Here is a 57,671-nt window from a genome sequence, read left to right as displayed (position 1 = left end):
TAATAGACATTTTATAAAAGGATCGTTTTTCATGAGTATCGAAATCAAGGTACCCGTACTACCAGAATCTGTTGCCGATGCTACGATTGCCACTTGGCACGTTAAAGTGGGTGAGCATGTTTCTCGTGATCAAAATCTTGTTGATATTGAAACAGATAAAGTTGTACTCGAAGTGGTTGCACCTGAAGATGGCCACATTGGTGAGTTTCTGTTCCAAGAGGGCGATACCGTACTTGGTGAACAAGTGATTGCTAAGTTCATCGCGGGGGCTGTTGCTGGTCAAGAAGTCACTAAAGCTCAAGCTGAAGCGGCAGCACCGGTTGCTGAAACAAGCGATGAAAGTAATGATGCGTTAAGTCCATCTGTACGTCGTTTACTGGCAGAGCACAATATTGATGCTAGCAAAGTGAAAGGTACAGGTGTAGGCGGTCGTATCACTAAAGAAGACGTTGAAGCTTTTGTTAGCTCTGCATCAAAAGGGGCGCCCAAAGCAGCGGCTCCTGCAGCACCTGCCGTTGCGCCATTAGCAGAAGGCCGTAGTGAGAAACGTGTACCTATGACACGTTTACGTAAAACTATCGCTAACCGTCTATTAGAAGCGAAAAACTCTACCGCTATGCTCACGACGTTCAACGAAGTGAACATGAAGCCCATCATGGATATCCGTAAGCAGTACCAAGATATCTTTGAAAAGCGCCACGGCATCCGTTTAGGTTTTATGTCTTTCTATGTGAAAGCGGTGACAGAAGCCCTGAAACGCTTCCCAGAAGTGAACGCATCAATCGACGGCGATGATATTGTTTATCACAATTATTTCGATATTAGCATTGCTGTATCAACACCACGTGGTCTGGTAACACCTGTCTTACGTGACACAGATACTATGAGTCTTGCTGAAATTGAAAAAGCAGTACGCGATCTCGCTATCAAAGGCCGTGATGGCAAACTGACGGTTGCCGATATGACTGGTGGTAACTTCACCGTGACTAACGGCGGCGTTTTCGGTTCACTGATGTCTACACCGATCCTTAACCTGCCACAAAGTGCGATTTTAGGCATGCATGCCATTAAAGATCGTCCAATGGCAGTCAATGGTCAGGTTGAAATCCTGCCCATGATGTACCTAGCACTCTCATATGACCATCGTATTGTTGATGGCCGTGAGTCTGTTGGTTTCTTGGTTGCGATTAAAGACTTCCTCGAAGACCCAACACGTCTGCTGCTCGATCTTTAAGAAAAAGCCAGACATACCCTCGTGACTGGCCCTTTAGGGCCAGTTGGAATTGATTAGAAGTATACGGATAGATCATCATGAATTTGCATGAGTATCAGGCAAAATCCCTATTTGCCGAATATGGTTTACCAGTGTCAGAAGGTTTTGCATGTGATACAGCCCAAGAAGCTGTAGAAGCGGCAGGCCGTATTGGCGGAAATTTATGGGTTGTTAAGTGTCAAGTACACGCTGGCGGCCGCGGTAAAGCGGGTGGCGTTAAAGTCACTGGCGATAAAGAAGAAATCAGAGCCTTTGCCGAACACTGGTTAGGCAAAAATCTGGTGACTTATCAAACAGATGAGAAAGGCCAGCCCGTTGCTAAAATTTTAGTAGAAAGCTGCACCGACATCGCTAACGAACTGTACTTAGGCGCAGTCGTTGACCGTAGCACACGCCGCGTCGTGTTTATGGCGTCAACTGAAGGTGGTGTTGAAATTGAGAAAGTGGCAGAAGAAACGCCAGAACTCATTCACAAAGCGATTATCGATCCGCTAACAGGCCCACAGCCATATCAAGCCCGTGATCTTGGCTTCAAACTGGGTTTGAATCCAACTCAAATGAAACAGTTCACTAAGATCTTTATGGGTCTGGCGACGATGTTCGTTGATCACGATTTTGCGCTACTTGAAATCAACCCACTGGTTATCACCACTGAAGGTAACCTGCACTGCCTAGACGGTAAAATTGGTATCGATGGTAACGCACTGTTCCGTCAGCCAAAAGTTAAAGCAATGCACGACCCATCACAGGATGACGCCCGTGAAGCCCACGCAGCGATGTTCGAACTGAACTACGTAGCATTAGACGGTAACGTTGGCTGTATGGTGAACGGTGCAGGGCTTGCTATGGGTACGATGGACATCGTTAACCTGCACGGTGGCAAGCCAGCAAACTTCCTCGACGTAGGCGGCGGTGCGACTAAAGAACGTGTTGCTGAAGCGTTTAAAATCATTCTGTCTGATAGCAATGTGAAAGCGGTTCTGGTTAACATCTTCGGCGGTATCGTACGTTGTGACATGATCGCTGAAGGTATTATTGGCGCCGTTAAAGAAGTGGGCGTTAAGGTTCCAGTTGTGGTGCGTTTAGAAGGTACTAACGCTGAATTAGGCCGTGAAGTTCTGGCAAAATCTGGTCTTGATATCATTGCAGCTACCAGTCTGACTGATGCGGCTGAACGAGTAGTTAAAGCTGCGGAGGGCAAATAATGTCTGTCTTAATCAATAAAGATACCAAGGTAATTTGCCAAGGCTTTACCGGTGGTCAAGGTACATTCCATTCACAGCAAGCTATCGATTACGGTACGCAAATGGTCGGTGGTGTGTCTCCTGGTAAAGGTGGGACTGAACATTTAGGCCTACCAGTGTTTAACACAGTGAAAGACGCGGTTGCAGCAACTGGCGCAACAGCTTCTGTTATCTATGTTCCAGCACCTTTCTGTAAAGACGCTATTCTTGAAGCAATCGATGGTGGCATCGAGCTTATCGTTTGTATCACTGAAGGCATTCCTACACTGGATATGCTACAAGTGAAAGTGAAGCTTGAAGAAACTGGCGTTCGTATGATCGGTCCTAACTGCCCAGGTGTTATCACCCCTGGTGAGTGTAAGATCGGCATCATGCCAGGTCATATCCACTTAAAAGGTAAAGTGGGTATCGTTTCTCGTTCAGGTACTTTGACTTACGAAGCGGTTAAGCAAACCACTGACGAAGGTTTCGGCCAATCTACTTGCGTAGGTATTGGTGGTGACCCAATTCCAGGTACTAACTTCATCGACGTATTGGAAATGTTCCAAAACGATCCACAGACTGAAGCCATCGTGATGATCGGTGAAATCGGTGGTACTGCTGAAGAAGAAGCGGCGGCTTATATCAAAGCTCACGTGACTAAGCCTGTAGTTTCTTACATTGCCGGTGTCACTGCACCTGCTGGTAAGCGTATGGGCCATGCTGGCGCGATTATCGCTGGCGGTAAAGGTACTGCTGCCGACAAGTTTGCAGCTTTAGAAGCGGCGGGTGTGACCACAGTCCGCTCGTTAGCGGATATCGGCAAAGCGCTACGTGCTAAAACAGGTTGGTAAGCTAACCGTTTAAACACTAAAAGGCGCCTAAGGCGCCTTTTTTATTGGCGGTCATTTACGTGATGAAACCCAGCAAATGATGGGAATGGGATTGAGCTAACACCATGAAGACTAGATATTTTATCTTTAACGGGTTAGATTAAAGTATACTCTAGGATATTGGCAGCTTGTCTCTTGGCGCGAATGAGTCCTAGTTGAGCCTATAACCGTAAGCTTAGTGTTTATGGCATCAATGCTGTTTCAGCAACCAATCTTAACTTTTTTATACGACACGATTGCAGCTTAGTGCTGTAAGCGTAGTTATTTTTTATGGCGCTTATCGCAAGGAAAGGGTAAGCAATGGTTTGATGTTTGTCACCGCTATGGGCTACTACATCAGGTTTTTTAATGAGGGAAAGACTGTGAATACACCTAACATTATTATTTCTGAAATCGATTTGGAAAGATTAGAACGATTATTAGAGTCACTACCAGCGAATGCATTTCCAGGGAAAACGGCATTAGAGGCTGAACTTGATAGAGCTGAGATGGTCCCCGCGACCGAAATGCCTGACAATGTCGTTACAATGAACTCGTTGGTTAAATTTAGTGTTTCATCCAGTAACGATACTTTTTGTCTACGGTTAGTGTATCCCAAGGATGCTAATGGCGAAGGAACTATTTCCATTCTTGCCCCGGTAGGCAGCGCATTGCTTGGATTATCACAAGGTGATGATATTGAATGGCCAGGTCCTGGCGGCACTATGGTTAAGGTTCGTATTGAAGAGATTGTATATCAACCAGAGCGTAGTGGCGATTTTCACCGCTAATCAATTGGCGTAAAGTAAGTGTGTTACTTTACGCCTTATTTTCAGCAGTGGTATAGGGAGTTGAGATGATAACGCAGACCGAACGCTTAATTATTAGGCCATTTACAGAGCAAGATATTGAGGCGCTGTATTTGATGAATAGTAATCCTGCCATGCTGAAATACATTCCCACAGCGGCTTTTACTTCCCGTGAGCAGGCCGAAGTATTATTTCATAATGTGATCCAAGCAGATTACCAACAACACGGATTTGGCCGTTGGGCCGTTGAGCACAAGGCCGATAATAAAGTGATTGGTTTTTGTGGGCCGAAGTTTATTCCAGAGTTTAACGAAGTTGAAATTGGTTATCGTTATTTTCCTGAGTATTGGGGAATGGGAATTGGCAGTGAAGCGGCACAGGCTGCACTAAAGGTATTTCCACAATTTGGGATTGATAAAACGATAGCATTAATTTTAGAGGGAAACGTGGCCTCTGAAGCTGTGGCTAAACGCATTGGTATGTCTTGGCGGGAGTACAGTGAATTTATGGGGCATAGGGTCAATATTTACGCCAGAACATTATAATTATCACTCTAAATAAAAAACCAGCCGACGGCTGGTTTTTAGATTTCGTGTGTTTAACACCCTGCAGTCTAGAGACTGTGGCTAAAGACGGTTGACTACTCGTCGTTGTGATCGCAGTTGTCATTAGTGCAATGGCCATAGAGATATAAGCTGTGATTAGTTAGCTTAATATTATGCTTCATGGCTATTTCATCTTGACGACGTTCGATAACTTCATCTGAAAACTCAATCACTTTGCCACAGGATAGGCAAACTAAGTGATCATGGTGGTGCTGAGTCGACAATTCAAATACGGCTTTACCGCTTTCAAAATGATGACGACTGACGATGCCGGCATCATCAAATTGGTTTAACACACGGTAGACTGTAGCAAGACCAATTTCTTCACCAATATCGAGCAGTTTCTTGTATAAGTCTTCTGCACTGATATGTTGATTTTCAGGTCCTTGCATCAGTTCTAGGATCTTGACTCGTGGCAGGGTAATTTTCAAACCCGCTTTTTTTAGCGCTTGATTTCCATCTGTCATTGCTAATCTCTTGATTGCAGAACCAATAGGTTCATCCGTGGATAGAGCTTGTCATTATAGGGGGTGAAATTGAAAACTTAAACCTTTGTTCTAGCTTTCTGGTCTTATATGCAGATAAATTGTGTTAATTGGCGCGAAATTACAATAAATTGCGACAATTCAAGCATAGTTTTTGTAAGGTTATACCAAGGAATAATGTTCACGACCATAAAAGTCCGTGACAATAAGAATAATAAAGAGAATAAAAGGAATCGGCATGTACCAACATATAGTGGTATTAACTGGCGCGGGGATCTCTGCTGAATCGGGATTACGTACCTTTCGCGATCAAGATGGTTTATGGGAAGAGCATCATATTGAAGATGTCGCGACGCCTGAAGGCTATGAGCGTGATGCTGAGTTAGTGGAACGATTTTATAATAGCCGTTGGCAACAATTGCATAGTGGGGCAGTGGCTCCAAACCCCGCACATCAGGCTTTAGCAAAACTAGAAGCGCAGTTTGTAGGGCAATTATTGATAGTAACGCAGAATATTGATGATTTGCATGAGCGAGCAGGCTCCCGCCGGTTGTTGCATATGCATGGCGAATTGTCTAAAGGTCGGTGCCCGCGTTCGCGTCAAACCTTTCTTTTGCGTGAGCCATTTGGTCCTGATAATTGCTGTACCTGCTGTATTCCCGCTCAGCGTTTACGTCCCCACGTGGTCTGGTTTGGTGAAATGCCATTAGGAATGGATCGAATTCATGATGCGCTTGATAGTTGCGATCTGTTTATTGCAATAGGAACCTCTGGCACAGTCTATCCCGCAGCAGGGTTTGTGGATAGCGCAAATCATCATGGTGCTCAGACGGTTGAAGTGAATTTAATGGCTTCCGATAGACACAGTCAATTTCAATATCACCTTACAGGCAAAGCGGGTGATATAGTGCCTAGGCTTGTTGATACCATTTTGGCAGGTAAAGTGATTGGTAGCGACTTGGTGACAATATGAGCCAAAAACTCGCGATTATTATGCGTGGTTTGCCTGGAAGCGGTAAATCTTATTGGGTTGAGCAGTATATTGCCAACTTACCTTTGGATATGGCTTTTCGTCTGCGTCAATATGGACTCTTTTCAACCGATACATTTTTCTATCAGGGTAACGAATATCGTTTTGATGCGAAAAAATTGTCTGAATACCATCAACGTAATTTAACCGCGTTTATCCAAGCTCTCGTATCGAGTGAGCCTATTGTTATCTGCGATAACACTAATCTTTGTCACTGGGAATATATGGCCTATGATGCCGTGGCAAAAGCGCTTGGCTATCAAGTACGCATTGTACTTGTGGGCGAGCCGTTGAATACCGAGCATCAACGATTATGTGCGGAGCGTAATCGTCATCATGTTTCCCTTGCGCATATTCAACGTATGGCAATAGCATTTGATGCGTTTTAATCGATATTGTAATGAATCATCCTATGATAGCGTTCTTCTTTTTGTCACCTATTCCTTTTAAGCTTGATCTTACAGGCAGTTTATCCATTTTGACTCGCGTATAATGCGCTGCTGCGTATGGTTTTACGGGAGCTTTCCTTGCTAACAAAAATTCTGTTCACTCTACTGATCGTTATCGGTGCTTGGTTTTTGCTGTTAAAGCGAGGACGAAGTGTTGGTTCTCAAAGCCAAAGTCATTACCAAGAGAGGTTAACGATAGTGCCTTATGCACCTTTTTGGCGGCGTTATTTGATGACGGGATTATTTGTACTGATTGGAATTAGCACCTTAAGCTACAGTATATGGTACTGGCGTGATCAGCATAAAATTGTCACTGTGACTATTGTGTCACCCACTGGGACTCATAGTGGTGTGTATCAAGCCCGCAAGGGGGATATTTCAGAGGCAAAAATGGTAACAGTGGAAGGGATACATATTCGTTTTTCAACGGCTGAGCGCCTAGAGATCATTGAAGATTAACTTTTCTTTATTTTACTAAATTATCTTATGCATCTTTTCATTGCTAACTTATGCGGTAAACTAGCGACAATTTTTTAGCCTGCACTTAAGTGGCCTTTTCGCTTAGGTTTTGTTTCAGGAGGACAAATGATTACTGCTTATATCTACGAAAATCGTCACCTCACCGTGGCAGAAATCAGTATACAAGACAGTATTCCCACGTCGACCATTTGGTTAGATCTTTATAAACCTGATGATGCAGAGCGAGAATGGTTAAGTCATTTTTCCGTTGAAGAAGTCCCTGATGAAGAAGATATTAATGAGATTGAGGCGTCGGCGCGTTTTTATCAAAATAGCGATGGGCTTCATATCAACTCTCTGTTTCCACAACGTGTAGGCCAAGACGTCCGCGGTGTAAACGTCTCATTTAATTTACGCAGCAATTTTTTGCTGACTATCCGTGAAGAAGATGTAGGACTTATCCGCTTATTACGTAACTACCTACGTTTAGGTCGACTTGAGGTTTCTACTCCACAGGAGTTGTTCCTCGAGCTTTTTAATCTCAAAGTGGACTACCTTTCAGATTTAATCGAAGACGTATATACCGTATTGGAAAATGTCGGTGAGCAAGTATTTGATAACGATCAACTTGATAGCGTGTTCAAACTGATCACCTTGCAAGAAGACTCCAATGGAAAAATTCGTCTAAGTTTGCTCGATACTCAGCGTTCACTGCGTTATATGCAGCGTTACTACCGTGGACAATTGTCCGATGAGCATCTTAAAGATCTGCGGGAAATGTTGTCAGATATCGAGTCACTGATGCCCCATAGCCAGTTTATTTTCGATAAATTAAACTTTTTGCTTGATGCGGCGATGGGTTTTAGTGGATTACAACAAAATAAAATCATCAAAATATTCTCGGTTGCGGCAGTGGTATTCCTGCCTCCGACGCTCATTGCCAGTAGCTATGGAATGAACTTTAGCAGTATGCCGGAGCTTGAGTGGCAGTATGGTTATCCAATGGCAATAGTAATGATGTTAGCTAGTGCGGCAGGTACTTACTTTTTCTTTAAACGTAAACACTGGTTATAACACTAGGCCAGATTATTGAGACAAAGCCGAATAGTTAATTCGGCTTTTTTTATGACAGGTTACTTACGGCTATCGCCACCAAAATAGTAACTGACACGCTCACGGGGATTAAGATATTCATGTACTTTTTCGGGCAGAGCGGCCGGAGGAAGGCAGCGAACAATACTAATACCTTCCAGTTCAAGATCGACGATTGGCGCTTGATCCTTTGGCACTTGGGCATCGTAGACCAGAATCTTAGGACAGAGCAGCTTTTGCAGATTAACTGACATCACCATGGCATATTGACCACTGGATAATTCCACTACGCTACCAGGGGGATAGATGCCGAGCATTTTGATTATCTTTCCAATATATTCTTGATTTAACTTCGTTTTATATTGTTTATACAAATGCCCCAGAGCCGCGTATGGCATCATTGGTTTATCTTGCGGGTTGGGATAGCAAAGTGAGTCGTACTCATTTACTACTGCAAGAAGCTGTGACATTTGATCCAAATCTGCCTCCTTAAGTCCCTTAGGGTAACCAGTGCCATCAAGAAACTCATGGTGGTTAGTAATGGCGGGGAGTGCACTAGGTGGAAAGTTTTCCGCTAGTTTTAGTAGTTCAACTCCGAGTAATGGATGTTGTTTAATAAAGTTAAGTTCGGGCGCTGACCAAGGTGTTGATTTTTTAAGGATCTGCGGGGGGATTTTGAGTTTACCCACATCGTGGAAAAGGGCGCTTAAACCAATCGCTTCAATTTCACTGCGACTCCATTCCATCTCTTTCGCAATCAACATTGATAGAATGGCGACATTTAATGAATGGTAATAGATGCTTTCATCTTGCTTAGCATCACTCATTAAGTGCAGAACCAAATTGTCAGAAGTGAGTAGCTGTTCGACTATGCTATGGACTAAATCCTTTGCATCATCAACGGCGTTGAGTGGGCGATTACGTAGTTTGGAGATCATGCTACGCATCATCGCCACTGAGCGAGTAAAGTTTTGTTCTGTTTTATGGATATCTCTGCGCAATTTTTTTTGCACTTCAATTTGCTCAGCCTTGTAAAGTTCCATGTCATTTTTAAGGTCATGGATCTCTGGAGCAGGAGGCAACTTGATCGGGTTTACGGCATCAATACTCAAAGGTTCAACGTCGCTCCGCTCTAGATCGACGATAACATGTGCAATGCCAAGGTTTTTAATTAACTCAATTTGTGCAGCTTGTTTTATATGGAAGCTACTGAATAAAAAGGGATGATCTTTCCAAGCGACGGGCAAACGCACAAAGTTACCTATCTGGAGTTGATGAACTGACACTTTACAGCTTTTTTTCATATTTTTGTTATCGCGAAGTCAATGGTGTTATTTGATATCAATAATGCTGCTTTACAATTACTTAACTAGCATGTCAGCATAGCAAGTATAGAAACAATTACACCATTGAGGATGTATGGACTTTATTGAAGTATACCCTAATGCGTTACCAGATGACCTGTGTGACCGTCTGATTTTAGCATTTGATCAACATACTGGTGTTGTCGATGGACAAACAGGAAATGGTGTTGACCCAGAAAAGAAGATCAGCCGAGATTTAACCTTAGATAATTTTGACGATATGCAGCCCTTAAAAAATGAGCTTTTAAGTTATACCTTAAAAGGAGTTGTCGATTATTTTACTCAGTATTCTATGGCATTAATGGGGGCGGTGGCGGTATCAGTAAGTGATGCTGAGGGAAAGCCTACGACCTTAACCCCCTCAAATTTTGCTCAGTTGGGATTGCCTAAGGTTGATGGGCTAGTTAAATATTTGTATCGCAGTGGTAGTATCAATATTCAAAAATATCAGCGTAATAAAGGTGGTTATCCCCACTGGCATTCAGAACAGTTTCCACAAAGTGGCCATAATGAGGCCTTACACCGTGTTGTGTTTTATATGTTTTATCTTAATGATGTTGAGGAGGGGGGAGAAACGGAGTTTTACTACCAACGACGTAAAATTAGTCCTAAAAAAGGCACTATGGTTATAGCGCCAGCAGGGTTTACCCATTCCCACCGTGGCAATATGCCAATCAGTAATGATAAATATATTGCAACATCTTGGGTCATGTTTAACCGTGCTGAGCAATTATATGCGGTATACGCTTAATCATGGTATGTAGAGATTAGACTGGGATGCGGATCCTAAAAAGAGCCCCTTCCAAATGACTTTCTTCAATATCGAGTGTCCCACCATAACTGTGAACAATTTCATCGCATACGGCTAAACCAATACCTTGACCTGGCGATTGTGTATCGGCACGTACACCGCGTTGGATTATCTTTTGCCGCAGTGTTTCCTCTACACCTGGTCCATCATCTTCGACGATTAATTCAAATTCACCCAGTGCATTAAAATGAGCACTGAGCTGTACTTGGCTAATACATAGTCGAAAAGCATTTTCCATTAAGTTTCCACACAGTTCCATTAGATCACCTTTATTACCTGGAAACTGTAAGTTAGGTGCTATCTTGGCGGTAAAGTTAACTTGTTTATCGCGGTAAATTTTAAATAGCATCTGCGAAAGCTGATCAACCAGTGGTGCTATAGCGGTATGCTCTTGTTTTAGTCCTTGACGGCCGAGCATCGCGCGCTTGAGCTGATATTTAACCAGTTGATCCATCTGGCTTATTTGCTCCATAATCTTTTCATTAGCAGATTGCTTGCTTAGACTCGTATCGTCAGTGATGGCATGGACAGCGGCTAGACGAGTTTTAAGGCTGTGAGCTAAATCGTTCATCGCATTTTGATAGCGTTGTTGCTGGGCACTTGATTGTTGTAACATTTGGTTCAGTGCTTGAGTTACCCCTTCTAACTCAACAGGGTAACCCTCTGATAGGGACTTAGTTTTACCTTCATTGATCGATTGCAACTCATTTTGCATCAGTACCAGAGGGCGCATTCCCCAATAGGCAGCACTGACGAGTAAAATTAAGGCTAAGGCCAATACCATGGCTAAGCGCATGTAAGTCCGCTTACTGAATTTACTGTATTCTTGTTCAAGTTTCTCGGCATCTTTCATCACCAGCAGGTTATAGTGTACGCCTGCAATTTCTACTGCGAGTAAATAGACAAAGTAGCCTCTTTCATCCGCCATGGTTAGATAATAGGGCGGTGAATCGTTACGGATTTCATTAAAACGTTCGCAGGTATCAAATAAACCACGATCGACTGCGAGTGATGATGTCCATACCTGTTTGAACTTGTCATCACAACTAGCGATAACATAGCGTTCTTGTTTGTTATTTTCTTCGAGCCATGCGCTGGTATCAGGAATGAGATCATGTTCCCTTAACTCTGCGGCGACTTGAGGTATTTCGGCAATGAGTTGGGCAGTTTCTTCGTTGTAACTATTTTGCGCGTGCAGAATATTCACCATCCACGCTAAGCCAAAACCCACTAAAGTGATTATTGATAGTGAGGTGAGAAACATCCGCGTGAGCAGACGTTTCTTAAAGGTAAATTTTAGTTGCATGGCAGGTTAAATTTATATCCTTGGCCACGAATTGTTACTATAGGATTATCTATACCATCTCGGGTAAGTTTTTTACGTAGACGACTCACCATCACTTCAATTGTATTGGGGTCTCCTTCTTTATCGCCATAAATCACATCGAGTAAACGTTGCTTAGCGACAACTTCATGGCAATGACGCATTAAATATTCGAGAATTAAATATTCAAAAGCGGTGACTTCCATCACTTCATTGGCAAGCGTGACTTGTTTTGCGGCGAGATCAAGTTTTAACTCCCCACTTGTGATAACCGGTTTAACGAATCCAGCACTGCGGCGTACTAAAGCATCTAGCCTAGCAACAAGTTCTTCTTTTTGAAAAGGTTTGACTAAATAGTCGTCAGCACCAGCATTGAGACCTTCCACTTTATCTTGCCAGTTTACTCGTGCGGTTAAGATCAGAATAGGGGCTTTGAGTTCTGCGTCACGCAGTTGCTGAATAAGGCTGATCCCATCTTGGTCTGGTAAGCCCAAGTCGACAATCGCAACATCGATGGGGTAATTCGTGGCTTGATAAAACCCTTCTTTAGCCGTGAGGGCAACTTGTACCTGATTGCCTAAATCGCTTAGTTGTACTTTTAGGTGGTGGGATAAAATAACATCATCTTCAACAACCAAAATTCTCATAACATTTATGCCTCAACGCCAATTAGGCTCAGTTTACGCAAAATACCCACTGGAGCCAAATAGTGTCTTATCCTATCTAAGATGAACTTAACCTAGGCTGACCGAGGTTAATCATTGATTAAAATAAACACTAAATAGAATGTATTAAAAAGAGATTTGAGTGCGCAATGTTAATGAATAGAGGAAGTGCCCCAATAGGATTTTTGTCTCCTTAATCGCAATATACCGTTAAAGCAGAAAATTGCACCAAAGGTAAACAGCATTACAGCCCCCATAATTACCGCTAATCTTATCCAAGGTGTACCGTGAGCCATTCGTATTTGTATTGCATCAATAGCGGTAACACCCCAAACTGAAAAAATACTGACAAATAGAATGACTTGTAATAACCGTATGATGAGGCTGTGTTTAAGATATATGCCAAGTGGTGCTAGCGCAAATGCACCTGCTAAATATAGCTGGTCATATCGTAGGAAATGGGCACTCAGTAACCAATAAGCGACAATTATCCAAATGCTTCTCCACCACATGTTGTTTCTCCATTATGCTGAAATTAAAAATTTAACTAATGTAGCGAGAAATGAAGTTTCATTCTACCCGTATGTTCACACTTATGGATATCATGCATGACTGGCACATAAATAAAAACGCCACAGTGATGTGGCGTTTTTATTAGGAGTCATATGCTAAACAGGAGCTAGATTTTTGAATTATCCAGTAGGTGTACTTGTTCATCAAAGCTTCGTGCAACTTTCCCTGCTTGAGTGTTATTAAACACAGTTTCATTAAATTCGCCTTCAGATTTAGCTATCACAACAGTGGCGACACAATCACCGGTAACGTTAACGGCGGTACGCACCATATCGAGTAAGCGGTCAACACCAATGATCAATGCGATACCTTCTACAGGTAAACCCACTTGATTGAGAGCCATGGCCAGCATAATAAGACCGACACCAGGTACTCCTGCCGTGCCGATAGATGCCAGAGTTGCTGTGACTACAACGGCGGCATAATCGGTCAGTGTTAATTCAATTCCAAACACTTGGGCGATAAATACCGTGGCGACACCTTGCATAATTGCGGTGCCATCCATATTGATGGTTGCACCAAGGGGGAGAGTGAAAGAGGCTATTTTATTATCGACACCTAATCTGTGTTCAGAAGCTTCAATTGTAATCGGTAGGGTTGCATTTGAACTTGCCGTTGAAAATGCAAAAAGCTGCACATCGCGCATTTTGCGAATAAAGATAAGCGGGTTTAGCCCCGAGAGAAGCTTGAGTAACATTGGGTAGACAACAAAGGCATGGACTAATAATACAACGAGTACTACAAAGAAGTATTTTACTACACTTCCAAAAGTCTCAAGACCTAAGGTTAATGCGAGTTTTCCCATCAGCGCAAATACACCGTAAGGTGCTAACTGCATAATTAAGGTAACGACGCGCATTATCACTTCATTTAAATCTTCAAATAATACGGCAACTCGCTTACCTCGCTCACCAATATGCGCAATAGCAAATCCGAAAATCACTGCAAATATAATAATTTGCAGCATATTCCCTTCACTCATTGCTTGCATCGGATTGGTTGGCACTATGCTAATTAATACATCAGCTAATCCAGGTGCATCCTTAGCAACATAGTGCATTTTTTCTGTAGCTAACGATGCGTTACCTGGATGAACAATCACTGCACTGATAATTGCGATAGTTAAAGCAATTGCAGTTGTAAATAAGTAAAAGGCTAATGTTTTGCCACCTAAACGGCCGAGTTTTGATGGTTCACTGAGTGAGCATGTCCCACAAACGAGAGAGATAAACACTAAAGGTACCACTAACATTTTTAAACTAGAGATAAAAATAGTGCCGATAACATGCAAAAAACCTTCGGTTATATAATCTTTCACAAACACACTTTCAGGGAAAGCGCTACGAAGCAAAAGTCCAAAGAGAATACCACTTGCCATACCTAACAGAATTTTGCTTGTGAGACCGAGTTTACTTTTAAGCGAGGTTGCCATGGGGGTTCCTGTATGTTTTTTGTACTTTCTATTTTTTGGCGTTCACAAGCCTAACAAGAAAATGCAGAAGATGAAATGATGCCAAATGTTAAATATGTTTTTTATAAAAATAAATAGATGTAAAAATGTATAATTTTGGTGAAATTTGTGTGTTTTTACTCTATAGATTATAGGCATCTAGTTAGTATTATCATCTAAGCAACAGGGAGCCTGACAATGAAGTCAGTGTATAAGGTTTTTCTTGTAGGATTATGTTCACTTTTCTTCGTTGCCTGTGGTGGTGGGGGCAGTATTTCCGATGATGGTGGTGGCTCAACCCCAACACCAGGCGTCATTACCGTCAGTCTTACTATTTCAAATACTAATATTTCAGCTGCTACACCTGCGACAGTGAGTGCGAAAGTTGTTGATTCTAAGTTAGGCGTTCTTGCTAATAAACTGGTCACGTTCACCCTTGATGATAGTGCATTGGGTGTTTTTCAAACGCTAGAGGATACGGCATCTAACGGTGCGGTTGTGACTGATGCAAATGGGGTTGCATCTCTTAAATTGCTCACAGCGCAAAAAGCAGGAGGCGGTGTTATTACTGCAAAAGTGTCATCAGGTGAGTCTGGAACGATCCCTTTTATGATGAAAGGAGACGGCGGTAATGCTGGAGGTGGCCCTCAAGTGACATTAAAGCTAACCGACGCTGCAGGAAATTCAATTAATAGCATTACATCGACAACGCCTGGCATATTGTCGGCAACGGTGACCGGACTCACTAAAACCGTGATAGTGACTTTTGATTCCACAATTGGTGATTTGCCCGTCAAGACGGCCATTACTGATCTCAATGGTAAAGCGAGCGTTAATTTATATGCAGGTAGTACACCGGGTGCGGGGACTGCAACTGCGTCATTAAGTACGGGTGAGGTAGGGGAGCAAGTTTTTGTTGTGGGTGCTACCAATGTGTTAATGGGAAGTGGCTCGCCTTTTGTTTCGGGTAAGGCTGATGTGAGTGCATTAACCTTATCAGCAGGAGGGACTGCAACTATTTCAATCTTATTACAAGATGATCAGGGGAAAGCGTTTACTGAGCCAGTGGATGTTCGTTTTGCTTCAACCTGTTCAAATAAAGCCAGCCCTGAAGCAATAATTAGTAGCCCCGTGACCGCGGTGGGTGGGCAGGCTACAAGTACATATCTTGCCAAAGGATGTGTGGGTATTGACAATATTACGGTGACCGCGGATGTGGGTGGCAAAAATTTGTCAGCGACGGGTAGCATTACAGTGTTGTCAGCAAGTGCAGGGAGTGTCGTTTTTGTTGATGCCACGCCCGAACATATTGGTATTAAAGGGACTGGAATCAATGAGTCTTCTACTTTACGTTTTAGGGTGTTAGATACCAACAATAATCCAGTCGCAAATAAAGCGGTCAGTTTTAAATTGAATAATAATTCAGCTGGATTGACGTTAACCCCCGACACCGCAACATCAAACAATCAAGGGTATGTACAAACAGTGGTTAATTCCGGCACCGTTGCCACAACGGTAAGGGTTACGGCAAGTATTGATGGGACTAACCCATTAATTTCCAGTCAATCCAATGTACTTGTTGTTTCGACAGGTAAACCAGATCAAGACAGTTTTTCACTCTCAGCTTCCGTTTTTAATGTTGAAGGTTGGAATTATGACGGCGCTAAGGTCACTATTACAGCCCGTCTAGCCGATGCCTTTAATAACCCTGTACCTGATGGAACCGCTGTAGTATTTACTGCTGAGGGTGGTTCGATAGAGAGTTCTTGCCAAACACAAAAAGGGGTTTGTTCCGTGGTATGGACAAGCCAGCAACCTCGTCCTGTGGGGGTTGATGGTAATGGACCACTTTTTGATGCAAATGGCAATCAGAACCAAGATCCTAATGCAATGCTTAGAGCCGAGACCAATTTTGCCAGTAAAACATATCTGGGAAATTATTTTGGTCAGCCCTATGGCGGTAGGGTGACTATTACTGCCACTGCTATTGGTGAGGAGTCATTTCCTGATTTAAACAGTAACAACATTCTCGATACTGATAGTGAGTTTAGTTTATTTGTGGGAACTCCTACGAATTGTGGTCGTGATAATAGTGGGGATTGTTATGATCTTACTGAGGCATTTGTTGATCATAATGAAGATGGTATTTATACACCTAAATATCCAAAGAATGGTTCAACGGATACTTCTGGTGATCGTGAGACTTTTACCGATTTTATTGACCCAGTTAACCCGACAGGACAAGGTGTCTTTGATTTAGCCGACGGAGAGTACAGTGGTGTGTTATGTGACAATTCCGCTGCGGCATCAGTCAAATGCAGTCCGCAAGCATCCATCTCCGTACGCCGCTCACTTGTATTAGTGATGTCAGGAAGTGATGCGATTGCCACTCGTGCTGAAAATACCTTAATTGCCGATGCTATTCCCAATAATGGGCAGATTGATATTGCGATTAAAGGCACTGCCTCCGTGATGTTTACTATTGCTGATATCAATAATCAACAAATGCCTGCTGGAACTGTGGTGAACTTTAAAGCAACGGGCGCGACGGTGACAAGTTCAACGAGTTACACATGGCCGAGTACAAATTATAACGGTGGCCGTCAGTTTGTGGTTAGCTTAAAAGGTGGCGATCAAGCTGATTCAGGAAATCTAATCGTCACAGTTACCACTCCGGGTGTAAAAGATGCGCAGGGAGGGGATATTGCTGGAACAACAACGGAGGTATTAAATATTCCTATTCTTGTGAGATAGCTCGATGCGCTAAAAACAAGGTGCTATTGGCACCTTGTTTGGATTGTTTTAAAGCACAACGCTATTTCTGGAATTGGTAGACGCTGCCAAGTTTCATGATCTGAGAAAGTTCATCTAGTGCCGTGCGTGATTCAATAATTAACTGTGGGTCAGCTAAATCTTGGGTCGTTAATCTGTCTCTATAATGTTTTTCTATCCAAGTGTTTAAGCGGTTGAATAAGGCATCATTGAGCAGAGTATGTTGATTGACTGCCGTTATTTCTTTTTCATTCATCGCAACCCGTAAACGAAGGCATGCTGGTCCCCCTCCATTTTGCATGCTTTGTTTTACATCGAAATAAAGCACTTGTTTAATCGGCGTGTTTAGTGTCAGTAATTCATTTAAATAAGCAAGTACCGCAGGGTTTTCTTGGCAATCTGTTGGGGCAATAATGGCCATTTCGCCTGAGGCAAGAGTGATAATTTGCGTATTGAATAAATAACTTTTCACCGCATCTTGAATTGTCACTTTTGCTGTTGGCACTTCAATAAAATACAGTTCAGTGTCGAGCTTGCGTTTAATTTCATCAATTTTCTGTTGGGTATTTAAAAATGCTTGCTCGTGGTAGAACAACACATTTTGGTTACCGACAGCGATAACATCGTTATGGAATACGCCTTGATCAATCACATCAGGATTTTGTTGAATGAAGACACAATTATCGTCTTCAAGCTGATGTAAACGAGCCACAGCCATCGATGCTTCTAAAGTCTGTCTAGCTGGATATTTTTGCGGTTTAGGCGCGTTGGGATTAGTGGCTTCTTGTCCATAAACAAACAGTTCAACACCTGCATGACCATACTCTTTGCAGAGGCGAGTGTGGTTTGCGGCGCCCTCATCTCCGAAGCTATTATGCTCAGGTAAGTGACTATGGTGATGAAAATAGTGGGGATCACTGAAAGTTGCTGTTAATATGCGCCCCGTTGTCAAAGGCTCTATACTGCGATGCAGTTTATCGACTAAATTTGCTGGGGTGAAATGCAGTTTGCCGTCACGTGTATCTGCACTGGGTGAAACCGTTGCCGCATTCGCCGTCCACATGCTGGAGGCGCTGCAACAGGCATTAAGCAATATTGGTGCTTCTTTTGCTGCTTGTTTTAATACATTAGCATCAGAGCCAGAAAATCCAATTCGGCGCAATGTGTAAAGGTCTGGGCGCTCTTGAGGGGCTAACATGCCTTGAACTATGCCCATATCGGCCAGTGCTTTGGCTTTTTGAAGTCCTTGTTTAGCTGCAGCTTTGGGGTTAGAAACTAAAGCAGCGTTGCTGAGTGAGGCGACATTGCCAAATGATAACCCTGCGTAATTGTGTGTTGGTCCAACGAGTCCATCAAAATTCGCTTCAAAGTGCTTCATTGCTTATCCTTGTGATAGGGAAGTTATTATTTGTTCATCTGGTCCCTGAGGGAACCCAGTATACTGAAGCTTTTCGAGCACACAAGCGGACGGTTTTGTGCTCAAAGCGACTTTTTGACGATAAATGCATAACTATTTCTTGCTTGCTGGCAAATAATGAAATATTAGTTTTTAATTACGCATATTATATTTTTACATTTTTTCAACTTTGATTAAAAAGTGACTCGCTGGTACATATAAAAGAGGGATTAACTTGAAACTAAGAGTACAACCCTCTATATATGGTGCCAATTTCCACCTTCTTGAGATTTTTGGCGCAAATTAAACTATGGGTAAATCGCTAGTTATTGTCGAATCACCGGCCAAAGCTAAGACTATTAATAAATATCTTGGCAAAGAATTCATCGTTAAATCGAGCGTAGGTCACATCCGAGATCTGCCGACATCATCGACTTCAGAAGGCAATGAAAAGGTTAAATCTGCTGCCGAAGTTAAGAAGATGTCGCCAGAAGAAAAAGCTCAATATAAAAAGGTGAAGGATCAGCAAGCGCTGGTGTCTCGCATGGGCGTTAACCCTGAAAAGGGCTGGGCGGCTAAGTACCAAATTTTGCCAGGTAAAGAAAAGGTCGTTAAAGAGTTACAGGCACTTGCCGATTCTGCTGACCAAATCTATCTCGCAACCGACTTAGACCGTGAGGGAGAAGCTATCGCCTGGCATTTGCAAGAGGTGATTGGTGGTGATCCTTCACGGTATCAACGTGTTGTTTTTAACGAAATTACTAAGTCTGCGATTCAAGATGCTTTTAGCAAACCGTCGACACTCGACACTAACATGGTTAATGCCCAACAAGCCCGCCGCTTTTTAGACCGTGTGGTGGGCTTTATGGTGTCACCACTCTTATGGAAAAAGGTGGCGCGAGGCTTGTCAGCGGGTCGAGTCCAATCCGTCGCAGTTCGCTTAGTGGTTGAGCGAGAAAGTGAAATCAAAGCCTTTGTGCCAGAAGAATTTTGGGATGTACATGCCCAGTTAACTACACCCGCAGAAGAATCGCTGCGGATGGAAGTGGTTAAGCATTTAGATTCAGCTTTTGAACCCATCAATGAGCAACAAGCATTAGCTGCCGTGCAGGCTTTATCTTCAGCGAGCTTTAAAGTCATTTCCCGCGAAGATAAAGCGACACAAAGTAAACCTTCAGCCCCTTTTATCACCTCAACTTTGCAGCAGGCTGCGAGTACCCGTTTAGGGTTTGGTGTTAAGAAAACCATGATGATGGCTCAGCGACTTTATGAAGCAGGCCATATCACTTATATGCGTACTGACTCAACCAATTTGAGCCAAGAAGCACTCGAAAGTGTGCGTGATATGATTGGTAAAGCATTTGGTGCCAAATATCTACCTGCAGAACCTATTCGTTATGGTTCAAAGGAAGGGGCACAAGAGGCTCATGAGGCGATTCGTCCATCAAATGTCCACGTAGAGGCCACAGATCTAACCGATATGGAGCGTGACGCTCAGCGTTTGTATGAGCTTATTTGGCGTCAGTTTGTTTCTTGTCAGATGACACCAGCACAATATGATGCAACCAAATTAACGGTGAAAGCGGGCGATTACGAATTAAAAGCCACGGGACGAACGCTGCGTTTTGATGGTTGGACACGGGTACAAACCGTGCTCAAGAAGAAAAATGAAGAAGATAATACATTGCCATTCGTGTCACAGGGCGATGTATTAGCGTTGAAAGAGTTACAGCCTAAACAACATTTTACTAAGCCGCCAGCACGATACAGTGAAGCTTCTTTAGTTAAAGAATTAGAAAAACGTGGCATTGGCCGCCCATCAACCTATGCAACCATCATTTCAACGATTCAAGATCGTGGTTATGTAAAAGTCGAGAATCGTCGTTTCTATGCCGAAAAAATGGGTGAAATTGTCAGTGAACGATTAGTCAGTAGTTTTGCTGATTTAATGAGTTATGACTTTACCGCCAGCATGGAGCAAACATTAGATGATGTGGCTCGCGGCGAATTAGATTGGAAAAAAGTGCTTGATGGTTTCTATGCTGACTTTACTAAGCAATTAGAAAAAGCGGAGCGTGATCCTGAAGAAGGTGGCATGCGTCTTAACCAAATGGTGATGACGGATATCAAGTGCCCAACTTGTGGTCGTCCTATGGGGATCCGTACTGGTACAACTGGTGTTTTCCTTGGTTGTTCTGGTTATGAGTTGCCCCCCAAAGAACGCTGTAAGACGACGATGAACTTAACGCCTGGTGTTGAGGCGATTAGCGAAAATAGTGAAGATGCTGAAACAGATGCATTGCGTGCGAAGCACCGCTGTGGTATCTGCGGCACGGCAATGGACAGTTACCTGATCGATGAGAAGCGTAAGTTACACGTTTGCGGTAACAATCCGATTTGTGAAGGTTATGAGGTTGAAGAAGGCCAATTTAAGATCAAAGGTTATGAAGGCCCATTGATTGAGTGTGATCGCTGTGGCCATGATATGGAATTAAAGAATGGTCGTTTTGGTAAATATTTTGGCTGTACTAACGAAGAATGTAAAAATACTCGTAAGTTACTGAAAAATGGTGAGGCAGCGCCGCCAAAAGAAGATCCCATTTACTTACCAGAGCTCAAATGCAGCAAATCTGACGCGCATTTTGTCTTACGTGATGGTGCCGCAGGTATCTTCTTAGCGGCCAGTACTTTCCCTAAATCACGGGAAACGAGAGCGCCATTAGTGGAAGAATTGGTGAAATACCGTGAATTGCTGTGGCCTAAGTACCAGTACCTTGCAGATGCGCCAATCTGTGATGACGAGGGCAATAAGGCTGCTGTGAAATTTAGCCGTAAAACAAAAGAGCAATACGTTGCTACTGAAGTTGACGGTAAAGCGACAGGCTGGTCTGCGCATTACATCAATGGTAAGTGGGTGAGTGAGTCAACGGCTAAAAAAAGTAAAAAAGCGTAATTGATTAATTTTTTAGATAAAGCATATTTGCAAGTTGTGTCGTGTGAGTATGCTTGATTAGCTAAAATTTAATGGTTGCGTGAGCTTATCGAGTTGTAAAAAAGGCCAAGCTATTGAAGCTTGGCCTTTTTGTTTTTATTAATTTGTCGTAAGTGATGTGTTGAACATAAACGCTGAAGGCAATGTTACCACTTCTTTTTCGGCTGAAATAACATATCAATATCGTCTTCTTCGTTTTTAGGTTTTGGTGAGCTTGGCTCTGATTGTTTTTGTGCGCCCATAATCTCATCTAGCAAGAGCTTTGCTTCATCAACTTTACGACCAATAAATGGATCATTAGGGGTTTGAGCTTTAATAGCGTGTAATGTTGCTAAGGCTTTAGTGACCATTTGTTTGGAAGACCCATATTGCTTCATAAAGCTTGCTGCCCGAGCGCGGGACAACATAGAGTCAACATTGATCCTAAGTTGTAAGCTATCAATGCGATTTTCTTCTTGGGCAAATACACTCGGATCGACTCTTCCCTTATTGTGTTCCGCGCGTAAAATGGCTTTTAATTTCTTTAAGGTTTGCACTAGCGCTAAAATTTGTTTGTCATTATCGGGCAATCTAAAATTCTCAATGGGAGGGACTTGAGGTGTGTTAGATTGCAATGTTGCAATTTGGTTTTTGAGATCGGCAAGGCGGCGTTGATAATCCCCCTGTTGCTGGTTTGCGCTTAGGGTAGTTGCGATCTCTAATGCATCTTGCACTCGGCGGTACAGCACCAGAATGATGTGTGTACTGCAAGGTATCATCCCTGTATTGGATAGTACCGTTTCTGTTTCATCAATAATGGCCCTTTGACGGGCAAATTCAATGCGGCGCTCCGCCTCAGCGCGCTCTTTTTGTTGTTGTATAACGTTAATTCCGATAACAAGCAGTAAAAGTGCACCGATGAGGATCAGAACAAAGGTGAATGTCATAGATGTTCCATTATTTATTCAATTGAGCTAATGCTACAATAAATCAATAAACTAGCATAGTTATCTTAGCCTAGGTTATCATTTCTGTCGTATGAATCTTCAGGGTTATGTTCTATATTCCTATTTGCTTTAATTTTTACTATATACTATAACAATTCATTATAGCTGAGTGTGATTTAGGTGCTCAGTGTTCAACAATATTCAGCGTATTTGAGACAAGGATATAAAATGAAACTGCAACAGCTCAGGTATATTGCTGAGGTCGTAAAACACAATCTCAACGTGTCGGCAACCGCTGAAAATTTGTACACATCTCAACCTGGGATCAGTAAACAAGTTCGGATGCTGGAGGATGAGTTAGGGATCCAAATTTTTGGTCGTAGTGGTAAGCATTTAACCCATGTTACCCCCGCTGGGCAGCAGGTAATTAATATCGCTAACGACATTTTAGGCAAAGTAGAAAGCATTAAAAAAGTGTCTGAAGAATATACTAAGCCGGATCAAGGTGAGTTAAATATTGCGACGACAGATACTCAGGCCCGTTATGCATTGCCAACGATTATTCGCCAGTTTATTGATCGTTACCCCAAAGTGAACTTGCATATGCATCAAGGGACACCATCACAAATAAGTGAGCAAGCTGCACGAGGCGATGCGGATTTTGCGATAGCAACAGAAGCGATGCACTTGTATTCCGATCTGATTATGTTGCCTTGTTACCATTGGAATCGCTCAGTAGTCGTGCCAAAAGAGCATCCTTTGGCTACGCGTACGCAAAAAATGACGATTGAAGACCTAGCGCGGTATCCTTTAGTCACCTATGTATTTGGTTTTGACCGTGCTTCAGAAATAGAAAAGGCATTTAATCGTGCCAATTTAGAGCCGCGAGTGGTTTTTAGCGCCACCAGTGCCGATGTGCTGAAAACTTATGTGCGATTAGGGTTAGGCGTTGGAGTGATAGCGTCTATGGCTATTGATCCTAATATTGATAAAGACTTAGTTGCCATTGATGCGGGCCATTTATTTGCTCATAGTACAACGAAAATAGGTTTTAGAAAGGGGAGCTTCTTACGTAGTTATATGTATGACTTTATTCAGCACTTTGCGCCACATTTGACTCGCGATGTGGTTGAGAAAGCGGTTGCTCTGCGCGATCAGCAGCTTATCGATGAAATGTTTGCTGATAAAAATCTACCAATGCGTTGATATTTTCTCTTTTGGAGATGTAAAAAATGCCGCTGATATCAGCGGCATTTTTATGGATACGATTCTTAAATGGATTTAAACATTAAGATAAATCGACTTTATCCATTTCTAACTGGGCTAGAGCAATAACCGCTTGAGTACGGTTACGAACGCCTAATTTTCTGAAGATAGCGGTGGCATGGGCCTTAATGGTCGCTTCAGATACACCTAAGTCATAGGCGATTTGTTTATTGAGTAAACCTTCGGCAAACATTTGCAGCACTTTATATTGCTGTGGAGTCAGATCCGACAGTTTACTTGCCATTTTATCGATATCATCATCTTCAATGGGAATGATTTCAGCACCAGCAGGTAACCAAATATCCCCAAACAATACGGCACTCAGCGCTTCTTTTAGCGTTTCCATCGATGCAGATTTAGGAATAAACCCACTGCTGCCGTAATGGATTGCTCGGCTAATTGTATTGATATCCTCATGGGCAGAAATCACCACAACGGGAAGCTCAGGATAGTGAGAACGTAAATGGATCAATGTCGAATAGCCGTGTGAGCCGGGCATTTGTAAGTCGAGTAAAACCAAGTCGTAGCTTACATCATGTGTATCCAAAACCGTTTGTAAGGCTTCGGCACTGTCGGCTTCATACCATTTGGCTTGCTCAAAGGCACTGGTCAATGCTTGACGTAGTGCATTTCTGAACAATGGATGATCATCTGCGATAATAATATTTAAGTTTTCTTGCTTCATGGCTTTTTTGATTATCTATGTGGCGCGTGAAGATTAAATCCAATGTAACAGAAAAGTAATCAGGGATCCTATTGCTTTATGCAAGAACTGCGACAAAATTTTTATATGTTTCTGGTTGTTATAATGGAGTCTAGATATTCTGGCGCGAAAAATGTCGCGTACTTGAGTGTGAAACTGTGCTTATTTTAGCGGCTCAAGTACGCTAGGTTATTGCTTAAATATTATTCTTTAGTCCAAACTTGTGTGGGATTTCGTTGTTCGTCTACCGCAACAAAGGTGAATACTCCGCGAATAGCATGCTCTCGATGATCATGGTACATATCTTCAACGAAGATGTTTACCTCGACTTTTAACGAGGTATTCCCCACATGGATCACTCGGGCGATAAGTTCCGCTAGTGTGCCAGCGGGGATCGGCTTTTTAAAATCAATTCTGTCTGAGCTTACTGTGACGAGTGCTTTTCGGCAGAAGCGGGTGGCCGCAATAAAGGCAGTTTCATCCATCCATGCTAATGCTTCACCACCAAATAAGGTATTGTGATGGTTGGTGATGGAAGGAAAAACGGCCTTAATGACACGGGCTTCGGATTGATTAATTCTGTGTGCGATATCATCGGGGAAACTTGGACTAGCAGCATCGGGTGAATTGGGCATACGGCAACCTGAGGTTATGCGTTTTTAAAGAGGCAAAATTATAGAGAGTTTTATCCCTGAATCATAGAAACCACTGAGGTTATAACAATAGAGATTCTGCTATTTAATAAAAAAGCTCCCCGAAGGAAGCTTTGTGTTGAAACTGTTTAGTGATTTATTGTCCATCTAACATTAGTAATTCACGTCTTTCCCGAGAAGCATTGGCGAGATCCCGTAATAGCTTTTCAGAGTCATCCCAGTGTAAGCAGGCGTCAGTGATACTTTTGCCGTAACATAGGGCTTGGCCGTCAACCACTTTTTGATTGCCTTCTTGTAAGAAACTTTCGGCCATGATACCCGCGATAGCGGTACTGCCCGCCCGCATTTGTGCCATGATCGACTCCGCTACAATTAACTGCTTGAGATGATTTTTTTCACTGTTTCCGTGGCTAAAATCCACGACCATACGCGGAGTGACATCTACTGACTCTAACTTTAAACGTGCTTCTTCAATATCTTGAGCGTGATAATTAGGTTTTTTACCGCCGCGAAGAATGATATGTCCAAACGGATTACCGTGGGTGCGGTATACAGACATGGCGCCATCTTTGTCTGGTGAATAGAAGATATGGGGCACTTTAGCAGCGCGCACAGCATCAACGGCAATATTGATATTGCCGTCGGTACCATTTTTAAATCCTACTGGGCAAGATAGGGCAGAAGCCATTTCACGGTGGACTTGGCTTTCCGTGGTGCGGGCACCAATGGCGCCCCAAGTGATTAAATCGGCTATATATTGGCCGTTCACCATATCTAAAAACTCGGTGGCTATGGGTAATTTCAGTTCTGTGATTTGTTGTAATAATTGGCGTGCAATACGCAACCCTTTGTTAGGCTCAAAAGTGCCATCAAGATCAGGATCTGAAATGAGTCCTTTCCAGCCAACAATTGTGCGGGGTTTTTCAAAATACACGCGCATTAGAATACACAAATCGTCTTTCAACTCTTGATGCAAAGCGGCTAAACGGTGGGCGTATTCAAGCGCTGCTTTTGTATCATGGATTGAACATGGGCCAATGATCACGAGCAGACGTTGATCCTCGCCTGTGATAATCGCTTCAACTTCACGACGTTGTTGGATAAGGTAATCGGCTGCATCTTGAGTTAAGGGATACTCAGATGCCAGTTGTGCAGGTGAGATGACTTTAGCTAATAAGGTTGTACGTAATTCGTCAGTTTTAATGGTCATTCAAAATACCGAGCTTGCAGGCGGCGCTTTTCGCCAGATTGCCTCGGATTATAACGAATCGAACCGAGTTGCACAGTGGCAATTGCGTTAATTCTCGGCAACTGTGCAATGAATTTGATTTAAGCTAGATTCATTTAAACTAAATTCACTCGGTTTATCTCACGGTATTTGGCTTTACAGCCCTAGAACATATGCCGTTCAAGGCCTGTGACATCTAATATTTTTGTGGCTATTTCTTCCACAGAATGATTAGTCGTGTCTATATAAGGAATACGTTCGCGTTTAAACATCATTTCCACTTCTTTAACTTCTAAGCGGCACTGCTTGAGTGATGAATAACGGCTATTTTCCATTCGACTCTGGCGAATTTCATGCAAACGTACAGGATCAATGGTTAAACCAAAGAGTTTTTTCTTATTACGTTTAAGGGCTTCAGGTAATTTGAGATTATCCATATCATCTTCAGTGAAAGGGTAGTTTGCCGCTTTAATACCAAATTGCATCGATAAATATAAGCTAGACGGGGTTTTACCGCAGCGAGAAACCCCCAGCAAAATTAAATCCGCTTGATCCATATGTTTCATGGTTTGGCCATCGTCATTATCCATGGCGAAATTGATCGCATCGATACGTGCTTCATAGCCGTGATTTGCTTTGCCATGGGTTCTGTGTACAACAGGTGAAGCTGAAACACCTAAATGTTGTTCGAGTGGGGCCACAAAGGTATTTAAAAAATCATAATCAACGCCTTCGCTCGAATAAATAATGTCGCGAATTTCAGCTTTTACGATGGAATGGAAGACTAATGGCCGTTCACCTGTTGTAATAAAACAATCATTTATTTGTCGCTTAACTTGTTCTGCCTTTGCCAAAGTTTCTACGAATGGAATTGTAAGTGACTCAAATTCTAATGGAAATTGCGAGAGAACTGCATGTCCAAAAACTTCAGCTGTGATCGCTGTCCCGTCGGAGATGTAGAATACTTTTGGTGCCATACTGACCTCTTGTAGTAATAAAATTACAAATAAAATTATAGATTTACGCTTCTTCGGCAGGAGTGTAAAATGCCGTTGCCCTCGTGTGAAGGGGCCACTGAAATAAACTTGCGGAGATAGAACTGTGCAGCAATACGTACTCTGGTATCAGGAATTAGGCATGGGTGACGTCAACTTAGTTGGCGGTAAAAATGCTTCTCTTGGCGAGATGATCAGCAATCTAGCTAATGCCGGTGTTCAAGTACCTGGCGGATTTGCGACTACTTCTTATGCGTTCAATGAGTTCCTTGAACAAAGTGGAGTAAACCAGAAGATTTATGACATCCTAGCCACATTGGATGTAGATGATGTCAATGCACTGGCAAAAGTAGGTGCACAGATCAGACAATGGGTGATTGACACCCCATTCCAACCAGCTTTAGAGCAAGCCATTCGTGAAGCTTACGATAAACTTGCCGCTGAAACTAGCGATGCGTCATTTGCAGTACGTTCTTCTGCCACCGCAGAAGACATGCCAGATGCCTCTTTTGCTGGTCAGCAAGAAACCTTCTTAAACGTGAAAGGATTTGACTCCGTTCTCGTGGCTATCAAGCACGTGTTCGCGTCACTCTTTAACGACCGTGCGATTTCTTACCGTGTTCACCAAGGTTACGAACACCACGGTGTTGCCCTGTCTGCCGGCGTACAACGCATGGTTCGTTCAGACAAAGCGGCGTCAGGCGTGATGTTCACTATGGACACTGAATCTGGCAACAACGATGTCGTCTTTATCACTTCCTCTTTCGGTCTGGGTGAAATGGTCGTTCAAGGCGCGGTAAACCCTGACGAATTCTATGTTCACAAACCGATTTTATCCCAAGGCCATAAAGCCGTTGTTCGCCGTAATATCGGTAGCAAGCTCATCCAGATGGTGTATTCCGATGATGCTGCTCACGGCAAACAAGTCAAAATTGAGGACGTTGCTGCCGATAAACGTCGTCAATTCTCCATCAATGATGCTGAAGTGATGGAACTGGCTAAACAAGCCATGGTTATCGAAAAACACTACGGTCGTCCAATGGACATCGAGTGGGCGAAAGACGGTAACGATGGCAAACTGTATATCGTGCAAGCGCGTCCTGAAACGGTTCGTAGCCGTGAAGATGTGCAACTGATTGAGCGTTATCACTTAAAGAGCCGTGGCGCTGTGATCTCTGAAGGTCGTGCTATTGGTCATAAAGTGGGTTCAGGTGTGGCTAAGGTATTAACCTCTATCGCGGATATGGATCAAATCCAACCCGGCGATGTGTTAGTAACTGATATGACCGACCCTGATTGGGAACCTATCATGAAGCGCGCCAGCGCCATCGTCACTAACCGTGGCGGTCGTACCTGTCATGCGGCGATTATTGCCCGTGAACTAGGTGTACCAGCGGTAGTAGGTTGTGGTGACGTGACTGACCGTATCAAAAATGGCCAGTTAGTGACAGTGTCTTGCGCAGAAGGTGATACTGGCTTTATTTACGAAGGTAAACAAGAGTTTGAAGTGATTTCAAACCGCGTTGACTCACTGCCAGCCTTACCAATGAAGATTATGATGAACGTGGGTAATCCTGATCGTGCATTTGATTTTGCCCGTTTGCCAAACGAAGGTGTGGGTCTAGCGCGTTTAGAGTTCATTATCAACCGTATGATTGGTATTCACCCCAAAGCACTGCTTGAGTTTAACCAACAAGATGCAGCGCTTCAGGAAGAAATCAACGAGATGATCGCAGGTTATGAATCTCCTGTTGAATTCTACATTGCTCGTTTGGTTGAAGGTATCGCCTCTATCGGTTCAGCTTTCTATCCGAAGAAGGTGATCGTGCGTATGTCAGACTTTAAGTCTAACGAGTACGCAAACTTAGTTGGCGGTGACAGATACGAGCCAGAAGAAGAAAACCCAATGTTGGGCTTCCGCGGTGCAAGCCGTTATATCTCTGAATCTTTCCGTGATTGTTTTGCCCTAGAATGTGAAGCTATCAAACGTGTCCGTAATGACATGGGACTGAAAAATGTTGAAGTTATGATCCCATTCGTTCGCACTGTGAAAGAAGCTGAGCAAGTTGTAGGTCTATTGGCTGAGCAAGGTTTAGAGCGTGGTAAAGACGGTTTACGCGTCATTATGATGTGTGAAGTACCTTCAAACGCCTTGTTAGCAGATCAATTCCTTGAACACTTCGATGGCTTCTCTATCGGCTCAAACGATTTAACTCAGCTAACGCTCGGTTTAGATCGTGACTCAGGCATTATTAGCCACCTGTTCGATGAGCGTGATCAAGCTGTTAAGATATTATTATCGATGGCGATTAAAGCAGCTAAAGCGAAAGGTGCTTATATTGGTATATGCGGTCAAGGCCCATCAGATCATGCTGATTTTGCTGGTTGGTTAGTGGAGCAGGGCATTGATACTGTGTCACTTAATCCTGACACCGTAATTGATACATGGCTATATTTAGCTGAAGCTCACGGGTGATCTTCGTTATAATTTTGTAAACATATAAAAAAAGCCGCTTTTTAGCGGCTTTTTTTTGTTTATAATGACGCCATAACAATAATTGACTGAGCTGCTCATGCTACCCCTGCTATCACATCAACAAACCTTAGAACCTGTCTATCTGGCATATCTTGATGCTTTAGAACAAAGTGCCTATGCCGGTGATATCGATAAGCGCTACAGTGCGCGCTTAGTGCAAGCTACGGATAACTCCGTCTATCAATTTTTACCCCAGGCAGTTCTTTATCCTAAAAATCAGCAGGATATCCAAATTGCGTTAACGCTGGCGGCTAAAGAAGCATTCCGAGGAGTCAGTTTTAGCGCTCGAGGTGGTGGTACAGGTACGAATGGTCAGTCATTGACCCATGGTCTGATTTTGGATGTGTCGCGTTATATGAATCGTGTGCTCGAAGTGAATGCTGAGCAAGGTTGGGTTCGAGTTGAGGCTGGCGTGATTAAAGATGCACTTAATGATGCATTGCGCCCACACGGTTATTTTTTTAGTCCCGATTTATCCACCTCAAATCGTGCCACGATTGGCGGTATGATCAACACTGATGCCTCGGGTGCGGGCTCACTCGTCTATGGTAAGACATCAGATCACGTACTGGCATTACGAAGTGTGTTGATTGATGGCAGTGTGTTGGATACCCAGCCATTGGATGCAGGGCTTTTGTGTAACCCCGATAACGTCAGTGATAATCCGCTGGGGCAAAAGCTGATTTCGGCCATTGCAAAGGTTTGTCGAGAAAAGCGAACACTTATCGAAAGCCAATTTCCTAAGCTCAACCGTTTTCTCACGGGTTATGACTTAAAACATGTGTGGAACGAAGGCCTAACGCAATTCGATTTATCACGAATTCTGACGGGCTCAGAGGGCACACTTGCGGTGATAACCGAAGCCAAACTCAATATCACGCCATTGCCGACCGAGCGCGCTATGGTAAATATTAAGTACGATTCTTTCCAATCGGCGCTGCGTCATGCGCCGTCCTTAGTCGCTGCGCGCGCGACTGTGGTTGAAACTGTCGATTCAAAAGTGCTTAACTTAGCCCGTGAAGATATTGTCTGGCATTCGGTGGCTGATCTTATCCAAGAAGTGCCAGGTAAAGTGATTGATGGTCTCAATATGGTCGAGTTTGCAGGTGACACGGTCGAAGTTGAGCAAAAGCTCGCCAGTCTTGAAGCGGTACTCTCTGAGCAGATCAGCAAAGGTGAATGCGGTGTATTGGGTTACCAAGTGACGCAAGATAAGCCGAGTATTGAAAAAATTTACGGCATGCGTAAAAAAGCCGTTGGCTTACTCGGCGCCACTAAAGGACGCCGTAAGCCCATCGCCTTTGCAGAAGATACCGCGGTACCGCCCGAAAAACTTGCCGATTATATTATGGAGTTTCGCGCGTTACTCGACGGGTATAATTTGCAATACGGTATGTTTGGCCATGTGGACGCGGGTGTGCTCCATGTGCGACCTGCACTTGATATGTGTGATGTTGAAGATGAAAAGTTACTGCGAGTCATTTCTGATCAAGTCGCGGCACTGACGCTTAAATACGGCGGCCTAATGTGGGGTGAACACGGTAAAGGCGTGCGCGGTGAATACGGTCCAGCAGTCTTTGGCGATGAACTTTTTGGTGTGCTGCAAGATATCAAAGGTTTGTTCGACCCTGACAACCGATTAAATCCCGGTAAGCTGGTGGCACCTAAAGATACTGGTGCCCTCTATTATGATGTCGACAGTGTTAAGCGTGGTAAGTTTGATAGACAAATCCCTGTTGATGTACGTGATGCATTTCCTGATGTAATGAACTGTAACGGGAATGGCCTGTGTTTTAATTACAGTAGCTATTCACCCATGTGCCCCTCATTTAAGGTCACAGGTGACAGAGTGCAGTCGCCCAAGGGGCGCGCTGGTCTTATGCGTGAATGGTTAAGATTATTAGAGGCTGAAGGAGTGGATGTGAATGCACTCGCTAAAGCGAAACCCTTTGGTATATTGCAGCGCATACAAAATACCATTAATGCCAAACGTGATTATGATTATTCCCATGAGGTGATGGAATCGCTCAAGGGCTGTTTGGCCTGTAAAGCCTGCTCAGGGCAATGTCCGGTCAAAGTGGATGTGCCCAAGTTTAGGGCGCAGTTCTTCAATATTTACTATCAACGCTATTTAAGGCCTGTAAAAGACTATCTTGTCGCAGGGATTGAAGATAGCTTGCCATTAATGGCTTCTGCGCCGCGTCTGACTAACTTTGCAGCGCAAAATCCATTGAGCCAATGGGTGATTAAAAAGGCGATTGGTTATGTGGATGCGCCTGCGTTATCTGTGCCGACCTTGAAGCAAAGGCTCGATGGGCATCTAAGCCGCGGTTACGACTTAGCTGCGTTGCAAGCGATTCCAGAAGAGAAGCGTTCGCAGTTTGTGTTAGTGGTGCAAGATCCCTTCAACAGTTTCTATGATTCCGGTCTTGTTTATCGCTTTATTCAGTTAATTGAAAAACTGGGTTTAAAACCTGTGTTATTACCCTTTAAACCCAATGGTAAGCCAACGCATATTAAAGGCTTCTTAGATAAATTTGCTAAAACGGCGCAGTCGAGTGCGGACTTTCTGAACCAAGTCCATAAGCTTGGCATGCCCATGGTAGGCATCGATCCTGCTTTAGTCTTATGTTATCGCGATGAATACCGTGAAGTCTTAGGGGCTAATCGCGGTAATTTTGAGGTCAAGTTAGCCAACGAATGGCTACTGAATGTCATCAAAGATTTACCTGCAAAAGCGGTGCAAGATAAGCAATATACTTGGTTTAGTCATTGTACCGAATCGACGGCCAAGCCAAATACCGCTAATGAGTGGACTAAAATCTTTGCCCATTTCGGTGCGAAATTAAATACAGTCAATTTAGGTTGTTGTGGTATGGCGGGAACCTATGGCCATGAGGCGGAAAACCTCGAGCGCTCTAAGGCCTTGTTCGATATGTCTTGGCAGCAAACCCTCGCTAAGATAGCACAGCCGCAAGTGTTAGTGTCTGGCTATTCGTGCCGTAGCCAGGTAAAACGTTTTGCCGGTTACAAGCCAAAGCATCCACTTGAGGCTTTACTTGAGTTAGTAAACGCGTAATGGTCCTTATTACTTAAATTGACCAGCAAGGCCGTAATTATCCTCACTGGTATATCCAAGTGTTGAATGTCACACTAAAGCCAGCCGCAAGGCTGGTTTTTTATGGATGACGGAGGCCTAGATGGAAAAGATGACTGACAGTATTCAACACACGCTCAAACAATTCGCCGCCGATTGTAGGCTAACCTCGGTTGCGCCATTGTGCAGTGAAGTCCCATTATTTGACATTAACGCCTTGGGTGATTGGACCTATCTAGGCACATCGCTACCAGCAAAGTTTGCTAAGTTGTTCGCCAGTATTTTGCATTGCATCGATGATGAGTATTTCTTAATTACCCCAGTGGAGAAGGTGCGAGTGCGGGTTGAAGATGCCCCCTTACTGATTGTCGATTTCGAGCGAGCGCAACCCCATTCGCTGCTCAATGTAAGAACCAGTATTGAAACACAGCATCACAAAGTCGATATAAAACAGATGAAGCTCACCGATGACAGTGTTTATTTGCCGCTTGAGCGCGGTTTATGGGGCAAATTAGGTCGGGCCTGTTACTATAATTTTGTGAATGAATTCAATTTATCTGATCTAGATGAGGAATGAACTCGTAGATTAATCGCATCATTTGCTGTGGTCTTAGCTAGTTTATTATGGGTTAAGTGGTAGTATTAAAACTAACTCTGGGTTCCTATGATGGCGCATAGAGAAAGTGAAAACGCGTTAAACCTTTGTGGTAGGAGGTGCTGTTTGAATCGTCATGAAAGCTTAGGCTATCTTGTATCCCACTTAAATATCGAGCTGCAAAATGAGCTTGATCTGCATCTTAAGCGATATCAACTCGATATAAAACTGTGGCCTGTGCTGTTTGCTTTATGGCAAGAAGAGGGCATAAGCCAAACTGAATTGTCTAAGCGTTGCGATGTGGCAAATTACACTATGACGCGCTTACTCGATCAGTTGCAGGTGCAAGGTCTTATTACTCGCCATCAAGAAGTCGATAATCGGCGTGCTTTTCAAATCTTTTTGACCGATGAAGCCAAAGCATTAGAGCAAGATCTTATCTGCGAAGCTGAGCGGGTTAATGAAAAATTCCTGTCAAATTTAAGTGAAGATGAACAACAGCTATTCATTTTACTATTGAATAAAATCAACCGCTTGGCTTGAAGCTTTGAATCTAATGGAATGGGTATGGAGGAAAACTGTGATTTAGCTGTTTTTACTTCTATCTGTATGTGGTTATCTAAATCATTTTCCCAGTTTAATCCCACCCACTATGCCTCACTTTGCGGGATGAAACTGGTTTGATTAATTCAAGTAAAGTGCAAAGACGCAAAGCAGGCTGACGGCTATCACTGAGTGCTGTAAATAACGGCGGCTGGCTAATAAATTTTCTTTGCCTTGTTTTAGGCTAGCGACGAGTCTATGTTGCTTATAAATTCGGCACATGAGTTCATCGGTTTGGGGATCGATAAGCAGTTCAAACTTGCATGGTGCGCCGTCTTTAAGCTGAATGGTATGCTCACTTTGAGGCTTAAAGTTAAGCTTGTGCGATACCATCTGGCCATTAACGAAGACCCGCTCTAAACCACTCCAATTGCTGGCTTGCAGTTCTACCACATCTTGGTTGAGATCGTACTTGAAACGGATCATAGCGCTATCCTGTGCTGGGACCTGATAGACTAATTCAAGCAAACAAATATGACGTTTTCCAGCGTGATTTAATGAATATTCTGTGTCGAAATTAAAAGCGCGGCTAAACCATGAGCTTAGGGGTAGATTAAATTTTAGGTAACAAAAAAGCGACCAACGGTCGCTTTTTCAGTGTTAGACGTGCAGAACAATTACTGCTTAGCGGCTTCGATAATGGCTTTAGCCATTTCATCAGCTACAGCGCCAGTTGTACGGTTCTGCGCATCGGCTTGGCTGAATATTTTCAGCAACGTGTTGTAAATTTCTTCTACTTTAGCGGTCGATTTTGCTGCGTCGTAATCTTTTTCGAATGACACGTTAATAATACCGCCTGCGTTGATCACATAGTCTGGCGCGTACAGTATGCCCATTTCTTTGAGTTGTTCACCGTGGCGTACTTCGGCTAATTGGTTGTTGGCACAGCCAGCAACAATTTTGGCTTTCAGTTGCGGTAAGGTCGCATCGTTTAAGGTTGCGCCAAGGGCACAAGGGGCATACACATCCACATCTTGTGAGTAGATTTCTTGAGGCGCCACAACTATTGCGCCAAAATCGGTGGCAACTCTGTCTAACGAGGCTTGATGAATGTCAGTAACAATCAGCTCTGCGCCTTCGCCATGTAAATGTTTACATAGATAGTAGCCTACGTGACCTACGCCTTGAACGGCGATTTTAAGGCCTTTCAGGCTGTCTAAACCGAATTTATGTTTTACTGCGGCTTTAATGCCTAAATAAGTGCCAAGGGCTGTGAAGGGCGATGGATCGCCACTTTTGCCTTCAAGGCCCGCCATATAAGGGGTTTCTTCATGGGCGATCATAATATCAGCCGTAGTAGTACCAACATCTTCTGCTGAATAGTAGCGGCCACCTAGACTATTGATAAAACGGCCAAAAGCGCGGAATAGCGCTTCGCGATCCTGTCTTTTAGGATCGGCAATGATCACTGATTTCCCACCGCCCATGGTTAAACCAGCGAGGGCGTTTTTGTAAGTCATGCCACGAGAAAGGCGTAATACGTCCGTCAGGGCTTCATCATCCGATTGGTAGTTCCACATCCGACATCCACCTACGGCAGGGCCTAGATTGGTGTTATGGATGGCGACAATGGCCTTTAAGCCACTTTCTTTATCATGACAGAATACAACCTGTTCATGTTCGTCAAAGGATACATGATTAAATACAGCCACGTGAATTTCTCCGCTATACACAATGAAAAAGCCGACGAGGTGAGCCTCTATCGACTGCTTGTTATATTTATTGCAGAACCATAGCATTTAGCGATACTCTCAACCATGCATAATGACCGAATAAATACATTATTTGTGGCAATTTAGCTTTCCACTTTACGTAAACGTAAGCTTTGCGATTAAAAATGGATTGTACTGAATTTAACGTAACGAATAGAATGAATCGCGCACTGATCCCAAGAATCAGGCTCGCGTTATAACAATAAGATAGGACGGAAGTATGACTGAACAAGCTGTCGACCAGACTCAACAAAATTTATCAGCTGAAGAAATAGAAAAGCTACGTCAAGAGTGGGTCAGAACTCAATTTCAAAAAGCCAATCGTTTTCTCGCAGAAAAAGGCGTGATCCCAAGCAAAGTCCTCGCCGATGAAAGCCGTTATCTTGCGCCTTATATGGCGATTTGGAAGATGGAATCAAAGCGTCCAAGCAACAAAACCTATTGGGTGATGTCAGGGGATTTACCGTCGGATTTTGTCGATGTGAAAGTGGCGGCGACGGCCCGTGATGCCGTGCGTCATTTCTCTATGATGTGGCAAATGCAGGCGGAAAACTTAGTGCGTTCGGGGGCCACCCGTGATGCGACTCAGGCTAAATTTGCTCAACTATTAGTATCGCGTGCCGAAAGTTTATATCGTATGCACAATGACGATAAACTGTGGAATGCTTAAACTCAAATGAGCTGAGGATTGTATTTAGATAGTATTGAGTTAATACAGTCAATTATGTTGATTGCTCAAAATAACGGCATAAATAATAAAAAGGCACTCAATTGAGTGCCTTTTTTATGTTGATGTTTTATTTAGGCTTTATATTAAGAACAAGGTTATCGAACAAAGTCGATAGGGCCTATTCTTCGCTGTCGCTCAAGTAATAGAAACCTTGATTGATGAGTTTCAACAGTAAGGCTTGGACTTCTTCATACTGACATATTTCAGTCGCTTCATCGGCGTTTAAGCTGACGTTATCGCTCAACTGTGCGATAACATCCGCTGGTGTTTGGGGCAGTTCGTGTACATCACCATTGATGAATAATCGCGGCGTGGCGTCATTTTCAAGGCGCAATACTTTCAAACCGCCGATACGGCTGACGCCAGCACCTTGGGCGAAGGCATCTTGCAAATCTTCTATGTTGTAAGCTTCTTCGCCTTCACACAAATCAAGCTCGAAACGGTTTTGACTGAGCAACTTACCTAACACGATTTGGTAGCTATTGGGATCTTGGCTCAACTGACTCAATAGTGACATTATGCCCACTTGATGATCTTGGCTGACGATACCGGCTGAACTCGGCTCAGTTTGCGAGGTGAAACGCTGCTGACCTAAGTTATTGTCGAGCAAATAATCGGCGACTTCACTGACCAATTCTTGCTGGCTAGGAGCGCGGAAACCAATCGAGTAACTCATTGCCACAGTTAGGGTTTCGCCGCAATGTGGGAAACCAGGTGGAATATAAAGCATGTCGCCTTTTTCTAACACTACATCGATAATGGGTGTGAAGTCTTCAACCAGCGGTGAGTTTGGATTGCCACCGCGGCGTTGTTGCGGAGTATTGTCACCCACAGTCCAGCGACGCTCACCTTCGCCTTGAATGATAAACACATCGTAGTTATCGACGTGAGGCCCAACACCGCCACTTGGGGTGGCAAATGAGGCCATCAAGTCATCGAAGCGCCAGTCAGGTAAAAAGCGCAGCGCTTCAACTAATGGCTGCGAATCAGGATACCAATGGTTGACGGCTTGCACTAATAACTGTCAATGGGTTTCGCCATAGCAGTCGTAATCTTCAAACGGACCTTGCACTACTTCCCAATCATTGTCTTTGGTGACGACGATGCGTGAAGAGATTTCTTCTTCACAGGCAAGGCCTGCTAGTTCGTCGGCGCTGATTGGATCTTCAAACTGCGGAAATGCTTTTTTGATCAACAGGGGTTTCTTTTGCCAGTATTCACTAAGAAACTGGGCGATATCGAGATTGAGTGTATACATAGTGTTAAAAAAGGCGACCACATCGCGGTGATGTGGGTCGCCTTAATCCTTATTTCTGTTTAAGAAAGAGTCTTGTCCGTCGCCAACTTCAGTTAATAACTAATTTCAGTCAATAGCTTACTATTAGTTAATCGCCAATTTTAATTAATAACTTACTTCAGTTCGTCGACAAACGTTTCGGCGCGACCAATGTAATTGGCTGGCGTCATTTTCTTCAGTTCAGCTTTCACTGAGTCTGGTAATTCAAGTCCGTCAATAAACACTGACAGTTGCTGCGCGTCGATACGTTTACCGCGCGTCAGTTCTTTTAATTTTTCGTATGGCTTTTCAATGCCATAACGACGCATTACCGTTTGTACGGGTTCTGCTAACACTTCCCAGTTGTGATCTAACTCATCACGCAGATGTGCTTCGTTAACTTCTAACTTGCTGATGCCTTTTAAGGTCGCTTGATACGCGATCAATGCATGGGCAATACCTACACCTAAGTTACGCAGTACAGTCGAGTCAGTTAAGTCACGTTGCCATCTTGAAACTGGTAGCTTAGAGGCTAAGTGTTGCATCAGTGCGTTAGCGATACCTAAGTTACCTTCAGAATTTTCAAAATCGATGGGGTTAACTTTGTGCGGCATAGTCGATGAACCGATTTCACCGGCGATAGTGCGTTGTTTGAAGTGACCTAGGGCGATGTAACCCCAAATATCACGGTCAAAGTCAATCAGCACAGTGTTGAAACGGGCAACCGCATCAAACAATTCGGCAATGTAATCGTGTGGCTCGATTTGCGTCGTGTAGGCATTCCAGTTAAGGCCAAGGCTTGTTACAAAACGCTCAGACAGTTCATGCCAATTAACTTCTGGATAGGCTGACAGGTGAGCATTGTAGTTACCTACGGCACCGTTCAGTTTGCCCATGATTTCAACATTGGCGATTTGTTTGATTTGACGTTCAAGGCGCACTGCGACGTTCGCCATTTCTTTACCGAGCGTCGAAGGTGACGCGGGTTGGCCATGGGTACGTGACATTAATGGCACAGAGCGATATTCAATCGCCAGCTTTTTAATTGCCGTCAGCAACTCGTTGCAGTAGGGCAGTAAGACTTGCTCACGGGCTTCTGTCAACATTAAACCATGGCTTAAGTTGTTGATATCTTCGGAAGTACAAGCAAAGTGAACAAACTCACCCACAGCAGCTAATTCGGCATTGCCCGCGATTTTTTCTTTGATGAAGTATTCAACCGCTTTCACATCGTGGTTAGTGGTGCTTTCGATAGCCTTAACACGCAGCGCATCTTGTTCGTTGAAATTGTCTTTAATGCCATCGAGCACGGCGATAGCTGACTCGCTTAGCGGTGGTACTTCGATGATTTCTGGGCAATCGGCTAACAGTTTTAACCAATTGATTTCAACCTGAACACGGTACTTGGTAAGACCGAACTCGCTGAAAATCCCTCTCAATGACGCGGTTTTACTACCATAACGGCCGTCTACCGGAGAGATAGCAGTTAGTGCGGAAAGATCCATGTGTAGCTCCTTGATGAACGCTAATTTTATTATAGGGTAAGACTTTTCTTGGCTGTATCGACTATGGCTTTGCGGGCGAAGACTAAGTGTCGACGTTTACCGCCCAACTGACGCCACAGTACTGCGCTGCGTATAGCGGCAAGCAACAGAGCACGAATTTTATGTTGTACGATAGGGCGCTGCAAACACACGGGATTACCCGATATTTGGATTTTGGGCCCTAAATTACTGATGATGTCACTGTAAATGCTGGCAAGATTGGCAACGACTTGCTCATCTGTGATGGCAAAATGATGTAGCTGGCGATTCACTTGATTAATACGTTCAGCCAACATGCCTAAGCCACTGTTAGAGCGCACGAGTTTACGCTCAAGCGCAAGCACGCCTACTAAATAACGGGTAATTTCAACATCTTTTTGGCTGCTGTCACCGAGCTGATTCAGGATCAGCTTATAGCCTTTTTGCAATACGATTTTGTCCGGGTAAACATCGGCCGTATTGTCAGGATTGGTGACGAGAATGGTGTTTAAGCTTGCCGCGAGTTCGGCATTATCCAATTCGCCATGGCGCGCTAAATGTTGAACTTGGGCAATGGCTTGCAGTATGCCTGCAAACGCCATAGTCCGATTAATGAGTTGCTCGTTCACGCTTTACCCTCGGATTAATTGATCGATAATGCCGCCACCTAGGCAGACTTCACCATCATAAAATACCGCAGACTGTCCAGGCGTCACCGCCGCTACAGGTTCATCGAAGACCACACGCAAGGTGTGTTCATCTGTGTAGGTTAATGTGCAAGGCACATCTTGTTGGCGATAACGGGTTTTGACGGTGATATGACAACCATCGACAGGGCCAGTTCTATCCACCCAATGCAGTTGGTTAACTGTCATGCCGGTCGACATCAAACGGGGATGGTGTCCGCCTTGACCCACAATCAATACGTTACGCTCAAGATCTTTATCGACCACATACCAAGGATCGTCATTGCTGTTTTTCATGCCGCCAATGCCTAAGCCTTTACGTTGGCCTAAGGTGTGGTACATGAGTCCTTGGTGCGTGCCTATGACTTCACCTTCTGGTGTTTCGATATTGCCAGGCTGCGCCGGTAAATAAGTCCTTAGAAATTCAGTAAATTTGCGCTCACCGATAAAGCAGATACCGGTGCTGTCTTTTTTATCATGGGTGATTAAGCCCATTTCTTTCGCTATTTCACGCACTTGATGTTTTTCAAGCTCACCGACAGGGAACAGGCTACGTGCCACTTGCTCGTGGCTTAAGGTGTAGAGGAAATAACTTTGATCTTTATTGCCATCAACGCCGCGGAGCATTTGCGTACTGCCGTCGCTATTGTCGCGACGGCGAACATAGTGGCCCATGGCGATGTAATCGGCGTCGAGGATTTCATCGGCAAATTCTAAAAATGCCTTAAACTTGATTTCTTTGTTGCACATAATATCGGGATTTGGCGTGCGGCCCGCTTTGTATTCGGCGAGGAAATACTCAAATACATTGTCCCAATATTCAGCAGCAAAGTTGACTGTGTGTAGCTTGATCCCGAGCTTGTCGCACACGGCTTGGGCATCTTTTAAATCTTCAGCGGCGGCGCAGTACTCGTTGTTGTCATCTTCTTCCCAGTTCTTCATGAAAAGGCCTTCAACCTGATAGCCTTGCTGCATAAGCAAATAGGCTGAAACAGATGAATCTACACCGCCGGACATGCCGACAATGACTTTTTTTCCTGTATGAGTGGGTTCGATTGATGTCATAAATCCTAAAAACCATTGAGTATGTGTGTTGGCTAGGCACTTGAGGTAGGGAATTGCGCATCACCCAAGTAGTAATATGACCTAGCTTAAAATTTGTATATTGCGTAAACGATTTTCCCCGCAAGGAGAGCGTGTAAATGGCTCGAATGGTAGCCTAATTTCCTGAACATCCTAAGCTAACTCATTGCGGATTTACGCGGCGGCGTATTCTATCACGCCTTGCTCTTTGGGGCTATCGTGAGACGAACGCTATTGAGTAAGTCTAGGGGATAAACCGAGCTCTGCTGCAGGTGGCGTCGATAGTCTTTGAGGCAATCGAGCACTAAGGGACTGCGCAGTAAAGATAGCTTGGCTTCTATCTGTGCAAAACTCAGCCAGTGCGCACTGTGGATCGCTTTATCCTGCGGCGCAGGTGAGGGCATATCATCTAACTGCACGAAAAAAGTAAAGCGCACAAAGGCTAAGTCTTCACTGGCGCTAAATTGATAGATGCCGACGAGCCCTTGGGCTTTGAGTGATAACCCCGTTTCTTCAAACACTTCGCGCTCACAGGCTTGGATCAAGCTTTCATTCGCTTCTAAGTGACCTGCGGGTTGATTAAAGCGTTGCTCGCCTTCAATCCACTCTTCTACCATCAGATATTTGTCCTGTGAAGTCGCATGGATAATACAAGCGACGGTCACATTGGGTTTATATCGTTGACTCATGGTACCTCCTTTGAGTGGACATGGTGCCACTTTTTAGTGGTGTTGAACGCAGAAACTTGGCTGAAATTTAGACTTCATCACCGAGACGAATGCATTTGTGCTCACCCGATGGCAAATTATCTAGACTCCATTGGCCTATTTTATAACGGATTAATCTTAAGGTCGGAAAACCGATATGCGCTGTCATGCGTCTGACTTGGCGGTTACGACCTTCATGTATTTGGATTTCTAGCCAAGTTGTTGGGATATTTTTGCGCTCTCTTACCGGTGGATTACGTGGCCAAATATCGGGTGAATCCATAATTTTGACTTTAGCTGGTAGCGTTATACCATCATTTAATTCAACACCTTGGCGCAGTTTTGTCAGGGCATCTTCTGTCGGAACGCCTTCTACTTGCACCCAATAGGTTTTAAAGGTTTTCTTTTTCGGCTCTGTCAGCCTTGCCTGTAATTGACCGTCATTAGTTAGCAGCAATAAGCCCTCACTGTCTCTGTCTAAGCGGCCAGCGGCATACACATCAGCAATCGGGATATAGTCTTTTAGGGTTTTGCGACCTTGTTCATCGGTAAACTGGCAAAGTACATCAAAAGGCTTATTAAACAGTACAATAATCGGTGCGAGCGTTTGGCTCTGCACTGGTTTTGCTGCCGCAATTGCGCGTCGATTAGGATTTTTAAAGGGTTCTTTCTTTAAACTGCCATTGGCATTTCGTGCTGGCGTCACTTTGCTATCTACGGCAGTAGCGCGGTTGGCAGGGCCTCTGCTGGCGTGCTTCGCGGGTTTAATCGGGCTCTTGGCTGGGGAACTGGTGCTGGAATTGGCACCTTTAGGTGGAAACTTGTTTTTGGTCATACTTTTGCTAACAGGAGGTTGAGACACGCTTACCTGACTTGATTGAGTCGTTAATGTGGTCATAGTGTACTTGGCATTCGCCGTTAGTGGAATTTGAATATTATTGCGAATGCTCTATGATGTCGGCCAGAAAATGTGATCTGTGCCTAAATGTTTATTAGGTTTTAATGAGTCGTTGTAACAAATTTTAGCTTGCGCGCAAAGACAGAAGGGCATTGAGAATTTTAAAGGTGAGGGCGTGGTCGATTGCCTTGATTGATATTTTCCCTGTGCTCAGATTTGTTTGCCATGCTATAAAATTATTATAAAAAATATTAAATTTTACAATAATGTAGGATGTAACATGAAAGATAACTCATCAACAATTATTTACACTGAAACAGACGAAGCGCCAGCACTGGCCACCCTCTCACTCTTACCTATTATCAGAACGTTTACCGACGCCGCGGGTGTTGCGGTTGAAACCCGTGATATCTCGTTATCGGGCCGTATTATTGCCAGTTTCCCTGAGCAACTGACCGAAGCACAAAAGATTGGCGACCATCTGACAGAGCTTGGCGAGTTAGCGAATCAGCCAGAAGCGAACATCATCAAGTTACCGAATATCAGTGCTTCAATTCCACAATTAAAAGCCTGTATCCTTGAACTGCAACAAAAAGGTTACGACATTCCTAATTATCCGGATGAGCCAAAAACCGACGCTGAAAAGTCAATTAAAACCCGTTACGACAAGATCAAAGGCAGTGCGGTAAACCCAGTACTGCGTGAAGGTAACTCAGATCGCCGCGCCCCATTATCGGTGAAAAACTTCGCCAAGAAAAACCCGCATTCCATGGGGAAATGGGCCAAAGATTCCAAGTCACATGTGGCTCACATGACTGACGGCGATTTCTACGGCAGCGAGCAGTCTGTCACTTTATCTGATGCGGGCAGCGTGAATATCGTGCTGACCCAAAAAGATGGTCAAGAAGTGGTGCTCAAGTCGGGTCTTAAGCTGCTGGCTGGCGAAATTATCGATGCTGCGGTATTGAGTAAAAAAGCCTTAGTGAGCTTCTATGAGCGTGAAATCGAAAACGCTAAAGCTGAAGATGTGCTGTTATCGCTGCATCTCAAAGCCACTATGATGAAAGTGTCTGATCCTATTATGTTTGGTCACGTAGTGAAGGTATTCTTTAAGCCAGTATTTGACAAACATGCGGCGCTTTTCGCTGAATTAGGCGTAGATGTTAACAACGGTTTTGGGGATGTTTATGCCAAAATCGCGACTTTGCCAGCAGATACCCGTGCAGAAGTCGAAGCCGATATCGCCGCCGTTTATGCTGCACGCCCTGCATTGGCTATGGTCGATTCTGATAAAGGTATCACCAATTTACACGTGCCAAGCGACATCATTATCGATGCGTCTATGCCTGCTGCGATTCGTTCATCTGGCCAAATGTGGGGACCAGACGGTCAACTGCATGACACTAAAGCCATGATCCCAGATCGTTGCTATGCCGGTATCTACCAAGAAACGATTGCTTTTTGTAAAGAGCACGGCGCTTTCGATCCTAAAACCATGGGCAGTGTGCCCAACGTGGGCTTGATGGCGCAAAAAGCGGAAGAATATGGTAGCCACGACAAGACGTTTGAAATTCCTGCTGACGGTGTGGTCAACGTTGTTGATGCCAGCGGTAAGGTATTGATGAGCCATAACGTGGAAGCGGGCGATATCTGGAGAATGTGTCAAGTTAAAGACGCACCTATCCGTGATTGGGTCAAACTGGCCGTGCGCCGTGCCCGTTTAAGCAATACTCCTGCGGTATTTTGGTTAGATAGCAAACGTGCCCACGATGCACAAATCATTGCTAAAGTGCAGCAGTATCTGCCAGAGCATGATACTGATGGCTTAGAGATCAGCATTATGTCTCCTGAAGAGGCAACGCGTTTCTCTTTGGCTCGCATCAAAGAAGGCAAAGATACGATTTCAGTTACGGGTAACGTTTTACGTGACTACCTGACTGACTTGTTCCCCATCCTCGAGCTAGGCACCAGTGCCAAAATGCTGTCAATTGTTCCATTAATGAACGGCGGCGGTCTATTTGAAACAGGTGCGGGCGGTAGTGCACCTAAACACGTGCAACAGCTTGAGAAAGAAGGTCACTTACGTTGGGATTCGCTCGGTGAATTCTTGGCTCTGGCGGCATCTTTAGAGCATTTAAGCCAAACCGTGGGCAATCCAAAAGCCCAAGTATTGGCAGATACCTTAGATCAAGCCATTGGCCAATTCTTAGATAGCAACAAATCGCCATCAAGAAGAGTCGGTGAGCTGGATAACCGTGGCAGCCATTTCTACTTAGCCATGTACTGGGCACAAGCCTTAGCAGCGCAAACGGGCGATGAGCAACTACAAGCACACTTTATTCCTTTGGCGCATGCGCTGGCTGCGAATGAGCCAGTCATTGTGGCTGAATTAGCAAATGCACAAGGTGCGCCTGTCGATTTAGGCGGTTATTACCGTTTAGATGCGGCTAAGGCTGAAAAAGCCATGCGCCCAAGTGAGACGTTAAACAAACTGTTGATTGCTTAATTTCGCTAGTTATCACTTTTAGATGGTGTGCGCGTCAGTGTGGGCCATCTAAGCTGATGTGAATTTGTAAGTCATTAGACTGATTTAAAAAAGGATCTGCATTGCAGATCCTTTTTTATACCCTAAATTTGCTGCCGAGATCGATGATCAAATCTTTTTGCTGGGATGCAATGGGTGATGTGCGGTGATTGAACTTGAATTAAATTCATGCGAAATGATGATGAGCGATGCAGCATTAAGTGGTGAGAATTTATGAAACACGCAGCAATAAAAAGGCAGGGACAAGTCCCTGCCTTTTAGATCATTGGCCTCACCAAACGTTATTTTGTTGGTGAAATGGCTGAAGCGTGCATCCCTTTTGGACCTTGCTCTACTTCAAATTGAACGGGTTGGCCTGCTTTTAGAGTTCTATAGCCTTCCATTTCAATGGTAGAATAGTGTGCAAAAACGTCCTCACCACCTTGATCAGGGCAAATAAACCCGAATCCTTTGGCGTTGTTGAACCATTTAACAGTTCCGCTTGCCATACTTCCACTTCCTTCTGTTGTCTACTTACCAGTAAGATAGTAAAACCTGTATAGACGGGTTTCGCTCACCGTCTGAACTACAGAATGTAAGGAGTAAATGCGGAAGTCAAGCTAAAATTAACAAAGGGGCAACAACTGATTAATTTGAACATATCAATTGGAAGAGGCCAACACGAGAGGCTAGTATTAAAAAATGGGTAAGACAGGAAATATTGAACACGTTGAAGAACGTGTAGAGTCAGAGTTGATGCCACCATCAATGTATAAGGTGATCCTCAATAATGATGACTACACTCCAATGGATTTTGTGATTGAAGTTTTGCAGGTTTTCTTTCGCAAGAACGAGCAGGAAGCGACCGATATCATGTTGACGATCCATCACCAAGGAAAAGGGATTTGCGGTATTTTCCCGTTTGGGATTGCAGAAACTAAGGTGATACAAGTAAATCAATTTGCAAGACAAAACCAACATCCGTTACTGTGTTCGTTAGAGAAAGCATAAAACCGCTTTACTCTGTAGTCTGTTGTTAATTTTGGGGGTGCTTATGCTGAACAAAGATCTGGAAGTCACCTTAAATCTGGCGTTTCAGCAAGCCAGAGACGCGCGTCACGAGTATATGACAGTGGAACATCTGTTATTAGCCCTCATCGACAATCCAGCGGCTCAAGAAGCGTTAATCGCCTGTGGAGCGAATCTAGATAAACTCAGAGATGAAGTGGCAAGCTTTATCCAACAAACAACCCCAATCATTGCCGATATTGATGATGACAAAGAAACTCAGCCGACGCTTGGGTTCCAGCGAGTGCTGCAACGGGCAGTATTCCATGTGCAGTCATCGGGCCGCAATGAAGTGAACGGCGCTAATGTGTTAGTCGCCATTTTCAGTGAGCAAGAATCTCAAGCTGTATATTTACTGCGCCGTTGTGATATTAGTCGCCTAGACGTAGTGAATTTTATTTCCCATGGTTTCGCCAAAAATGATGATGCTGAGTCACATCAAGATCAAGAACGCATAGAAGATCAAAGTGAAGGCAGTGAAGAACGCAGCATGTTGTCGCAATTTGCGGCCAACTTAAACCAACTTGCAAAGCAAGGGATTATTGATCCACTGATTGGCCGCGATCAGGAAATTGAGCGCGCGATTCAAACCCTGTGCCGTCGCCGTAAAAATAATCCACTGTTAGTGGGTGAGGCGGGTGTGGGGAAAACGGCGATTGCCGAAGGGCTGGCGTATCGGATTGTGAATAAACAAGTGCCCGATGTAATGCTTGAAGCCACGGTATATTCCTTGGATTTAGGTTCATTGCTTGCAGGCACTAAGTATCGCGGCGACTTTGAAAAACGCTTTAAGAACCTGTTAAAAGAACTGGCGGCGGATAAGCATGCCATCCTATTCATCGATGAGATCCATACCATTATCGGTGCGGGCGCGGCCTCTGGCGGCGTAATGGATGCCTCTAATCTACTGAAACCTTTGCTATCTAGCGGTAATTTGCGCTGCATGGGCTCGACGACTTTCCAAGAATATCAAAGTATTTTTGAGAAAGACCGTGCGCTGGCACGTCGTTTCCAAAAGGTGGATATTAATGAGCCTTCAGTGGAAGAAACCACTAAGATTTTGATGGGGCTTAAGTCTAAATACGAAGAATATCATGGCGTTCGTTATACTCAGGCCGCGATTAGCAGCGCTGCAGTATTATCGGCCAAGCACATTAATGACAGACATTTACCCGATAAAGCTATCGATGTGATCGATGAAGCGGGGGCTCGTATGGTGATGTTGCCTATGAGCAAGCGTAAAAAGACCATTGGCCAAGCCGAAATTGAGTCCATTGTAGCTAAAATGGCGCGCATCCCTGAGAAGTCAGTATCTGCCACAGATAAGGACTTACTGCGTAATCTTGAGCGTAACCTTAAGATGGTGGTCTTTGGTCAAGATAAAGCCATTGAGACCTTAAGCTCAGCCATTCGTTTATCGCGAAGTGGTTTGGGCACAGATAAAAAACCTGTCGGCAGTTTCTTATTCGCCGGTCCCACCGGTGTAGGTAAAACCGAGGTTACCAATCAACTGGCTACCTGTTTAGGGATGAAACTGGTGCGCTTTGATATGTCGGAGTACATGGAAAGCCACACAGTGTCACGCTTAATTGGGGCACCTCCAGGTTATGTGGGTTATGACCAAGGTGGATTGCTGACCGATGCTGTGATTAAGAATCCGCACTGTGTCGTGCTATTGGATGAAATTGAGAAGGCCCACCGTGATGTCTATAACTTGCTGTTGCAGGTGATGGACCACGGCACTTTGACCGATAATAATGGTCGTAAGGCTGACTTCAGACACGTGACTTTGGTGATGACCACTAACGCGGGGGTACAGGAGACTATTCGTAAGTCGATTGGCTTTACCCAGCAAGATCATACCCAAGATGCGTTATCTGAAATTAATCGAGTATTTTCGCCAGAATTTCGAAATCGTCTCGATTCCATCATTTGGTTCAACCATTTGGATATGACGATTATTGCCAAAGTGGTCGATAAATTCTTGGTGGAATTACAGGCTCAGTTGGATGCAAAACACGTCATCTTGGACGTCAGCGACGAAGCCAGAACCTTACTCGCCGAGAAAGGCTACGATAAGAACATGGGCGCGCGTCCAATGGCTCGGGTCGTGACCGAATTGATCAAACGTCCATTAGCGGATGAGATTTTATTTGGTGCCTTAGAGTCGGGTGGTGTGGCTTACGTGGATGTCAAAGAGGGTGAAATTGCTATTCGAACAGAGCGTCATGAAAAAGTGGCTTCTAAGGCTTAACTCGGCCTAAAGGTGAGTTTTGTCCATAAAAATGGCTGCAATTGCAGCCATTTTTCTTATCTTTCGCCAACAAAAAAACCCGGCCTTGCCGGGTTTTTAAATTTATGAGGCTATATCAGCGTGCGCGGAAGACAATACGACCTTTGGTCAGATCATAAGGAGTCAACTGGACGGTAACTTTATCGCCAGTGAGGATCCGGATGTAGTTTTTGCGCATTTTGCCTGAAATGTGGGCTATCACCACATGACCATTTTCAAGCTCTACACGAAACATTGTGTTTGGCAAGGTTTCAAGGATAGTGCCTTGCATTTCAATGTTGTCTTCTTTCGCCATTAATTAATTATCCCATTAGCCTTCGAATATAAAAAACGGGCGTATCATGCCCCAAATTCACCTTGCTGTAAAGGGGAAGTACTTAGCAAACTTAGGAATACTCCCACCCTTGGGGGGTTAGAATTTGATAAGGGCGATATAAACGCTTATAGGACATTTTGCGGTTTGCATCTATTTGATATCCGAGATAAAGGAATTCTTTTCTTTGTAATTTTGCAAGTCGGCATTGAATTAAAATCAGCAGCACGCCGAGTGAACGATGGGCTTCATCAGGATCAAAATAGCTGTAAATGGCTGAGAGGCTGTTCGGTAACGTGTCAGTCACAGCAACCGCGATAAGTTTATTGCCAGCATAGACTTCGATGAAAGTAGGGGGTAACCAATGGCAAAATAAGAACTGCTCATATTGTTCCTTACTAGGAGGAAACATCGGGCCGTCAAAGTGCCGTTGACGGATATAGCGCTCATAAAGTGTGTATTGCTCATCGGTCTGGCTAGATGTGATGCGCCACGTTAAATCGCGATTATTAGCCAATGTACGCTTTTGTCGTTTGGACGGTATAAACTCCCGAACGGGTAATCGGATTGGTTGACATGCGCTACATCGAGGACAGCGGGGTTTATAGATAGCGCTACCACTGCGGCGAAAACCAATGGCTAATAAACGCTCAAATAAAATGGGATCGAGAGTCTCCTCTTGGATAACGAGCAATTGCTCCTGCTGATCCTCGAGGTAGCTACAGGGGAAAATTTGGCTGATACCGATAGCTATCGGTGTTTTATTGGCGTTAGAGTTCAAGGAACACCTCACTGGGTATCCAAGCATCTGGATGCACTTTTTTGTCCCTAAATTGGGTCAGTAATTCAATAAAATGAGTTCGTTTAATCGCCTTTGCTCCCAAGCTTTCTAGATGTGGGTTCATTACCTGAGCATCAATCAGTTTAAATCCCATTTTTACTAAGTGTTGCTGCAATACCACTATTGCTGCTTTTGAGGCATTGGTTTGGCGGTGAAACATAGATTCACCACAAAACACTTGGCCTATGGCTAAACCATAAAGGCCGCCAATTAATTGCCCACCTTCCCATACCTCAATAGAATGTGCATGGCCATTTTTATGTAATTCACGGTAAGCCATTTGAATCTCATCGGTTATCCAAGTGCCATTTTGCTTTGGACGTGGCTCGGCACATCCTGCCATCACAGAAGTAAAGGCATGATTGATGGTGAAATGCCATGGCTGTTTTTTTAGATACTTGCATAAACTTGTACTGATACGGATTTTACCGGGCATAAATATTGCGCGGGGATCGGGTGACCACCAAAGAATAGGATCATCGGCATTAAACCAAGGGAAAATTCCGTTATAATAAGCGGTCAGTAAGCGTTCTGGACGTAAGTCACCGCCAATCGCCAGTAATCCATTGGGATCCGTTAAGGCGAGTTCGGGTGAAGGAAAAGCTTCAAATTCGTGATTCAGAAAAGACAGTGACTTCACAATTGCGTATGATTCAGTAATAAACCCTTCTACTAAGTTAGCGGAAATTCGGATATGTGGAAACCTACTCTAGCAAGCTTTATGTTTATTTTTGCCTTTCTATTAACTCCTGCTAATGCAGCCTACGACCGCAATCAAGCCGTCCCTGTAGAGAAAGTCCTCTATGGTGATGTCACCTCTGTGCGCAATATCACAGAAACTCAGCTTATCGAAGACAGAAACCAAGGTTGGAAAACCTTTGGTGGTGCATTAGTTGGTGGAGTTATTGGCCATCAGTTTGGTGGCGGTTCAGGCCGCGATGTAGCAACAATTTTAGGCGCTCTTATCGGCGGTGGTATTGGTAATCGTTATGGCAGTGGTACGAGTGTGCAATCGTTTAAGCTGGTGGAACTGATGATCAACCAAGAAGATGGCACCCAAGTTATGGTTATCCAAGATTATGATCCCGGAATGGTATTTAATGCGGGTGACCGAGTGCGAGTCGTATACCTTCAAGGTGGTGTTCGCATTGACTTAGCCATGTAGGTTGAGACAATCATCTTTAACAATTAATGCATGTGGTGATGACATGACACGGACAGAATTGGGTCAATATTTAGCAGACTTTTTACGGGTAGCCGCATTTAAGGATTACGCACCTAACGGATTACAAGTAGAAGGTAAGAACGAGATCCACACCATAGTGACGGGTGTGACGGCTTGCCAAGCCTTGATCGATGAAGCTATTCGATTAAAGGCCGATGCGATTTTGGTTCATCACGGTTTTTTTTGGAAGAATGAACCCGAGGTTATTACGGGGATGAAACAGCGTCGTATTAAGGCACTGCTCCAGCACGATATTAGCTTGTTTGGTTATCATCTACCTTTAGATGCTCACCCAATGCTCGGCAATAATGCCACTTTGGGCAGACAACTTGGGATAGTCGACGCTGAAGCCATCGAAGAGGTGGCTCAGGGCCTCCTGTGGCGTGGCAAACTCGATTTACCTGTCAGTGCTAGCGAATTTACAAATACCCTTGAGAATGCCCTAGGTCGAGCGCCACTGCATATCGGTGATAGCGATGCCAAGATCCAATATTTAGCTTGGTGCACGGGCGGTGCGCAGGATTATATCGATGTGGCGGCAAGTCTGGGCGTGGATGCGTTTATCAGTGGTGAAGTATCCGAACGTACTTTCCATAGCGCAGTAGAGCAGGGCATACATTATTATGCGGCGGGGCACCATGCGACTGAGCGTTTCGGCATTGAAGCCCTAGGGCGTCATCTCGCCCGTGAGTTTAATTTAGTGCACCATTTTGTGGATATCACCAACCCTGTTTAACGGCATCGCAGCCATTAGAATTCATTAAGTTTAAAGGCGAGCATAGCTCGCCTTTGTATTATTAAATCAGCCCTAAAGTAGACAGGATAAAAATGCCTAAGGTGCAGGTAAGCAGCGAGCAAACGGTGGTGAGTGCGATTATATTAGCCGCAAGCGTGGCATTTCCGCCCATGGCCCGCGCCATCACATAACTTGCGGCCGCCGTGGGCGCTGCACTCATCAAAAACACTAAGGCAAGTTCCACTCCGCGATAGCCAAGCATCAAGGCCCCTAGGGTGATAAACAGTGGGGCAAAGATAAGTTTTAAGGCGGTCGAGAACCAAGTGGAATACTTTTCATGTCTGAGTGAGCCAATATCCAGTGAACCACCAGTGCAAAGTAGCGCTAATGGCAGGGTCATATTGGCAAAGTATTGTCCCGCATCGAGGACCATTTTCGGTACAGGAATCGCGAGCAGGTAAAACAACATGCCAAGGATAATGGCGATAATTAGCGGATTTTTGGTGATGGTTTTTATGATCACCGCAAAAGCGCGGCGGCTGGATTCCTCACCCCTCGGGCTTAAGCAAATCACGGCTTGAATATTATAGAGTAGCGTCATCGACGCCACGTAAACTGCGGCTAAGGCAACCCCAGACTCTCCATAGGCGTTAGAGACATAGGCTAAGCCGATAATCGCAGTATTGGCCCTAAATCCTCCTTGAATAATAACGCCTTGATCCTTTGGCTCAGGGAAAAATCGTTTCGTCGCGTAGGTCGAAAGGATAAAAAACAACAGATTGGCCAATAGGCCGTAACCAATTAAGGGGGCACTGGCGGCAAGATCGTGATGTGAGCTAATAATGCTTAAAAACAATAGTGCGGGCAGCGTGACATTAAAGACGAGTTTTGATGCGACATCGATAAAGTTTTCGTTGATGACTTGGGTGCGTTTTAGGATCACCCCGAGGGCTAACATCAAACAGATCGGACCCGTTATTGAGGCAGAAAACAACAACTGCTCAATGATATTGCCCATAACTTCTCCCCGAATAATTTCACTCGTAGTCTCAATAAGTAAGGCCGCACTGAATGCGGCCTTACTTTTTGGGCGTCATCTTGTGCGGATTATTTAACTCGCATACCCGGCTGTGCGCCTTCATGGGGCTCTAAAATCCACAGGTCACTACCACCTGGGCCCGCTGCTAGCACCATGCCTTCTGACATGCCAAAACGCATCTTACGCGGTGCAAGGTTTGCAACCATCACCGTCAGCTTGCCTTCAAGATCTTCTGGCGAATAGGCCGATTTGATCCCTGCAAACACTTGGCGCGTTTCGCCGCCGATATCGAGCTGTAACTTTAGCAGTTTGTCGGCTTCGGCCACATGCTCGGCTTTGACGATGCGAGCGATACGTAGGTCGATTTTAGCAAAATCATCAAAGTTGATGGTTTCACTGATAGGATCGTCAGCCAGCGGCTCACTGCTGACATTAGATGATTCAACGGTTTTTTCAGGTTCCGCCGTCTTTGGTACATCGGCCGTGACTTGCAGGTTTTCCTTAGAGTCGGCCACCATAGCGTTGACTTTGTCTAACTCAACACGTTGCATCATGGCTTTGAATGGCGAGATTTCATGGCCCGCCATATCTTGGGCTAAGCCATCCCATGTTAAGGTCTGTTGGAAGAAGGCTTCAACGTCTTGGGCTAAACGTGGCAATACAGGTTTGAGATACGTCACGAGAATACGGAACAGATTCAAGGCGTTTGAACACACTTGGTGCGCCGCTTCCTGTTGATCGTCCTGTTTCACCATTTGCCAAGGCGCCGCATCGGCCACAAAACCGTTGGCGATGTCCGCTAATGCCATGATTTCACGCATCGCTTTACCGTATTCACGGGTCTCATAAAACTCGGCGATTTGTTCTTGCTTGGCTAAAAACGCCTCGGTCAGTGTAGTATCAGTAATTTTCGCGAGCTTGCCATCGAAACGCTTAGTGATAAAACCCGCAGTGCGAGATGCGAGGTTGACTAACTTACCAACCAGATCTGAGTTTACGCGCTGGGCGAAGTCTTCTAGATTGAGGTCTAAATCGTCGATACGGCTGCTGAGTTTTGCGGCGTAGTAGTAACGTAGATATTCAGGATCTAAATGATCTAAATAAGTACGCGCCTTGATGAAAGTGCCTTTGGATTTCGACATTTTTGCGCCATTGACGGTCACATAGCCGTGGGCATAGACGCTGTTTGGCTGGCGGTAACCTGAGCCGTGCAGCATAGCGGGCCAGAACAGGCTGTGGAAGTAAACGATGTCTTTACCGATAAAGTGGTAAACCTCGGCCTTAGAATCCTTCGCCCAAAATTCATCGAAGCTGAGTTCAGGGCGTTTGTCACAGAGGTTTTTGAATGAGCCCATATAACCGATAGGTGCATCTAGCCAAACGTAGAAATATTTGCCAGATGCATCGGGAATTTCAAAACCAAAATAGGGGGCATCACGGGTGATATCCCATTGTTGTAAGCCTTGCTCGAACCATTCGTCGAGTTTGTTGGCCATTTCTGTTTGCAGAGCGCCAGAGCGAGTCCACTCTTTTAGCATGCCTTCAAAGGCGGGTAAGTCGAAGAAGAAGTGCTCAGTGTCTTTCATCACAGGCGTAGCACCAGAGACGGCCGATTTCGGGTTAATCAGCTCAGTTGGGCTATATGTCGCACCGCAGGCATCACAGTTATCGCCGTATTGATCGGGTGATTTACACTTAGGGCAGGTGCCTTTAACGAAGCGGTCCGGCAGGAACATCGATTTTTCAGGATCGAACAACTGAGAAATGCTCTTGCTCTTGATATAGCCATTAGCACGCAGTTTTAAGTAAATATCACTCGCCAGTACGCGGTTTTCGTCACTGTGGGTGCTGTGATAATTATCGAAGGCGATATTAAAATCGGCGAAATCCTGCTGATGCTCTTTGTTCACTTGAGCAATCATCTCTTCAGGCGCTAGGCCTAATTGTTGCGCTTTGAGCATAATTGGCGTGCCGTGGGCGTCATCGGCGCAAATATAGTGGCACTCATGTCCACGAAGCTTTTGGTAACGCGACCAGATATCCGTCTGGATGTATTCCAGCATATGACCTAAATGAATCGGTCCGTTCGCGTAGGGAAGTGCGCTGGTCACGAGAATTTTACGTTGTGAAGTTGCCATCTTGTCTCAAATATCGTGGTGGGCCAAAAATAATGGTAGAGATACTAACCGATTACAGGATGATTTTCATCAAAACGTGAGCCAATTGAGCTAAATCTGCACTAATGTTTTTGTCATTATCTGGTACACTTGGGCAAATTTATTGGTGGGGGTAATGCTTTTGTCTTCAACTCAGACTGATTATCGTTTAAATGACGATCTTCTTGGGCCTGTTCTGGCCATTCTCGATGCATATATCGACCCGTATTTAGCTAAAGGGTTAGTGAGCGCTGGATGCGTGAATAAATTGGCGATAGAAGGCAAGCGTTTGCAGCTTGGCTTAGTCTATCCATATCCTTGTATGACGCAGTACCGCGATACTGTGATGGCACTGACCAACAAACTTGCTGTGCTTGATGCCATTGATGAAGTCGAATGTGAAATCGATTTTCAACCTAAGGTCTATTCTGCGTTATCGTCTATTGCGCCTATCGCAAATGTGAAGCAAGTGATTGCTGTCGCTTCAGGCAAAGGCGGTGTGGGTAAATCAACCACGGCGGTGAACTTGGCTTTAGCACTTGCGGCAGAAGGCGCGCAGGTCGGTATCCTCGATGCCGATATTTATGGCCCGTCAGTACCGTTAATGCTAGGCATTCCGAATTTCAGACCCGTTTCACCGGATGGCAAGCATATGACTGCGGCCAGTGCCCATGGGATTGCCGCGCAATCAATTGGTTTTATGTTAAGTGGTGATGAAGCTGCCGTGTGGCGAGGCCCAATGGCCGCGGGTGCGTTAGCACAACTACTCAATGAAACCCAATGGCCTGAATTAGATTACTTAGTGATCGATATGCCGCCAGGTACAGGGGATATTCAACTCACGCTATCGCAAAAAGTGCCTGTCAGTGGTGCCGTTATTGTGACTACACCTCAAGATATCGCACTGGCCGATGCCAAGAAAGGCATCACAATGTTCCAGAAAGTGAATATTCCAGTGTTAGGCATTGTGGAGAATATGAGTTTCCATTTATGCCCCGAGTGCGGTCACAAAGAACATCCTTTTGGTACGCACGGCGGCAGTAAAATGGCCGAGCGTTATCAGGTTCCTTTATTAGGCGCTTTGCCACTGCATATTAATATCCGTGAAGCAATGGATGTGGGAGCACCAACGGTTGTAGCCGATCCCGACAGTGAAGTGGCAGGTCTTTATCGGGAAATTGCCCGTAAAGTGGGTGCAGAGTTGGCCCTTAAACAGAGTCAAAAAACAGTTTCTATTAGCGTATCAGATGATGAGTAAGGTTTAAGGGTATGAATTCTCAGCAGTGTGTCATTATTGCAATTGCTGGCGCGTCAGCATCGGGCAAAAGTTTGATTGCCAAAACGATTTTTGACGAGTTGCGTCGTGATTTAGGCACAGATCAAATAGGGGTAATTAATGAAGATGCGTATTACCGCGATCAGAGTCATTTATCCATGGATGAACGGGTATTAACCAACTACGACCATCCAAAAGCACTAGACCATCAACTGCTATGCACGCATTTACAGTTGTTAAAGTCTGGTGAAGCTGTAGATATCCCTTGTTATAGCTATACAGAGCATACTCGCACGGCTGATACGGTAACAATGACACCTAAAAAGGTGATTATTTTAGAAGGCATTCTGCTATTAACCGATCCTAAATTACGTGAACTGATGGATGCCAGCGTGTTTATGGACACGCCGCTGGATATTTGTTTTTTACGTCGCTTAACTCGTGATGTGGCAGAACGTGGTCGTACGATGGAATCTGTTATTTCGCAGTACAAAAAAACCGTGCGTCCGATGTTCTTACAGTTTATTGAACCTTCGAAACAATACGCCGATATTATCGTGCCTCGTGGCGGTAAGAATCGTATTGCGACCGATATTTTAAAAACTCGTATTCAGCACTTATTGGCAAAATAACGACATAAAAACTTAGGGAGTAATAGGTAAGATGCGCTTAACTGATATCGAAATTGAACAGGCTCTTGATAACGGCACAATCGTAATAGAACCTCGTCCTAGTATTGATGCCATTTCTGGTGTGAGTGTGGATGTACGTTTAGGTGGACAATTTCGCGTCTTTAAAGATCATACCGCACCTTTTATCGACTTAAGTGGTCCCAGTGGAGAAATGCAGGCAGCGCTTGACCGGGTGATGAGTGAGATTATCGAAATCCCTGATGGCGAAGCCTTTTTTCTTCATCCTGGTGAATTAGCCCTCGCGGTGACTTACGAGAGTGTAACGCTGCCTGCGGACATTGTCGGTTGGCTTGATGGTCGTTCATCACTGGCGCGTTTAGGCCTGATGGTGCATGTGACTGCGCACCGTATCGATCCGGGCTGGCAGGGTAAAATTGTGCTCGAGTTTTACAATAGCGGTAAATTACCCTTGGCTTTGCGCCCCCGGATGACCATAGGTGCGTTAAATTTTGAGCGTTTAAGTGGCCCAGTGGCACGTCCCTATAACACCCGTAAAAATGCCAAGTATAAAGATCAACAAGAAGCGGTCGCTAGCCGCATAAGTCAGGACTAACATCCGTGATTTGGGTGAATGGTGTGTTGCAGGGGAGTATTGATCCTTCGGATCGGGGACTGGCTTACGGTGATGGTCTGTTTGCAACCATGCG

General features: G+C 44.4%; 52 protein-coding genes and 1 pseudogene (1 of these 53 only partly in view). 27 read left to right on the top strand and 26 right to left on the bottom strand.

Features of this window, described 5'->3' with window-relative positions; all coding sequences use genetic code 11:
- Positions 1-31: 31 nt before the first annotated feature.
- The 5 genes from odhB (at position 32) to JEZ96_RS11030 (ending at position 4,722) form a co-directional block, all read left to right on the top strand.
- Positions 32-1,234: a 2-oxoglutarate dehydrogenase complex dihydrolipoyllysine-residue succinyltransferase gene (gene odhB / locus JEZ96_RS11050; RefSeq protein ID WP_061783386.1), complete on the top strand. Its 1,203-nt coding sequence runs from the start codon at positions 32-34 to the stop codon at positions 1,232-1,234.
- A gap of 77 nt (positions 1,235-1,311) precedes the next feature.
- Positions 1,312-2,478 (top strand): ADP-forming succinate--CoA ligase subunit beta, encoded by a 1,167-nt coding sequence (sucC, locus tag JEZ96_RS11045; RefSeq protein WP_011789075.1) that lies wholly within the window; start codon positions 1,312-1,314, stop codon positions 2,476-2,478.
- Positions 2,478-3,350, top strand: a complete 873-nt coding sequence (gene sucD / locus JEZ96_RS11040; protein ID WP_011789076.1) for a succinate--CoA ligase subunit alpha — start codon at positions 2,478-2,480, stop codon at positions 3,348-3,350. The genes sucC and sucD overlap by 1 nt, the downstream gene beginning before the upstream one ends.
- Positions 3,351-3,751: 401 nt before the next feature.
- Positions 3,752-4,159: a nucleoside diphosphate kinase regulator gene (rnk, locus tag JEZ96_RS11035; protein WP_128090065.1), complete on the top strand. Its 408-nt coding sequence runs from the start codon at positions 3,752-3,754 to the stop codon at positions 4,157-4,159.
- A gap of 65 nt (positions 4,160-4,224) precedes the next feature.
- Positions 4,225-4,722, top strand: a complete 498-nt coding sequence (locus JEZ96_RS11030; protein ID WP_011789078.1) for a GNAT family N-acetyltransferase — start codon at positions 4,225-4,227, stop codon at positions 4,720-4,722.
- 95 nt (positions 4,723-4,817) lie between these two features.
- Here JEZ96_RS11030 and fur read toward each other — a convergent pair whose 3' ends face one another.
- Positions 4,818-5,249 carry a ferric iron uptake transcriptional regulator gene (gene fur, locus JEZ96_RS11025; RefSeq protein ID WP_011789079.1) on the bottom strand — a complete coding sequence of 144 codons (432 nt, stop codon included), beginning with the start codon at positions 5,247-5,249 and terminating at the stop codon, positions 4,818-4,820.
- A gap of 256 nt (positions 5,250-5,505) precedes the next feature.
- On the opposite strand from fur, the gene cobB reads away from it, so the two are divergent.
- From cobB to corA, 4 genes are all read left to right on the top strand, one after another.
- Complete coding sequence (cobB, locus tag JEZ96_RS11020; RefSeq protein ID WP_025007794.1) at positions 5,506-6,240, top strand: Sir2 family NAD+-dependent deacetylase; 735 nt, start codon at positions 5,506-5,508, stop codon at positions 6,238-6,240.
- On the top strand, positions 6,237-6,686 hold the full coding sequence (locus JEZ96_RS11015; RefSeq protein ID WP_025007795.1) for an ATP-binding protein: 450 nt from the start codon (positions 6,237-6,239) through the stop codon (positions 6,684-6,686). Before cobB ends, JEZ96_RS11015 begins: the two co-directional genes overlap by 4 nt.
- 138 nt (positions 6,687-6,824) lie before the next feature.
- Positions 6,825-7,205, top strand: a complete 381-nt coding sequence (locus tag JEZ96_RS11010; protein WP_025007796.1) for a hypothetical protein — start codon at positions 6,825-6,827, stop codon at positions 7,203-7,205.
- A gap of 126 nt (positions 7,206-7,331) precedes the next feature.
- The gene (corA, locus tag JEZ96_RS11005; protein WP_011789083.1) at positions 7,332-8,279 is read left to right on the top strand and encodes a magnesium/cobalt transporter CorA; all 948 of its coding nucleotides are present in this window, start codon (positions 7,332-7,334) and stop codon (positions 8,277-8,279) included.
- A gap of 59 nt (positions 8,280-8,338) precedes the next feature.
- Here corA and JEZ96_RS11000 read toward each other — a convergent pair whose 3' ends face one another.
- Positions 8,339-9,601: an HD-GYP domain-containing protein gene (locus JEZ96_RS11000; protein ID WP_011789084.1), complete on the bottom strand. Its 1,263-nt coding sequence runs from the start codon at positions 9,599-9,601 to the stop codon at positions 8,339-8,341.
- Positions 9,602-9,716: 115 nt separating this feature from the next.
- Here JEZ96_RS11000 and JEZ96_RS10995 point away from each other — a divergent pair, with 115 nt between their 5' ends.
- Positions 9,717-10,412 carry a 2OG-Fe(II) oxygenase gene (locus tag JEZ96_RS10995; protein WP_061783425.1) on the top strand — a complete coding sequence of 232 codons (696 nt, stop codon included), beginning with the start codon at positions 9,717-9,719 and terminating at the stop codon, positions 10,410-10,412.
- Positions 10,413-10,428: 16 nt separating this feature from the next.
- Here JEZ96_RS10995 and JEZ96_RS10990 read toward each other — a convergent pair whose 3' ends face one another.
- From JEZ96_RS10990 to JEZ96_RS10975, 4 genes are all read right to left on the bottom strand, one after another.
- Positions 10,429-11,778, bottom strand: coding sequence for an ATP-binding protein (locus JEZ96_RS10990; RefSeq protein ID WP_011919441.1), 1,350 nt, complete (start codon positions 11,776-11,778; stop codon positions 10,429-10,431).
- Positions 11,769-12,443 carry a response regulator gene (locus JEZ96_RS10985; RefSeq protein ID WP_011789087.1) on the bottom strand — a complete coding sequence of 225 codons (675 nt, stop codon included), beginning with the start codon at positions 12,441-12,443 and terminating at the stop codon, positions 11,769-11,771. The genes JEZ96_RS10990 and JEZ96_RS10985 overlap by 10 nt, the downstream gene beginning before the upstream one ends.
- Positions 12,444-12,613: 170 nt before the next feature.
- The gene (locus JEZ96_RS10980; RefSeq protein WP_011789088.1) at positions 12,614-12,973 is read right to left on the bottom strand and encodes a hypothetical protein; all 360 of its coding nucleotides are present in this window, start codon (positions 12,971-12,973) and stop codon (positions 12,614-12,616) included.
- Between the two features lie 167 nt (positions 12,974-13,140).
- Positions 13,141-14,466, bottom strand: coding sequence for a dicarboxylate/amino acid:cation symporter (locus tag JEZ96_RS10975; RefSeq protein ID WP_128090066.1), 1,326 nt, complete (start codon positions 14,464-14,466; stop codon positions 13,141-13,143).
- Between the two features lie 216 nt (positions 14,467-14,682).
- On the opposite strand from JEZ96_RS10975, the gene JEZ96_RS10970 reads away from it, so the two are divergent.
- On the top strand, positions 14,683-17,238 hold the full coding sequence (locus JEZ96_RS10970; RefSeq protein ID WP_011919440.1) for an Ig-like domain-containing protein: 2,556 nt from the start codon (positions 14,683-14,685) through the stop codon (positions 17,236-17,238).
- A 61-nt stretch (positions 17,239-17,299) separates the two neighbouring features.
- Here JEZ96_RS10970 and astB read toward each other — a convergent pair whose 3' ends face one another.
- Positions 17,300-18,634 (bottom strand): N-succinylarginine dihydrolase, encoded by a 1,335-nt coding sequence (gene astB, locus JEZ96_RS10965; RefSeq protein ID WP_061783428.1) that lies wholly within the window; start codon positions 18,632-18,634, stop codon positions 17,300-17,302.
- 328 nt (positions 18,635-18,962) lie between these two features.
- On the opposite strand from astB, the gene topA reads away from it, so the two are divergent.
- Positions 18,963-21,605: a type I DNA topoisomerase gene (gene topA, locus JEZ96_RS10960; protein WP_011789092.1), complete on the top strand. Its 2,643-nt coding sequence runs from the start codon at positions 18,963-18,965 to the stop codon at positions 21,603-21,605.
- A gap of 185 nt (positions 21,606-21,790) precedes the next feature.
- On the opposite strand, the gene zomB is transcribed toward topA, so the two are convergent.
- Positions 21,791-22,570 carry a flagellar motor control protein ZomB gene (gene zomB, locus JEZ96_RS10955; RefSeq protein ID WP_011789093.1) on the bottom strand — a complete coding sequence of 260 codons (780 nt, stop codon included), beginning with the start codon at positions 22,568-22,570 and terminating at the stop codon, positions 21,791-21,793.
- A 228-nt stretch (positions 22,571-22,798) separates the two neighbouring features.
- Here zomB and cysB point away from each other — a divergent pair, with 228 nt between their 5' ends.
- Positions 22,799-23,776, top strand: coding sequence for an HTH-type transcriptional regulator CysB (cysB, locus tag JEZ96_RS10950; RefSeq protein ID WP_011789094.1), 978 nt, complete (start codon positions 22,799-22,801; stop codon positions 23,774-23,776).
- Positions 23,777-23,858: 82 nt separating this feature from the next.
- On the opposite strand, the gene JEZ96_RS10945 is transcribed toward cysB, so the two are convergent.
- The 4 genes from JEZ96_RS10945 to ppsR all read right to left on the bottom strand — a co-directional run bounded on the left by JEZ96_RS10945 (position 23,859) and on the right by ppsR (position 27,397).
- The gene (locus JEZ96_RS10945) at positions 23,859-24,521 is read right to left on the bottom strand and encodes a response regulator transcription factor (RefSeq protein WP_011789095.1); all 663 of its coding nucleotides are present in this window, start codon (positions 24,519-24,521) and stop codon (positions 23,859-23,861) included.
- Between the two features lie 221 nt (positions 24,522-24,742).
- The gene (locus tag JEZ96_RS10940; RefSeq protein ID WP_011789096.1) at positions 24,743-25,174 is read right to left on the bottom strand and encodes an acyl-CoA thioesterase; all 432 of its coding nucleotides are present in this window, start codon (positions 25,172-25,174) and stop codon (positions 24,743-24,745) included.
- Positions 25,175-25,328: 154 nt separating this feature from the next.
- Positions 25,329-26,402, bottom strand: coding sequence for a 3-deoxy-7-phosphoheptulonate synthase (locus tag JEZ96_RS10935; protein WP_025007797.1), 1,074 nt, complete (start codon positions 26,400-26,402; stop codon positions 25,329-25,331).
- Positions 26,403-26,584: 182 nt separating this feature from the next.
- On the bottom strand, positions 26,585-27,397 hold the full coding sequence (gene ppsR, locus JEZ96_RS10930) for a posphoenolpyruvate synthetase regulatory kinase/phosphorylase PpsR (protein ID WP_011789098.1): 813 nt from the start codon (positions 27,395-27,397) through the stop codon (positions 26,585-26,587).
- A 124-nt stretch (positions 27,398-27,521) separates the two neighbouring features.
- Between ppsR and ppsA the strand changes: the two genes are divergently transcribed.
- From ppsA to JEZ96_RS10910, 4 genes are all read left to right on the top strand, one after another.
- Positions 27,522-29,891: a phosphoenolpyruvate synthase gene (gene ppsA, locus JEZ96_RS10925; RefSeq protein WP_011789099.1), complete on the top strand. Its 2,370-nt coding sequence runs from the start codon at positions 27,522-27,524 to the stop codon at positions 29,889-29,891.
- Between the two features lie 97 nt (positions 29,892-29,988).
- Positions 29,989-33,030 carry a D-2-hydroxyglutarate dehydrogenase YdiJ gene (ydiJ, locus tag JEZ96_RS10920; RefSeq protein WP_025007798.1) on the top strand — a complete coding sequence of 1,014 codons (3,042 nt, stop codon included), beginning with the start codon at positions 29,989-29,991 and terminating at the stop codon, positions 33,028-33,030.
- 121 nt (positions 33,031-33,151) lie between these two features.
- Entirely contained in the window at positions 33,152-33,625 is a 474-nt protein-coding gene (locus JEZ96_RS10915; RefSeq protein WP_011919435.1) for a DUF1285 domain-containing protein, read from the top strand.
- A 144-nt stretch (positions 33,626-33,769) separates the two neighbouring features.
- On the top strand, positions 33,770-34,186 hold the full coding sequence (locus JEZ96_RS10910; protein WP_014610720.1) for a MarR family winged helix-turn-helix transcriptional regulator: 417 nt from the start codon (positions 33,770-33,772) through the stop codon (positions 34,184-34,186).
- Between the two features lie 141 nt (positions 34,187-34,327).
- On the opposite strand, the gene JEZ96_RS10905 is transcribed toward JEZ96_RS10910, so the two are convergent.
- A complete protein-coding gene (locus tag JEZ96_RS10905) occupies positions 34,328-34,672 on the bottom strand; it encodes a hypothetical protein (protein WP_011789104.1) in 345 nt (114 codons plus the stop codon).
- 191 nt (positions 34,673-34,863) lie between these two features.
- A complete protein-coding gene (locus JEZ96_RS10900) occupies positions 34,864-35,898 on the bottom strand; it encodes a Glu/Leu/Phe/Val dehydrogenase dimerization domain-containing protein (protein ID WP_128090067.1) in 1,035 nt (344 codons plus the stop codon).
- A 280-nt stretch (positions 35,899-36,178) separates the two neighbouring features.
- Here JEZ96_RS10900 and JEZ96_RS10895 point away from each other — a divergent pair, with 280 nt between their 5' ends.
- Complete coding sequence (locus JEZ96_RS10895) at positions 36,179-36,628, top strand: DUF4826 family protein (protein ID WP_011789106.1); 450 nt, start codon at positions 36,179-36,181, stop codon at positions 36,626-36,628.
- Positions 36,629-36,806: 178 nt separating this feature from the next.
- Here the strand turns inward: JEZ96_RS10895 and JEZ96_RS10890 are convergent.
- From JEZ96_RS10890 to rluE, 6 genes and pseudogenes are all read right to left on the bottom strand, one after another.
- A pseudogene (locus JEZ96_RS10890) lies at positions 36,807-37,946 on the bottom strand (ribosomal protein uL16 3-hydroxylase).
- A 152-nt stretch (positions 37,947-38,098) separates the two neighbouring features.
- Entirely contained in the window at positions 38,099-39,469 is a 1,371-nt protein-coding gene (gene purB, locus JEZ96_RS10885) for an adenylosuccinate lyase (RefSeq protein ID WP_011789108.1), read from the bottom strand.
- A 29-nt stretch (positions 39,470-39,498) separates the two neighbouring features.
- Positions 39,499-40,116, bottom strand: a complete 618-nt coding sequence (gene hflD / locus JEZ96_RS10880; protein WP_011789109.1) for a high frequency lysogenization protein HflD — start codon at positions 40,114-40,116, stop codon at positions 39,499-39,501.
- Positions 40,117-40,119: 3 nt separating this feature from the next.
- Positions 40,120-41,238: a tRNA 2-thiouridine(34) synthase MnmA gene (mnmA, locus tag JEZ96_RS10875; protein WP_011919433.1), complete on the bottom strand. Its 1,119-nt coding sequence runs from the start codon at positions 41,236-41,238 to the stop codon at positions 40,120-40,122.
- 212 nt (positions 41,239-41,450) lie between these two features.
- Positions 41,451-41,945, bottom strand: coding sequence for an NUDIX hydrolase (locus tag JEZ96_RS10870; protein WP_011919432.1), 495 nt, complete (start codon positions 41,943-41,945; stop codon positions 41,451-41,453).
- Positions 41,946-42,012: 67 nt separating this feature from the next.
- Positions 42,013-42,798, bottom strand: a complete 786-nt coding sequence (rluE, locus tag JEZ96_RS10865; RefSeq protein ID WP_164837999.1) for a 23S rRNA pseudouridine(2457) synthase RluE — start codon at positions 42,796-42,798, stop codon at positions 42,013-42,015.
- Between the two features lie 343 nt (positions 42,799-43,141).
- Between rluE and JEZ96_RS10860 the strand changes: the two genes are divergently transcribed.
- On the top strand, positions 43,142-45,367 hold the full coding sequence (locus tag JEZ96_RS10860; protein ID WP_025007801.1) for an NADP-dependent isocitrate dehydrogenase: 2,226 nt from the start codon (positions 43,142-43,144) through the stop codon (positions 45,365-45,367).
- Positions 45,368-45,687: 320 nt separating this feature from the next.
- Here JEZ96_RS10860 and cspD read toward each other — a convergent pair whose 3' ends face one another.
- Positions 45,688-45,894 carry a cold shock domain-containing protein CspD gene (cspD, locus tag JEZ96_RS10855; protein ID WP_011072576.1) on the bottom strand — a complete coding sequence of 69 codons (207 nt, stop codon included), beginning with the start codon at positions 45,892-45,894 and terminating at the stop codon, positions 45,688-45,690.
- A 193-nt stretch (positions 45,895-46,087) separates the two neighbouring features.
- On the opposite strand from cspD, the gene clpS reads away from it, so the two are divergent.
- Both clpS and clpA read left to right on the top strand, forming a co-directional pair.
- Complete coding sequence (clpS, locus tag JEZ96_RS10850) at positions 46,088-46,396, top strand: ATP-dependent Clp protease adapter ClpS (RefSeq protein WP_011789114.1); 309 nt, start codon at positions 46,088-46,090, stop codon at positions 46,394-46,396.
- Positions 46,397-46,439: 43 nt separating this feature from the next.
- Positions 46,440-48,707 (top strand): ATP-dependent Clp protease ATP-binding subunit ClpA, encoded by a 2,268-nt coding sequence (gene clpA / locus JEZ96_RS10845; RefSeq protein WP_011919431.1) that lies wholly within the window; start codon positions 46,440-46,442, stop codon positions 48,705-48,707.
- Between the two features lie 115 nt (positions 48,708-48,822).
- Here clpA and infA read toward each other — a convergent pair whose 3' ends face one another.
- The 3 genes from infA to aat form a co-directional block, all read right to left on the bottom strand.
- The gene (gene infA, locus JEZ96_RS10840) at positions 48,823-49,041 is read right to left on the bottom strand and encodes a translation initiation factor IF-1 (protein ID WP_006081934.1); all 219 of its coding nucleotides are present in this window, start codon (positions 49,039-49,041) and stop codon (positions 48,823-48,825) included.
- A 91-nt stretch (positions 49,042-49,132) separates the two neighbouring features.
- A complete protein-coding gene (locus JEZ96_RS10835) occupies positions 49,133-49,840 on the bottom strand; it encodes an arginyltransferase (RefSeq protein WP_014610713.1) in 708 nt (235 codons plus the stop codon).
- Positions 49,830-50,540, bottom strand: coding sequence for a leucyl/phenylalanyl-tRNA--protein transferase (aat, locus tag JEZ96_RS10830; protein WP_025007803.1), 711 nt, complete (start codon positions 50,538-50,540; stop codon positions 49,830-49,832). Before aat ends, JEZ96_RS10835 begins: the two co-directional genes overlap by 11 nt.
- Before the next feature lie 54 nt (positions 50,541-50,594).
- Here aat and JEZ96_RS10825 point away from each other — a divergent pair, with 54 nt between their 5' ends.
- Together JEZ96_RS10825 and JEZ96_RS10820 are read left to right on the top strand one after the other, a co-directional pair.
- Entirely contained in the window at positions 50,595-51,065 is a 471-nt protein-coding gene (locus tag JEZ96_RS10825) for an outer membrane lipoprotein (protein WP_011789118.1), read from the top strand.
- A 43-nt stretch (positions 51,066-51,108) separates the two neighbouring features.
- Positions 51,109-51,861 carry a Nif3-like dinuclear metal center hexameric protein gene (locus tag JEZ96_RS10820; protein WP_014610710.1) on the top strand — a complete coding sequence of 251 codons (753 nt, stop codon included), beginning with the start codon at positions 51,109-51,111 and terminating at the stop codon, positions 51,859-51,861.
- A gap of 61 nt (positions 51,862-51,922) precedes the next feature.
- Here the strand turns inward: JEZ96_RS10820 and JEZ96_RS10815 are convergent, their stop codons facing one another.
- Complete coding sequence (locus tag JEZ96_RS10815; protein ID WP_025007804.1) at positions 51,923-52,879, bottom strand: AEC family transporter; 957 nt, start codon at positions 52,877-52,879, stop codon at positions 51,923-51,925.
- 89 nt (positions 52,880-52,968) lie between these two features.
- Complete coding sequence (gene metG, locus JEZ96_RS10810) at positions 52,969-55,038, bottom strand: methionine--tRNA ligase (RefSeq protein ID WP_025007805.1); 2,070 nt, start codon at positions 55,036-55,038, stop codon at positions 52,969-52,971.
- Between the two features lie 160 nt (positions 55,039-55,198).
- On the opposite strand from metG, the gene apbC reads away from it, so the two are divergent.
- The 4 genes in view from apbC to pabC are tightly spaced (at most 31 nt apart) and all read left to right on the top strand, a layout consistent with a single transcriptional unit that may run on beyond the window.
- On the top strand, positions 55,199-56,314 hold the full coding sequence (gene apbC / locus JEZ96_RS10805) for an iron-sulfur cluster carrier protein ApbC (protein WP_025007806.1): 1,116 nt from the start codon (positions 55,199-55,201) through the stop codon (positions 56,312-56,314).
- An 11-nt stretch (positions 56,315-56,325) separates the two neighbouring features.
- Positions 56,326-56,964, top strand: coding sequence for a uridine kinase (udk, locus tag JEZ96_RS10800; protein ID WP_011789123.1), 639 nt, complete (start codon positions 56,326-56,328; stop codon positions 56,962-56,964).
- Between the two features lie 31 nt (positions 56,965-56,995).
- A complete protein-coding gene (gene dcd, locus JEZ96_RS10795) occupies positions 56,996-57,577 on the top strand; it encodes a dCTP deaminase (protein ID WP_011789124.1) in 582 nt (193 codons plus the stop codon).
- Between the two features lie 5 nt (positions 57,578-57,582).
- Positions 57,583-57,671 carry the beginning of an aminodeoxychorismate lyase gene (gene pabC / locus JEZ96_RS10790; protein ID WP_025007807.1) on the top strand. It continues 721 nt past the right edge of the window, so only the first 89 of its 810 coding nucleotides appear in the window; it begins with the start codon at positions 57,583-57,585; its stop codon lies off the right edge, out of view.

It is taken from the genome of Shewanella putrefaciens, from assembly GCF_016406325.1.
Lineage (GTDB): Bacteria > Pseudomonadota > Gammaproteobacteria > Enterobacterales > Shewanellaceae > Shewanella > Shewanella putrefaciens.
This window is presented reverse-complemented; position numbering and strand designations above follow the sequence as displayed.

What these genes read in the sequence shown, in the direction of transcription:
- metG (WP_025007805.1), bottom strand. Translation starts at nt 55,038, where the DNA reads ATGGCAACTTCACAACGTAAAATTCTCGTGACCAGCGCACTTCCCTAC.
- topA (WP_011789092.1), top strand. Translation starts at nt 18,963, where the DNA reads ATGGGTAAATCGCTAGTTATTGTCGAATCACCGGCCAAAGCTAAGACT.
- astB (WP_061783428.1), bottom strand. Translation starts at nt 18,634, where the DNA reads ATGAAGCACTTTGAAGCGAATTTTGATGGACTCGTTGGACCAACACAC.
- fur (WP_011789079.1), bottom strand. Translation starts at nt 5,249, where the DNA reads ATGACAGATGGAAATCAAGCGCTAAAAAAAGCGGGTTTGAAAATTACC.
- cspD (WP_011072576.1), bottom strand. Translation starts at nt 45,894, where the DNA reads ATGGCAAGCGGAACTGTTAAATGGTTCAACAACGCCAAAGGATTCGGG.
- purB (WP_011789108.1), bottom strand. Translation starts at nt 39,469, where the DNA reads ATGGATCTTTCCGCACTAACTGCTATCTCTCCGGTAGACGGCCGTTAT.
- clpA (WP_011919431.1), top strand. Translation starts at nt 46,440, where the DNA reads ATGCTGAACAAAGATCTGGAAGTCACCTTAAATCTGGCGTTTCAGCAA.
- cobB (WP_025007794.1), top strand. Translation starts at nt 5,506, where the DNA reads ATGTACCAACATATAGTGGTATTAACTGGCGCGGGGATCTCTGCTGAA.
- JEZ96_RS10985 (WP_011789087.1), bottom strand. Translation starts at nt 12,443, where the DNA reads ATGAGAATTTTGGTTGTTGAAGATGATGTTATTTTATCCCACCACCTA.
- JEZ96_RS10935 (WP_025007797.1), bottom strand. Translation starts at nt 26,402, where the DNA reads ATGACCATTAAAACTGACGAATTACGTACAACCTTATTAGCTAAAGTC.
- JEZ96_RS10825 (WP_011789118.1), top strand. Translation starts at nt 50,595, where the DNA reads ATGTGGAAACCTACTCTAGCAAGCTTTATGTTTATTTTTGCCTTTCTA.
- JEZ96_RS10995 (WP_061783425.1), top strand. Translation starts at nt 9,717, where the DNA reads ATGGACTTTATTGAAGTATACCCTAATGCGTTACCAGATGACCTGTGT.
- JEZ96_RS10905 (WP_011789104.1), bottom strand. Translation starts at nt 34,672, where the DNA reads ATGATCCGTTTCAAGTACGATCTCAACCAAGATGTGGTAGAACTGCAA.
- corA (WP_011789083.1), top strand. Translation starts at nt 7,332, where the DNA reads ATGATTACTGCTTATATCTACGAAAATCGTCACCTCACCGTGGCAGAA.
- zomB (WP_011789093.1), bottom strand. Translation starts at nt 22,570, where the DNA reads ATGACATTCACCTTTGTTCTGATCCTCATCGGTGCACTTTTACTGCTT.
- ppsR (WP_011789098.1), bottom strand. Translation starts at nt 27,397, where the DNA reads ATGGCACCAAAAGTATTCTACATCTCCGACGGGACAGCGATCACAGCT.
- mnmA (WP_011919433.1), bottom strand. Translation starts at nt 41,238, where the DNA reads ATGACATCAATCGAACCCACTCATACAGGAAAAAAAGTCATTGTCGGC.
- JEZ96_RS10970 (WP_011919440.1), top strand. Translation starts at nt 14,683, where the DNA reads ATGAAGTCAGTGTATAAGGTTTTTCTTGTAGGATTATGTTCACTTTTC.
- JEZ96_RS11015 (WP_025007795.1), top strand. Translation starts at nt 6,237, where the DNA reads ATGAGCCAAAAACTCGCGATTATTATGCGTGGTTTGCCTGGAAGCGGT.
- clpS (WP_011789114.1), top strand. Translation starts at nt 46,088, where the DNA reads ATGGGTAAGACAGGAAATATTGAACACGTTGAAGAACGTGTAGAGTCA.
- JEZ96_RS10975 (WP_128090066.1), bottom strand. Translation starts at nt 14,466, where the DNA reads ATGGCAACCTCGCTTAAAAGTAAACTCGGTCTCACAAGCAAAATTCTG.
- JEZ96_RS10895 (WP_011789106.1), top strand. Translation starts at nt 36,179, where the DNA reads ATGACTGAACAAGCTGTCGACCAGACTCAACAAAATTTATCAGCTGAA.
- odhB (WP_061783386.1), top strand. Translation starts at nt 32, where the DNA reads ATGAGTATCGAAATCAAGGTACCCGTACTACCAGAATCTGTTGCCGAT.
- ydiJ (WP_025007798.1), top strand. Translation starts at nt 29,989, where the DNA reads ATGCTACCCCTGCTATCACATCAACAAACCTTAGAACCTGTCTATCTG.
- dcd (WP_011789124.1), top strand. Translation starts at nt 56,996, where the DNA reads ATGCGCTTAACTGATATCGAAATTGAACAGGCTCTTGATAACGGCACA.
- JEZ96_RS10870 (WP_011919432.1), bottom strand. Translation starts at nt 41,945, where the DNA reads ATGAGTCAACGATATAAACCCAATGTGACCGTCGCTTGTATTATCCAT.
- cysB (WP_011789094.1), top strand. Translation starts at nt 22,799, where the DNA reads ATGAAACTGCAACAGCTCAGGTATATTGCTGAGGTCGTAAAACACAAT.
- JEZ96_RS10820 (WP_014610710.1), top strand. Translation starts at nt 51,109, where the DNA reads ATGACACGGACAGAATTGGGTCAATATTTAGCAGACTTTTTACGGGTA.
- JEZ96_RS10945 (WP_011789095.1), bottom strand. Translation starts at nt 24,521, where the DNA reads ATGAAGCAAGAAAACTTAAATATTATTATCGCAGATGATCATCCATTG.
- udk (WP_011789123.1), top strand. Translation starts at nt 56,326, where the DNA reads ATGAATTCTCAGCAGTGTGTCATTATTGCAATTGCTGGCGCGTCAGCA.
- JEZ96_RS10990 (WP_011919441.1), bottom strand. Translation starts at nt 11,778, where the DNA reads ATGCAACTAAAATTTACCTTTAAGAAACGTCTGCTCACGCGGATGTTT.
- JEZ96_RS11030 (WP_011789078.1), top strand. Translation starts at nt 4,225, where the DNA reads ATGATAACGCAGACCGAACGCTTAATTATTAGGCCATTTACAGAGCAA.
- JEZ96_RS10915 (WP_011919435.1), top strand. Translation starts at nt 33,152, where the DNA reads ATGGAAAAGATGACTGACAGTATTCAACACACGCTCAAACAATTCGCC.
- JEZ96_RS10815 (WP_025007804.1), bottom strand. Translation starts at nt 52,879, where the DNA reads ATGGGCAATATCATTGAGCAGTTGTTGTTTTCTGCCTCAATAACGGGT.
- JEZ96_RS11000 (WP_011789084.1), bottom strand. Translation starts at nt 9,601, where the DNA reads ATGAAAAAAAGCTGTAAAGTGTCAGTTCATCAACTCCAGATAGGTAAC.
- infA (WP_006081934.1), bottom strand. Translation starts at nt 49,041, where the DNA reads ATGGCGAAAGAAGACAACATTGAAATGCAAGGCACTATCCTTGAAACC.
- rluE (WP_164837999.1), bottom strand. Translation starts at nt 42,798, where the DNA reads ATGACCAAAAACAAGTTTCCACCTAAAGGTGCCAATTCCAGCACCAGT.
- sucC (WP_011789075.1), top strand. Translation starts at nt 1,312, where the DNA reads ATGAATTTGCATGAGTATCAGGCAAAATCCCTATTTGCCGAATATGGT.
- JEZ96_RS10980 (WP_011789088.1), bottom strand. Translation starts at nt 12,973, where the DNA reads ATGTGGTGGAGAAGCATTTGGATAATTGTCGCTTATTGGTTACTGAGT.
- sucD (WP_011789076.1), top strand. Translation starts at nt 2,478, where the DNA reads ATGTCTGTCTTAATCAATAAAGATACCAAGGTAATTTGCCAAGGCTTT.
- JEZ96_RS10860 (WP_025007801.1), top strand. Translation starts at nt 43,142, where the DNA reads ATGAAAGATAACTCATCAACAATTATTTACACTGAAACAGACGAAGCG.
- JEZ96_RS10940 (WP_011789096.1), bottom strand. Translation starts at nt 25,174, where the DNA reads ATGCCCAATTCACCCGATGCTGCTAGTCCAAGTTTCCCCGATGATATC.